The sequence below is a fragment of the Nocardia sp. BMG51109 genome (assembly GCF_000526215.1).
In the GTDB taxonomy this organism is placed as follows: domain Bacteria; phylum Actinomycetota; class Actinomycetes; order Mycobacteriales; family Mycobacteriaceae; genus Nocardia.
The window spans coordinates 2,983,450-3,040,734 of sequence record NZ_JAFQ01000004.1 but is presented as its reverse complement, the minus strand read 5'-3'; the positions used below and the strand labels follow the sequence as shown (position 1 = coordinate 3,040,734).

55 protein-coding genes (2 of these 55 cut by a window edge) are annotated in these 57,285 nt (G+C 68.0%); 18 read left to right on the top strand and 37 right to left on the bottom strand.

Annotation, left to right across the window (positions count from 1 at the left end):
• Positions 1-623: the 3' portion of a TetR/AcrR family transcriptional regulator gene (locus D892_RS0115360; protein WP_369801750.1), read on the top strand. The gene continues 565 nt to the left of window position 1, outside the view; 623 of the gene's 1,188 nt are visible here — the last part of the coding sequence; its start codon lies beyond the left edge, outside the window; its stop codon occupies positions 621-623.
• A gap of 103 nt (positions 624-726) precedes the next feature.
• On the opposite strand, the gene D892_RS0115355 is transcribed toward D892_RS0115360, so the two are convergent.
• The 3 genes from D892_RS0115355 to mftF form a co-directional block, all read right to left on the bottom strand.
• Positions 727-1,434, bottom strand: a complete 708-nt coding sequence (locus D892_RS0115355) for an NUDIX domain-containing protein (protein ID WP_024802086.1) — start codon at positions 1,432-1,434, stop codon at positions 727-729.
• Between the two features lie 93 nt (positions 1,435-1,527).
• Positions 1,528-2,877: an MFS transporter gene (locus tag D892_RS0115350; RefSeq protein WP_024802085.1), complete on the bottom strand. Its 1,350-nt coding sequence runs from the start codon at positions 2,875-2,877 to the stop codon at positions 1,528-1,530.
• A gap of 707 nt (positions 2,878-3,584) precedes the next feature.
• Positions 3,585-4,982, bottom strand: coding sequence for a mycofactocin biosynthesis glycosyltransferase MftF (mftF, locus tag D892_RS0115340; protein ID WP_024802083.1), 1,398 nt, complete (start codon positions 4,980-4,982; stop codon positions 3,585-3,587).
• A gap of 445 nt (positions 4,983-5,427) precedes the next feature.
• Between mftF and mftR2 the strand changes: the two genes are divergently transcribed.
• Together mftR2 and D892_RS0115330 are read left to right on the top strand one after the other, a co-directional pair.
• Complete coding sequence (gene mftR2, locus D892_RS0115335; RefSeq protein ID WP_024802082.1) at positions 5,428-6,066, top strand: mycofactocin system transcriptional regulator MftR2; 639 nt, start codon at positions 5,428-5,430, stop codon at positions 6,064-6,066.
• A gap of 68 nt (positions 6,067-6,134) precedes the next feature.
• On the top strand, positions 6,135-7,190 hold the full coding sequence (locus D892_RS0115330) for a ferredoxin--NADP reductase (protein WP_024802081.1): 1,056 nt from the start codon (positions 6,135-6,137) through the stop codon (positions 7,188-7,190).
• Positions 7,191-7,196: 6 nt separating this feature from the next.
• Here D892_RS0115330 and D892_RS0115325 read toward each other — a convergent pair whose 3' ends face one another.
• The 3 genes from D892_RS0115325 to D892_RS0115315 all read right to left on the bottom strand — a co-directional run bounded on the left by D892_RS0115325 (position 7,197) and on the right by D892_RS0115315 (position 10,340).
• The gene (locus D892_RS0115325; RefSeq protein ID WP_024802080.1) at positions 7,197-7,940 is read right to left on the bottom strand and encodes a DNA alkylation repair protein; all 744 of its coding nucleotides are present in this window, start codon (positions 7,938-7,940) and stop codon (positions 7,197-7,199) included.
• A 361-nt stretch (positions 7,941-8,301) separates the two neighbouring features.
• Positions 8,302-9,093: a glutamate racemase gene (locus D892_RS0115320; RefSeq protein WP_024802079.1), complete on the bottom strand. Its 792-nt coding sequence runs from the start codon at positions 9,091-9,093 to the stop codon at positions 8,302-8,304.
• A gap of 83 nt (positions 9,094-9,176) precedes the next feature.
• A complete protein-coding gene (locus D892_RS0115315; RefSeq protein ID WP_084161083.1) occupies positions 9,177-10,340 on the bottom strand; it encodes an NAD(P)/FAD-dependent oxidoreductase in 1,164 nt (387 codons plus the stop codon).
• Between the two features lie 189 nt (positions 10,341-10,529).
• On the opposite strand from D892_RS0115315, the gene D892_RS0115310 reads away from it, so the two are divergent.
• Both D892_RS0115310 and D892_RS0115305 read left to right on the top strand, forming a co-directional pair.
• Positions 10,530-10,877: an SPW repeat protein gene (locus D892_RS0115310; RefSeq protein WP_024802077.1), complete on the top strand. Its 348-nt coding sequence runs from the start codon at positions 10,530-10,532 to the stop codon at positions 10,875-10,877.
• Positions 10,877-11,506, top strand: coding sequence for a TetR/AcrR family transcriptional regulator (locus D892_RS0115305; RefSeq protein ID WP_156959515.1), 630 nt, complete (start codon positions 10,877-10,879; stop codon positions 11,504-11,506). Before D892_RS0115310 ends, D892_RS0115305 begins: the two co-directional genes overlap by 1 nt.
• A 401-nt stretch (positions 11,507-11,907) precedes the next feature.
• On the opposite strand, the gene D892_RS0115300 is transcribed toward D892_RS0115305, so the two are convergent.
• Together D892_RS0115300 and D892_RS0115295 are read right to left on the bottom strand one after the other, a co-directional pair.
• Positions 11,908-12,411: a hypothetical protein gene (locus D892_RS0115300; protein WP_156959514.1), complete on the bottom strand. Its 504-nt coding sequence runs from the start codon at positions 12,409-12,411 to the stop codon at positions 11,908-11,910.
• Positions 12,412-12,576: 165 nt separating this feature from the next.
• On the bottom strand, positions 12,577-12,912 hold the full coding sequence (locus D892_RS0115295; RefSeq protein ID WP_024802074.1) for a hypothetical protein: 336 nt from the start codon (positions 12,910-12,912) through the stop codon (positions 12,577-12,579).
• A 7-nt stretch (positions 12,913-12,919) separates the two neighbouring features.
• Between D892_RS0115295 and D892_RS0115290 the strand changes: the two genes are divergently transcribed.
• A complete protein-coding gene (locus tag D892_RS0115290) occupies positions 12,920-13,357 on the top strand; it encodes a hypothetical protein (RefSeq protein ID WP_156959513.1) in 438 nt (145 codons plus the stop codon).
• A gap of 19 nt (positions 13,358-13,376) precedes the next feature.
• Here the strand turns inward: D892_RS0115290 and D892_RS0115285 are convergent, their stop codons facing one another.
• From D892_RS0115285 to hppD, 8 genes are all read right to left on the bottom strand, one after another.
• On the bottom strand, positions 13,377-14,210 hold the full coding sequence (locus D892_RS0115285) for a TrmH family RNA methyltransferase (protein ID WP_232236093.1): 834 nt from the start codon (positions 14,208-14,210) through the stop codon (positions 13,377-13,379).
• Between the two features lie 117 nt (positions 14,211-14,327).
• Positions 14,328-15,518 (bottom strand): elongation factor Tu, encoded by a 1,191-nt coding sequence (gene tuf, locus D892_RS0115280; protein WP_024802071.1) that lies wholly within the window; start codon positions 15,516-15,518, stop codon positions 14,328-14,330.
• Positions 15,519-15,616: 98 nt separating this feature from the next.
• A complete protein-coding gene (gene fusA, locus D892_RS0115275; protein ID WP_024802070.1) occupies positions 15,617-17,719 on the bottom strand; it encodes an elongation factor G in 2,103 nt (700 codons plus the stop codon).
• A 260-nt stretch (positions 17,720-17,979) separates the two neighbouring features.
• Positions 17,980-18,450, bottom strand: a complete 471-nt coding sequence (gene rpsG, locus D892_RS0115270; RefSeq protein ID WP_024802069.1) for a 30S ribosomal protein S7 — start codon at positions 18,448-18,450, stop codon at positions 17,980-17,982.
• A gap of 1 nt (position 18,451) precedes the next feature.
• On the bottom strand, positions 18,452-18,826 hold the full coding sequence (rpsL, locus tag D892_RS0115265) for a 30S ribosomal protein S12 (RefSeq protein WP_024802068.1): 375 nt from the start codon (positions 18,824-18,826) through the stop codon (positions 18,452-18,454).
• A gap of 394 nt (positions 18,827-19,220) precedes the next feature.
• Positions 19,221-19,772, bottom strand: coding sequence for a DUF3558 domain-containing protein (locus tag D892_RS0115260; RefSeq protein ID WP_051499071.1), 552 nt, complete (start codon positions 19,770-19,772; stop codon positions 19,221-19,223).
• A gap of 13 nt (positions 19,773-19,785) precedes the next feature.
• Complete coding sequence (locus tag D892_RS0115255) at positions 19,786-20,316, bottom strand: DUF3558 domain-containing protein (RefSeq protein ID WP_024802066.1); 531 nt, start codon at positions 20,314-20,316, stop codon at positions 19,786-19,788.
• 68 nt (positions 20,317-20,384) lie between these two features.
• Complete coding sequence (gene hppD / locus D892_RS0115250) at positions 20,385-21,620, bottom strand: 4-hydroxyphenylpyruvate dioxygenase (protein ID WP_024802065.1); 1,236 nt, start codon at positions 21,618-21,620, stop codon at positions 20,385-20,387.
• A 135-nt stretch (positions 21,621-21,755) separates the two neighbouring features.
• Here hppD and D892_RS0115245 point away from each other — a divergent pair, with 135 nt between their 5' ends.
• Complete coding sequence (locus tag D892_RS0115245; protein ID WP_024802064.1) at positions 21,756-22,274, top strand: Lrp/AsnC family transcriptional regulator; 519 nt, start codon at positions 21,756-21,758, stop codon at positions 22,272-22,274.
• Positions 22,275-22,365: 91 nt separating this feature from the next.
• On the opposite strand, the gene D892_RS0115240 is transcribed toward D892_RS0115245, so the two are convergent.
• On the bottom strand, positions 22,366-23,394 hold the full coding sequence (locus tag D892_RS0115240; protein WP_198036902.1) for an aminoglycoside phosphotransferase family protein: 1,029 nt from the start codon (positions 23,392-23,394) through the stop codon (positions 22,366-22,368).
• A 394-nt stretch (positions 23,395-23,788) separates the two neighbouring features.
• On the bottom strand, positions 23,789-24,763 hold the full coding sequence (locus tag D892_RS0115235; protein ID WP_024802062.1) for an NADPH:quinone oxidoreductase family protein: 975 nt from the start codon (positions 24,761-24,763) through the stop codon (positions 23,789-23,791).
• Positions 24,764-24,909: 146 nt separating this feature from the next.
• Between D892_RS0115235 and D892_RS0115230 the strand changes: the two genes are divergently transcribed.
• The 3 genes from D892_RS0115230 to D892_RS0115220 all read left to right on the top strand — a co-directional run bounded on the left by D892_RS0115230 (position 24,910) and on the right by D892_RS0115220 (position 27,258).
• A complete protein-coding gene (locus D892_RS0115230) occupies positions 24,910-25,230 on the top strand; it encodes a hypothetical protein (RefSeq protein ID WP_024802061.1) in 321 nt (106 codons plus the stop codon).
• Positions 25,227-26,375 carry a transglycosylase SLT domain-containing protein gene (locus D892_RS0115225; protein WP_024802060.1) on the top strand — a complete coding sequence of 383 codons (1,149 nt, stop codon included), beginning with the start codon at positions 25,227-25,229 and terminating at the stop codon, positions 26,373-26,375. Before D892_RS0115230 ends, D892_RS0115225 begins: the two co-directional genes overlap by 4 nt.
• Before the next feature lie 109 nt (positions 26,376-26,484).
• On the top strand, positions 26,485-27,258 hold the full coding sequence (locus D892_RS0115220; RefSeq protein ID WP_024802059.1) for an acyl-[acyl-carrier-protein] thioesterase: 774 nt from the start codon (positions 26,485-26,487) through the stop codon (positions 27,256-27,258).
• A gap of 217 nt (positions 27,259-27,475) precedes the next feature.
• On the opposite strand, the gene D892_RS0115215 is transcribed toward D892_RS0115220, so the two are convergent.
• On the bottom strand, positions 27,476-29,143 hold the full coding sequence (locus tag D892_RS0115215) for an FAD-dependent oxidoreductase (protein ID WP_024802058.1): 1,668 nt from the start codon (positions 29,141-29,143) through the stop codon (positions 27,476-27,478).
• Positions 29,144-29,335: 192 nt separating this feature from the next.
• On the opposite strand from D892_RS0115215, the gene D892_RS0115210 reads away from it, so the two are divergent.
• Positions 29,336-29,827, top strand: a complete 492-nt coding sequence (locus D892_RS0115210) for a histidine phosphatase family protein (protein WP_024802057.1) — start codon at positions 29,336-29,338, stop codon at positions 29,825-29,827.
• Positions 29,828-29,848: 21 nt separating this feature from the next.
• Here the strand turns inward: D892_RS0115210 and D892_RS0115205 are convergent, their stop codons facing one another.
• Positions 29,849-30,049 carry a hypothetical protein gene (locus tag D892_RS0115205; RefSeq protein WP_024802056.1) on the bottom strand — a complete coding sequence of 67 codons (201 nt, stop codon included), beginning with the start codon at positions 30,047-30,049 and terminating at the stop codon, positions 29,849-29,851.
• A gap of 58 nt (positions 30,050-30,107) precedes the next feature.
• On the opposite strand from D892_RS0115205, the gene D892_RS0115200 reads away from it, so the two are divergent.
• From D892_RS0115200 to D892_RS49620, 4 genes are all read left to right on the top strand, one after another.
• Positions 30,108-30,476: a VOC family protein gene (locus D892_RS0115200; RefSeq protein WP_024802055.1), complete on the top strand. Its 369-nt coding sequence runs from the start codon at positions 30,108-30,110 to the stop codon at positions 30,474-30,476.
• A gap of 67 nt (positions 30,477-30,543) precedes the next feature.
• Entirely contained in the window at positions 30,544-30,987 is a 444-nt protein-coding gene (locus tag D892_RS0115195) for a MerR family transcriptional regulator (RefSeq protein ID WP_024802054.1), read from the top strand.
• Positions 30,988-31,424: 437 nt separating this feature from the next.
• Positions 31,425-31,733 (top strand): GNAT family N-acetyltransferase, encoded by a 309-nt coding sequence (locus tag D892_RS0115190; RefSeq protein WP_024802053.1) that lies wholly within the window; start codon positions 31,425-31,427, stop codon positions 31,731-31,733.
• Complete coding sequence (locus D892_RS49620) at positions 31,690-32,034, top strand: pirin family protein (protein WP_156959958.1); 345 nt, start codon at positions 31,690-31,692, stop codon at positions 32,032-32,034. The genes D892_RS0115190 and D892_RS49620 overlap by 44 nt, the downstream gene beginning before the upstream one ends.
• On the opposite strand, the gene D892_RS0115185 is transcribed toward D892_RS49620, so the two are convergent.
• Positions 31,937-32,842, bottom strand: a complete 906-nt coding sequence (locus D892_RS0115185) for a helix-turn-helix transcriptional regulator (protein ID WP_024802052.1) — start codon at positions 32,840-32,842, stop codon at positions 31,937-31,939. The two genes, D892_RS49620 and D892_RS0115185, sit on opposite strands and share 98 nt — an antisense overlap.
• Before the next feature lie 101 nt (positions 32,843-32,943).
• On the opposite strand from D892_RS0115185, the gene D892_RS0115180 reads away from it, so the two are divergent.
• On the top strand, positions 32,944-33,957 hold the full coding sequence (locus tag D892_RS0115180) for an aldo/keto reductase (RefSeq protein ID WP_036567078.1): 1,014 nt from the start codon (positions 32,944-32,946) through the stop codon (positions 33,955-33,957).
• Positions 33,958-34,010: 53 nt separating this feature from the next.
• On the opposite strand, the gene D892_RS0115175 is transcribed toward D892_RS0115180, so the two are convergent.
• The 3 genes from D892_RS0115175 to D892_RS0115165 all read right to left on the bottom strand — a co-directional run bounded on the left by D892_RS0115175 (position 34,011) and on the right by D892_RS0115165 (position 36,642).
• Positions 34,011-34,478, bottom strand: coding sequence for a PaaI family thioesterase (locus D892_RS0115175; RefSeq protein WP_024802050.1), 468 nt, complete (start codon positions 34,476-34,478; stop codon positions 34,011-34,013).
• Positions 34,479-34,759: 281 nt separating this feature from the next.
• Positions 34,760-35,809, bottom strand: a complete 1,050-nt coding sequence (locus D892_RS0115170) for a glycerophosphodiester phosphodiesterase family protein (protein WP_024802049.1) — start codon at positions 35,807-35,809, stop codon at positions 34,760-34,762.
• Positions 35,810-36,111: 302 nt separating this feature from the next.
• Entirely contained in the window at positions 36,112-36,642 is a 531-nt protein-coding gene (locus D892_RS0115165; protein WP_024802048.1) for a CGNR zinc finger domain-containing protein, read from the bottom strand.
• Positions 36,643-36,680: 38 nt separating this feature from the next.
• On the opposite strand from D892_RS0115165, the gene D892_RS41205 reads away from it, so the two are divergent.
• Positions 36,681-37,613, top strand: coding sequence for a DMT family transporter (locus tag D892_RS41205; RefSeq protein ID WP_036567076.1), 933 nt, complete (start codon positions 36,681-36,683; stop codon positions 37,611-37,613).
• Positions 37,614-37,687: 74 nt separating this feature from the next.
• Positions 37,688-38,101, top strand: coding sequence for a hypothetical protein (locus D892_RS0115155; RefSeq protein ID WP_024802047.1), 414 nt, complete (start codon positions 37,688-37,690; stop codon positions 38,099-38,101).
• Between the two features lie 261 nt (positions 38,102-38,362).
• Here D892_RS0115155 and D892_RS0115150 read toward each other — a convergent pair whose 3' ends face one another.
• The 13 genes from D892_RS0115150 to D892_RS0115085 all read right to left on the bottom strand — a co-directional run.
• Positions 38,363-38,965, bottom strand: coding sequence for a Uma2 family endonuclease (locus D892_RS0115150; protein WP_024802046.1), 603 nt, complete (start codon positions 38,963-38,965; stop codon positions 38,363-38,365).
• 216 nt (positions 38,966-39,181) lie between these two features.
• Positions 39,182-43,135: a DNA-directed RNA polymerase subunit beta' gene (locus tag D892_RS0115140; protein WP_024802045.1), complete on the bottom strand. Its 3,954-nt coding sequence runs from the start codon at positions 43,133-43,135 to the stop codon at positions 39,182-39,184.
• Between the two features lie 157 nt (positions 43,136-43,292).
• Positions 43,293-46,823 (bottom strand): DNA-directed RNA polymerase subunit beta, encoded by a 3,531-nt coding sequence (locus D892_RS0115135; protein ID WP_024802044.1) that lies wholly within the window; start codon positions 46,821-46,823, stop codon positions 43,293-43,295.
• A gap of 468 nt (positions 46,824-47,291) precedes the next feature.
• Positions 47,292-48,071: a hypothetical protein gene (locus tag D892_RS0115130; RefSeq protein WP_024802043.1), complete on the bottom strand. Its 780-nt coding sequence runs from the start codon at positions 48,069-48,071 to the stop codon at positions 47,292-47,294.
• A gap of 12 nt (positions 48,072-48,083) precedes the next feature.
• Complete coding sequence (locus D892_RS41200; protein ID WP_024802042.1) at positions 48,084-48,833, bottom strand: hypothetical protein; 750 nt, start codon at positions 48,831-48,833, stop codon at positions 48,084-48,086.
• 118 nt (positions 48,834-48,951) lie between these two features.
• The gene (locus D892_RS0115120; RefSeq protein WP_024802041.1) at positions 48,952-50,193 is read right to left on the bottom strand and encodes an MCE family protein; all 1,242 of its coding nucleotides are present in this window, start codon (positions 50,191-50,193) and stop codon (positions 48,952-48,954) included.
• Entirely contained in the window at positions 50,190-51,431 is a 1,242-nt protein-coding gene (locus tag D892_RS0115115) for an MCE family protein (protein ID WP_051499069.1), read from the bottom strand. The genes D892_RS0115120 and D892_RS0115115 overlap by 4 nt, the downstream gene beginning before the upstream one ends.
• Positions 51,432-51,448: 17 nt before the next feature.
• Positions 51,449-52,699 carry an MCE family protein gene (locus tag D892_RS0115110; RefSeq protein WP_024802039.1) on the bottom strand — a complete coding sequence of 417 codons (1,251 nt, stop codon included), beginning with the start codon at positions 52,697-52,699 and terminating at the stop codon, positions 51,449-51,451.
• A complete protein-coding gene (locus tag D892_RS0115105) occupies positions 52,699-53,709 on the bottom strand; it encodes an MCE family protein (protein ID WP_198036901.1) in 1,011 nt (336 codons plus the stop codon). Before D892_RS0115105 ends, D892_RS0115110 begins: the two co-directional genes overlap by 1 nt.
• Entirely contained in the window at positions 53,709-54,797 is a 1,089-nt protein-coding gene (locus D892_RS0115100) for an MCE family protein (protein WP_198036900.1), read from the bottom strand. Before D892_RS0115100 ends, D892_RS0115105 begins: the two co-directional genes overlap by 1 nt.
• The gene (locus D892_RS0115095; RefSeq protein ID WP_084161081.1) at positions 54,794-56,170 is read right to left on the bottom strand and encodes an MCE family protein; all 1,377 of its coding nucleotides are present in this window, start codon (positions 56,168-56,170) and stop codon (positions 54,794-54,796) included. The genes D892_RS0115100 and D892_RS0115095 overlap by 4 nt, the downstream gene beginning before the upstream one ends.
• Complete coding sequence (locus D892_RS0115090) at positions 56,167-57,033, bottom strand: ABC transporter permease (RefSeq protein ID WP_024802035.1); 867 nt, start codon at positions 57,031-57,033, stop codon at positions 56,167-56,169. Before D892_RS0115090 ends, D892_RS0115095 begins: the two co-directional genes overlap by 4 nt.
• A 2-nt stretch (positions 57,034-57,035) precedes the next feature.
• Positions 57,036-57,285 carry the final stretch of an ABC transporter permease gene (locus tag D892_RS0115085; RefSeq protein WP_024802034.1) on the bottom strand. The gene runs 545 nt beyond the window's last position, so the window shows 250 of its 795 coding nt (coding positions 546-795); its start codon lies off the right edge, out of view; the stop codon is at positions 57,036-57,038.

Below are 57,285 nucleotides of genomic sequence, written 5' to 3'. Positions count from 1 at the left end.
CGGACCTCCCGGCGGTGGAGGCGCCGCCGCGGGCGCCGCGCGCGGTGGAGATCCCGCAGTCGTTCAAGCACGAACTGCTGTTGAAGAAGGCCGTCGAGCTGTTCCACGAGCGCGGGTACCCGAACGTCAGCGTCGAGGACATCGCGATGGCCGCGGAGCTGTCGGCGGCCTCGGCCGTATACCGGTACTACCGCAGCAAGAGCGATCTGCTGGCCGCCGCGTTCCGCCGTGCGGCCGACCGGATGTCGGGGGCGATCGCGCCGGCGGTGACCTCGTCGCCGACCCCCGCCGAGGCGCTCAGCAAACTGGCCGACCTCTATGTCGCGGGCTCGTTCGCCGAACGCGAACTGACCTTCGTGTACTACGCGGAGTTCGGTCACGTGGCGGCCGAGGAGCGGACGATGCTGCGAAATATCCAGCGGCTCATCGTCGCCGAGTGGGTGAAGCTGCTGACCGAGGTGCGGCCGGAACTATCCGAGGCACAGGCGCGCATTCTCGTGCAGGCGGCCTTCGGACTGGTGGTCGACCTGGGCCGGGTGTTCGGCAACAACGAGCACATCTGCCCGCCGGACCGAGTGAGCAGCCTGATGGAGGTCACCCTGTTCGGCCGCCCCCAGCCGTAGCGGGCCGCCTCTCTTATCACACCATCTCGGGCGCTCCCCTTCGAGATCCCTTCGCCCCCTTCGTCGTCCGGCGCGTCGACCTCGTTGTTCCACCGCGGTGAGTTCAGTTCGGCCGCAGCATCGGCGGATGTAGTACGCGCGCCGGACCCGCTCGATAGAGCTGGGCCGGGCGCCCGCCACCGACCGTGGTGCGGCCCGTCGCCTCCACGAAACCCGGTGTGCTGGTGACCTTTCGGTGGAAATTCCGCGGATCGATACTGGTCCCCCACACCACCTCGTACACCCGCCGCAGCTCGGCCACGGTGAACTCGCTCGCACAGAACGCGGTAGCCAGCGGCGTGTATTCCAGTTTGGCGCGGGCCCGTTCGACACCGTCGGCGAGAATCCGGCGGTGGTCGAACGCGACTCGCCCGCGATCGGTCAACAGCTGCTCCACCGACCAGATGGCGGCCGCCGCCGCATCCGGCCCCGCGGTCGGCGCGGGCAGATTCGGCACCAGCGCCAGATAGGCCGTGCTGATCACCCGCCCGCGCGGATCCCGGCCCGGCTCGCCGTAGGTCGCCAGCTGCTCGAGATGCAGCCGGTCGCCGCGAATCCCGGTCTCCTCCCGCAGAACCCGCACCGCGGCCTGCGACAGGCTCTCCTCCTGCTGCACGAATCCGCCAGGCAGCGCCCACCGCCCGCGGTTGGGGGCATACAACCGCTGTACCAGCAACGCACACAGCGTGTCGTTGGTCGACCTGCGCGCACCGAGCGTAAGAACGACCAACTCCACCGCCACCGCGGCGTTCAGGCGAAAACCACTGCCCATACGGTGATTGTATTCGTCACCCTGACGATAACCACGGGTCGCGAATCCGGCGGCCGCCCACGGCGCGCGGAAGCCGTTTCGACTCCGGGCAATTCAGGCGGTGAGCCGGTCGTTCTCGCTGATGAACAGGGTGGCGATCACGCTCACTACGGCGGTGGCCACGAGATATCCGCAAGCGAGCCACGGCGTTCCGCCCCCGGCCGCGATCAGCGCGGTGACGATCATCGGGGTGATGCCCGAGGCGTAGATGCCCGAGACCTGGTACACGAACGACAAACCCGTGTACCGCACCTCGGGCGGATACAGCCCCGCGTACAGGGTGCCCTGCGCGCCGTAGAACAGCGCGTGCGCCACCCCGAACACGGCGATGAGCGCGGCGGTGAACACGACGATATTGCCGGCCTCGAACAGCGCGAACACCGGATAGACCAGCACGCCGTAGGCCGCGATGCCGGCGGTATAGGTCCGGCGCGGACCGTAGCGATCGGTGATCCACCCGGATACCGGAATGAGCACCGCCATCACCGCGGCGGCGATCGTCACCGCGATCAGCACCGGCACCTGACGGAAGCCGAGATGTCCGGTCGCGAAGCTGATCGCGAAGACGCCCCAGGTGTTGAACGCCGCACCCTCACCCCAGCGCGATAGCAGCCCGAGGACGGTGTTGCGCCGCGTGCGCGCATGCCGGAACAGCTCGACCACCGGCACCTTCGAAATCCGGTTGAGCCGGTCGATCTCGCGGAACGCCGGGGTCTCATCGATCCGCAGCCGCACCACCAGGCCGATCACCACCAGCACCACGCTGGCGCCGAACGCGATCCGCCAGCCGTAGTCGAGGAAGGCCGCCTCGCTCAGCGCCGAATGCAGCAGCGCGAAGACACCGGTGCCGAGCGCGAGCCCGAGCGCCAGCCCGACCTGTGGATAACTGCCGAACAGGCCCACCTTCCGGCGCGGGCTGTACTCGACGGCCAGCAGCACCGCCCCGGCCCACTCGCCGCCGAGCGCGAAGCCCTGCAGCATGCGCAGGGCCAGCAACAGGATCGGCGCGGCGACCCCGATCGCGGCACTGGTGGGCAACACGCCCATCAGGGCGGTGGAACCGCCCATGATCGCCATGGTCAGGGCGAGCGTGCGCTTGCGGCCGATCCGGTCACCGATATGCCCGAAGACCAGCCCGCCGATGGGCCGCATCAGGAATCCGACGGCGAATGTCGCGAACGACAGCATGGTTCCGACGAACGCGCTGGTATCCGGGAAGAACAGCTTGTCGAACACGATGCCCGCGGCGGTCGCGTAGAGGAAGAAGTCGTACCACTCGACCGTGGTGCCGATCAGGCTGGCCACCACCGCGGTCCGGGTGTCGGCGGCGCCCAGCCGCTCGCCCCGCTCGGCCGGGCGCGCGGGCTCGACCCTGTCCGCCGACGCGGACTCCAGTAACGACATGTCGATCTTCCCTCCGGCGTCGGCTCGCCGGGTGACGATAGGGCCGCCGCTCGCCGCGCAGAAGAGTTGGACTCATCGAGATTCGAGCCCGGCCTGCCGCAGGTCTAGCCCGCAGACATCCGGACACAGAGCCACACAACCGGATCGAGTGATGCGCACCCCCCGGAACCGATCGGACAGCGCGGCCGACGCCCGGCCAAATCACGCCGAGCCACGACCACATCCGAGGCGGCGCCCCCAGGCAGCGACGATCCCGGAAGGCGGAAACCCCAAGCAACGGCCATACCGGAAGGCGGAAACCCCGAGCGGCGACGATCCCGAACCGCAGCAGCCCGGAGCAACGGGCGATCCCGAACAGCGGCCATACCGGAAGACAGAGACCCCAAGTGACCACGATCCCGAACCGCAGCAGCCCGGAACAGCGATGACCCCGGAAAATGTGGTGGCGCCGGAAAAATGGCGATCCCCACGAGCTACCGTCGGTGCCGAACCTTCCCCGGGACCGGCACCGACGGAGCCCCCGGGTGGCCGTATCCGACAACGAGACTTGAAGGTCGAACCGGCCGCTCCGGCGTTCACCTTACTCGGCCATACCGACAATCCCGGCGATCAGCGGCGCTGTGGGATCGACCACAGCGGACCCGCCGCGGACGTACCCAGGGGCTTGCGTTCCGCGGCAGCGGGATTCGCGCCGCCGCCGAGCACGATCAGTGCGGCGGAACGGCGGGCCGCAACGCGGTGACCGTGCGAGCCCGGACGGCGCCCCACCACAGCCCGGTGCCGTAGGCGACGTCGTCGAGCCGCTTGCACCCGAGATATCGCACCGGATCGAGACCGCCGGTGTCTCGATGGGTGAACCAGTCGGCGAGCCCGTCCGCGACCGCCATGGTCATCGCGATGCGCCGGATCCGCCGCGACACCATCATCGCCAGCACGGTGACCGGCCAATAGTGCCGGCACAGCGCCGAGACGATCCGCCACACCCCGCCGGAGAACCCGCGCGCCAACTGGATTGCCGCCACCCGGGTCGGATTGTCGAGTTCGGCGAAGACGCGGCGCAACCGGACGAGCGCCGCGATCAAGGTGAACAGCCCGCCTACGACGCCCCAGCGCGACGCGGTCGCCAGCAGCGCGGTCGCCACCACGGTCCAGAACGGAACCGACAGCGGCGCCACCATTCCGGTGTGCCGGCGCGCCAGCGGCGCCGCGCCCGCGCCGTGCGACACCTTGCGCCCGAACCAGCGCCCGAGCGACGCCGGATGGTCGCAGGCCACGTGCGCGGCCGGTTCGTATCGCAACCGCCAGCCCGCCCGCTCGAGCCGCCAGCACAGGTCGATATCGGCCGCCGACCGCATCTGCTCGTCGAAGCCGCCCTCCCGCAGCAGTGCGCGCCGCCGCACCAGCAGCGCCGCGCCGGGCACGTGCGACACCGCGCCGCCCGAGGTGACCGCCGCCTCCCGGCGCCCGTGGTCCAGCGTCGAACGGATCTGCTCGTAGCGGCCCAGCACGCTGGTATCGGGTTCGCGCGCGACGATGCGCGGCGCCACCAGCGCCACCTCGGGATCGCTGAAGTGCCCGAGCATGACCTCCAGCCAGCCCGCCTTGGGCACCACGTCGGAATCCAGGAAGGCCACGAATTCGGTTGTGGCGGCGCGCAGCCCGGCATTGCGGGCCGAGGCCGGGCCGTGCCGGCGATCGTGCCGCAGCACCGTCACCCGGCATCGGCCGCGGTGCCGCGGTATCCGGACCGGACGATCGGAGCCGTCGTCGACCACCACCACGCTGTGCCCGCGCAACGTACCGAGCAGCCGCTCCAGCCCGGCCGCGTCGTTGTAGTGCGGGATCACGACGGTGACCTCGTCGGGCGAGGGCAGCAGCCGCGGACGAGGGTTGCCCACACCGGAATCGAGCAGCCGTCTGGCAACCACGGCGGACGTCGGATCGGTCACCTCGAGATACCCGTCACCGATCAGGGCGGCAGCTTCCGGCGCAAGTTGCAGCAACCTTGTCGGCGAGCCGCCGACGAGGAACCGACCACCGGAGTAGGTGCGCACCCGGGGATCGATTCGTACCCCGAACCCGTCGGGCAGTCGATCATGGCGCATTCCAGGCATGCTATGCGCTGATGGCCGTCCGGGCATCCCTGTCGAAAAAAACGGATCGAATTCGATGCGAATACGCCGCCGCGCGCCGGGGCCGGCCGCCGTCGACCGGACGGCCATTCATCGAGATCAGTGGCAATCTTGTGGCAATCACATCTGGGGCGCCGCTCCTGAATGCGTTCCGCCCGAATGCAGTTCACTATTGGCTAATGCATTCCTGCGATCGCATCGGTGCGCCGGGCGAACCACCCGCGCATACGCCGGTGGCCACATACCCGCGCGCTCTAGACTGCGGAGGGAAACGGCAGGTTGAACGAACGGCAGATGACGGATAGCCGGCAGCGGACGGTGCGGCGACCGTCGCGAGGTGGCATGGGAGTCGGACGGATGCAGACTAGCGGGGGCGGCAACGGGCTGCAGGGCGAGCGTCGGGCCCGGGGGCAGAAGCTTGCGTAATCACGGCGGCCCCGGGGGCGGCGCGAATCAAACACTCTCGGAGTCGGAGATCGTCGAGGCCGCGCTGCGGGTGGTACGCGCGGACGGCGTGGAGAAGTTGTCCATGCGGCGGCTGTCGCGGGAGCTCGGCGTCTCGCCGATGGCCCCGTATTACTACGTCGCCGATAAAAGCGAACTACTCGATCTGGTCGCCACCGCCGCCCTGACCGGAGTGCGGAAACCGCCGCCCGATGCCGGGCCGTGGCAGCACCGGCTGCGGGATCTGATCGATCAGATCGACGAAAAACTGCGCAAGCACCCGGGTCTCGGCGACGTACTCATCGAGCAGATGCTCGGCAAACAGCTGGATCTGATCGCCGCGGTGATGGAGATCCTGTTCGACGCCGGTTTCGACGAGCGCAATGTGCTGGCCTCCTACGCCACCATTCACACCTATCTGTTCGGGCGCGCCCGGGTGAATCCCCGCGACCGCTCGGCGCTGTCGGAGGCCCCGCTGCCCGAGGCGGTCGGGCGCACCGTGCGCTACATCTCCGATCTGCGCGGCCGGTACAGCTACGACTTCGGCATGGAGGTGCTGATCACAGGGCTGGAGGCTCAGCTTGTCCGGCAGCGCGATGGCCACGTAGGATGAAACTAGAACACGTTCTAGTTTGAACCGCTGGTTTCATCGCTACCGACTGCCCGGCTCGAGAGGACATCATGACCACTGTCGACGTACCGCACGCCTCGCGATCGGCCGTATTGCGGGTCGCCGCGGTCATCGCCGAGACAGGTGACGCCTGCTCGCTGGTCTTCGACGTGCCCGAGGAGCTCCACGACCGGTTCACCTACCAGCCCGGCCAGTTCCTCACCCTGCGCATCCCCAGCGATCGGACGGGTTCGGTGGCACGCTGCTATTCGCTGGCCAGCTCGCCCTACACCGACGATCGGCCCAAGGTGACGATCAAGCGCACCGTCGACGGGTACGCGTCGAACTGGGTGTGCGACAACGTGCGGGCCGGCGACGAGATCGAGGTGCTGCCGCCCTCCGGCATCTTCACGCCCAAGGATCTGGACGAGGACCTGCTGCTGTTCGCCGCCGGCAGCGGCATCACCCCGGTGATGTCGATCCTGAAGTCGGCGCTGTCCCGCGGCGGCGGCCGCGTCACGCTGGTCTACGCCAACCGCGATGCCGAATCGGTGATCTTCGCGAGCGAGCTGCGCGAGCTGGCCGACAAGCATCCGCAGCGGCTGGTGGTGGTGCACTGGCTGGAAGCGCTGCAGGGGCTGCCGAGCGCCGACGCGCTGGCCGCCGTGGCCGCGCCGTACACCGAGCACCGCGCCTTCCTGTGCGGCCCGAAGGCATTCATGGACCGTGTGCACGACGCGCTGGCGCAGCTCGGCGTGCCGCGCAACCGGACGCATGCCGAGATCTTCAACTCGCTGTCCGGCGACCCGTTCGCGGCCGCGGAGCCGGTGGAGGTGAGCGAGGAGGATCAGGCCGACGCCGCCACGGTCGAGGTGGAACTGGACGGCGAGACGCACAATCTGGCGTGGCCGCGCCGGCAGACGCTGGTGGACATCATGCTGTCCAAGGGCCTCGACGTGCCGTATTCGTGCCAGGAGGGCGAATGTGGTTCGTGCGCCTGCACGGTGCTCGAGGGCAAGGTGGAAATGGACAGCGCCGAGATCCTCGATCCGGAGGACATCGAGGCGGGCTACATCCTCGGCTGCCAGGCGCACCCGGTCACCGATCACCTGAGGATCCAGTTCTGAAGGCCGTCACCGCATGTCCCGATAGTGCTGCCGCACTTCGGGTTCCAGGTGCTCGGTGGCGTAACTCAGTGCGGTGCGGCCCATCTCGGCGGCGTGCCGATCGAGGAATCCGGTCAGCAGCCCGCGGTCGACGCGCTTGCCGGCCTCGCGCAGCATCCAGCCGACGGCCTTCTGGATCAGGTCGCGGCGGTCGCCGAGCAGGAGTTCGCACAGCTCGAGCGTGGTCGAGGCGTCTCCGGCCTTGATGAACGCGAAGGTGCTCAGCAGCGCCACCCGCCGTTCCCACAGCGAATCCCGGTGTGCCAGTTGGAAGAGCAGCTCCCGCGGCCGATCCAGCAGCCAGGGTCCGAGCACGTTCTCGGCCGAGATGTCGACCAGGTCCCAGTTGTTCACCCGGCCCCGGCGCACGGCCGCCAGGTACAGCTCGACGATCCGCTCCCGCGCGGCGGCGTCGTAGCCGCGCGGTTTCCCGGCCCGTGCCATGGCGGCATTGAGGATGACCAGCCCCGCCAGCCGATGCTCGTGCACCTCGCTGTCGAGCAGCAGATCCACCTCCGAAAGCGGCAGGCCCGCAAACCGTTTCGCCACCCCGCGGGTCTGCGGTACCCGCACCCCGATGAACACGTCCCCCTCGCCGTACTCCCCGGGCCCGGTCTTGAAAAACCGCCGCAGATGCTCCGCATCGCCCGCGTCCGCCCACTCCGCCAACGCCGCTTGCACGGCCGCCGCGGTCTGCGGTGACTCGTCCACCGCGGCACTCGCCCGCACCTTGCCGCCCACCGCACCTCCCACTCGGAGCCCGAAGATCAGCTGTCGCCAGTATTTCGCACCGCCCGCGGACTGCGGGCACTACCTGTCCGCCGAGGTCGCCCGCCGGCGACCGAGGCCGACCACCCCGCCGCACAGGGCCGTCGACGGGGCCGCAAGTCTCCCCGGACCACGGACAGTACTCCCGGAGCCCGACAGGTCCGCGCGTCTCGATGTTTCACCGGATCCGGCCGTACCGGCGCCCTCGGCGAAAGCGGCCGGCCGCGCTCGATCCGTACCGACCGCAGTGGCGGCTCCGGGACGACAGCGTTCACGCCCGGAACACCGCAGCGACCGAGCAGAGTCAGCCGATAGTGTCGACGGTCTGGTAGATGCTCCCGGTGGCGCCGAGAACGCGACCGGATTCGTAGGCGGCCGCGGCGGCGGGGAGCGAACCCGGCCGGCCGCTGTTGAGCACCGTGACCGTGCCTGCCCCGTCGGCCGATCCGCCGAGTGCCTCGATGCGCCGAATCGTCTGCGCGGCAACGGCTTGCGCGCTGTCGAACAGCCGCACACCGGCGGGCAGGGCGGCGACTATAGCATCCAGCACCAGCGGATAGTGGGTACATCCGAGCACCACGCCCTCGGTGCGCGGCGGCGTGCGCTCCGCGGCCTGGGCGATGGCCCGCTCGATCGCCGTCAGGTCACCGCGATCGATGGCGTCGGCGAGTCCGTGGCAGGCCACCCCGGTCACCTCGGCGGCGCCGCCGAAGCGCGTGATCAGGTCGGCCTGGTACCGGCTGGCGGTGGTCGCGGCCGTCGCCCAGACCGCCACCGCCCGGCAGGCCGCGGCGGCGGGCTTGATGGCCGGCACCGTCCCGACCACCGGGATCTCGGGGCCCACCTCGAGCCGCACCTGTTCCAGTGCGGTCACGCTGGCCGTATTGCACGGCAGCACGATCACCCGCGCGCCCAGCGCCAGCGCCCGCCGCGCGGCCGCCAGCACCCGATCCACCACCCACTGCTCCGGCTTCGGGCCCCAGGGAGCGCCGTCGGGGTCGGTCTGCAACAACAGATCCAGATCGGGCCGCAGCTTGCGCAACCACGCCCCCGTGGGCAGCAACCCCAATCCGGAATCGATGAGCGCGACGATCACACCGGCAACTCTATTCCCGCCCCGCGCCGCACAGGGAACCGCACCCTGGTCATCGGGCCACCTGCTCGGGCCGCGTACCTCGCCTAGTTCGCCAGTTTCGCGCGCATCTTCATGACCGCGCCCGTCTTGCCCAGACCGACGACGGCGGTCAGCGAGCCGTCGGCGAAATAGTGGGCGACGAACTTGCGGCCGTCGTCCTCGACGATGCGCACCTCATCGGCCGCGGCGGGGGTGCCGAGCACCTGGATCTTGAGGTCGTGCTGATCGCTCCAGACGTACGGCACCCGGGCGGCCGCGGGCGCCTCGGCGCCGAGCAGCGCGGCGGCCAGCAACTGAGCCTGCTCACCGGCATTGGTCCAGTGCTCGACCCGCTTGTGCCCGCCCGCGTCGTGCCGCCAGGCCGCCACATCGCCGACGGCCCACACACCCTCGACCGAGGTGCGGCCGGTCTCGTCGGCGAGCACGCCGCCCCCGGCCTGCCGCTCCGCCAACGGGATGCCCGACTCGGCGAGCCACTCCGTCACCGGCACCGAACCCACGCCGATCACCACCAGGTCGGCCGGCACCTCGCTACCGTCCGACAGCCGCACCCCCCGCACCGCATCGTCCTCGACGACGAGCGAATCCATCCCGACGCCGCAGCGCAGATCGATCCCCTCGTCCCGATGCAGCCGCCCGACGAGCTGTCCGACCTGTTCGCCCAGCGCCGCCGCCAGGGGCGCCGGCTGCGGTTCCACCAGCGTCACGCGGATCCCACCGGCGTGCAGGCTCGCCGCCACCTCGCAACCGATGAAGCCCGCGCCGACCACGACCGCGCGCCGCGCACCGGCCGACCCGTCCCGCAGCGCGACCGCATCCTCGTGGCTGCGCAGCACATGCACACCGGACGCCTCCGGAAGACCCGGAATCCGCTTGGGACGCAATCCCGTTGCGACGACCAACCGGTCGTAGTCGAGCCGGGTGCCGTCGGCGAGCAGCAACCGGCGCTCGGCGGTATCCACCCCGGTGGCCGCGACGCCCAGCCGCACCTCGATGTCCTTCTCGGTGAAGAATTCGGCGGGCCGCAGCGTGGTGTCGTCGGTCTCGCCGCGCACGAACTGCTTCGACAGCGGCGGGCGATCGTACGGGAGCCGTGGCTCGTCGCCGACGAGCACGAGCCCGCCGGAGTAGCCTGCCCGGCGCAGTTCCTCCGCGGTACGCAACCCGGCCAGGCCCGCGCCGACGATCACGATGGGTCGGCCGGTCATCACACCACTCCCTGGTCATCGGTCATTGAAACGCAATGCTGCACAGATACCAACAATATTCTAGAACTCGTTCTAATTTCTACAGTGATCAATTTGGGTTCGCTATCGTGCCCGTTCAGATATTGATCGGGCGGTCAATCAGAGTTATACCGAGAGGTGAACATATCCCCGTCCCACTAGGAGGCAACAATGTTCACCGACAGTCGAGCGCAGGACTTCGTCGCCGTCGTGCTCGGCGCCTTCACCGCACTGTCCCCACTCTGGGTGGACACCAGCACTCGGGCGATGTGGACGCTGATCGTTCTCGGTGTTCTCATCGCGCTCACCGGCCTGGCCCAGCTCGCCCGGCCGGCGATGTCCGGTACCGACTACGCGATGGGCGTGCTCGGCGTGCTGCTGTTCCTCTCCCCCTGGGTGATGAACTTCCACGCCTTCGACGGCGCCTCCTGGACCGCGTGGGTCGTGGGCATCCTGACCGTCGTGGTCGCGGTGGCGGCCCTTCCGCAGGTGACGGCACGGCTGCATACTGCTCACTGATGCACATGCCGAAACCCCATCGGGCGGGGCGTCGCCGGAGCCGGAAGGTCGACGGCGACGCCCGTCAGCTCATCCTGGATGCCGCCGAGAACCTCTTCGCGGCACAGGGATTCGACGCCACCGCGACGGCGGCCATCGCCGCCGCGGCCGGCGTCCCGAAAGGTCTGGTCTTCTACTACTTCCCCACCAAGGATTCGATCCTGTCGGCGCTGATGGCCGAGCGCGTGCCCGCACATCCGGTCGCCAATATCGAAACCCTCGTCTCCCCGGGCGATCCGGCCGCGAGCCTGGTGAACCTGGATGCCGCGCTGAACCTGCGCGACCACCAGTCCTCGGTGCTGCGCGTGATCATGTGGCGCGAGGCCGACACCCATCCCGACGTCCGGAAACAGCTGCGGCGCATGCGCGACCAACTGCTCGACGTCACCGCGCGGGTACTGCAGGCCAGCGCGCCCGGCCCGGTGCAACCCGGCACCCTGCGCGCCTGCGCGGCGGCATGGGTCTCGGCAGTCCTGGCCATCACCACCACCGACCGCCTGCACGCCCTCGACGGCCTCACCCTCCCGACCACCGACGAGATCCTCAACCTCTCCCAGGTCATCGCCGCGGGCATGACCCACCTGAGCTGACCGGCGCCACCACCGACCCGGATCCGGATCGCGCCCGTGCCGCGCGGCCGCGGGCACCGGATCGAGCCGGCGGCACCGAGCGAACTCCTGTCGATGCTCCCTCGTCGCGGGACACGGGTGGAGAAGCGGTCGGAACTGGCGTACCCTGCGTTGCGGCGAGTCCGCCCGTCGCAGCGCCTGCCGGGCCGGGCGGCCACGGCCTGAAAGGCGCGAGGGGGCGGGGATAGCATGGCGGCTATGACGGATGCCGATTTCGCCAGCTTCGGGGAACCTCATCGCACACGGCCGGAGGGCGCTCGCCTCACCCACCCGGCCAACAACTCGAGTTTCGCCTCGACCAGTGCGCCGACCGGCATCGACAACAACTCGCACAGTCCGTTCGGTCCCGAGATGCAGTGGAGTCAGCCGGATTTCGCGACACAGTGGGCCAATGCGGCCACCCCGTCGGCAACCACCCCGCAGCCCGAGGTGTCCACCGCCCGCCCCGAATCCCTCACCGCCGCCCCCGAATCCGTCGCGATCAGGCCGGAGTCCGCCACCCCGCCGACCGACCCGAGCCTGCGGCGCACCGATCCCGCGCAGACCGCGCGGGAGCCGGCCCCCGCCCGCCCGGACTCCATCACCCCGCGCTCGGACTCCATCACGCCGCGCCCCGAATCCATCACCCCGCGGCCGGAGTCCATCACCCCGCGCCCCGAATCCATGGCGCCTCCCTCGGGCTCCTTCACACCCCGCTCGAATTCCGTCGCGCCCCCCTCGGATTCCTTCGCGGCCCCGTCGAACTCGTTCACGCTGCCGTCGGACTCCTCCGCGAACTCCACCATGCCCCCATCGGATTCGTTCGCACCCCCGCCGAACTCCTTCGCACTGCCCTCGGACTCCTTCACCTCCTCCGCGAACTCCACCACGCCATCCTCGGACTCGTTCGCACCCCCGCTGAACTCCTACGCGCTGCCCTCGGACTCTTACACCCCTTCCGCGAACTCCACCACGCCACCTTCGGATTCGTTCGCACCCCCGTCGAACTCCTACACCGCCTCCGCGAACTCCACCCCGCAGCCCTCGAACTCCTACACCGCCTCCGCGAACTCCACCCCGCAGCCCTCGGATTCGTCGGCGCCCTCGTCGAATTCCTTCGCACTGCCGTCGGACTCGTTCGCGCCGTCCTCGAATTCCTTCACGGCACAGCCGGACTCCCTGCCCCGGCGATCGAACTCCCTGCCGTCCCGCTCCGATTCCCTTGCCGCACGCAGCGAACCGGCGGCTCCGCGCACCGAGTCGATCGGCCCACGAGGCGAATACCAGTCCACCCCGAGAAACTCCGCCACCCCCAACGCCGAAACCACGCAGCCGAGGCCACCGGTGCAGCGCCACCCGCGCACCGAGGCCGCCCACCGCAGCGACACTGAGGCGGTGCCTCACACGGATACGGCGGCGGGGCCTCGGGCGGATACAGCCGCTACGCCTCGCATCGATAGCGCGTCCACACACAGCACGAAGACCCCCGAACCCGACCGCTCCCCCGAAGACAGCGGACCGGGCCGGCGCACCCCGCAGCCCACGCCCGCCCGCCGCGGCATCGGTCAGCGCCGCGCCGCCGCGACGGAGGACGCCCCCGCGAACGTCGACATCCACGTGGTGATGCGCCTGCTGCTGTCCAGCCACAACCTGGAGAACGTCGCGAAGAAGGCCGAGGCCGGTGACATCTCGCTGGCCGAATTCATCGACGCCGCGCACCGCACCCGCACCGCCGCCGTCGACCTGGTCTCCGCCTGGTTCGGCGGTGCCGACCACATGCGCCGGTTCGCCGAGGCGTTATTAGCCGCGGCCCCGGCCGGCGAATCCCCCTGACCGTCACCGCGAAAGGCTGTCATCGCGAAAAGCTGTGGCCACTCCGCTGATACAGCGCGATACCGGCTGCTACGGAGACGTTCAGCGATTCTGCGGAGCTGCGCATGGGGATACGAACGGAAATATTCCGCATCCCGTACAAATCGCTGGAAGGCCCGGTCTTCTCACCCCCGAAAAGCAGCGCGATCCGTTCGTCGATCCGATCGAGATCGACCAGGGTGTCCGCACCGTCCGCATCGAAAACCACCAGCGGCATGCCGTTCCCGGAAATATACTTCGCGGCGTCCGCGCGGTCGGCGAGGATGATCGGCAGCGAAAACACGTAGCCGCGACTCGCCCGGATGAGCCGCCGATCGGCGATACTCGTGAGATCGCTGTCGATCAACACGATCCCGGAGACGCCCAGCGCATACGAGGTGCGGATGATCGCGCCGATATTTCCCACGATCTTCACGCCGTCGAGCACGATCAGGTCGCCCGGATTCTGCTCCGTATCGGCAAAACCGCAGGCCCGGGGCACCCGGGCGATACCGAAGATCTTGGGTTTCCGCTCCGCCTTGAACACGTGGTTGACGACCGCGGAATCCATCAACCGGAGCGGGATCTCGCGCGAGGCGGTGATCGCCACGATGTCGTCCAGCTCGGCCGCCTCCGCGGTCGCATAGATTTCGATGAAATCGACCCCGGCACGAACGCAGTGCGAAATCGGCTCCAGATCCTCGATCAAGACACTCTTGATATTCACCCGGGAGTGCTTGGTGACGTCGAGAATTCGCTGCACGGCAGGATCCGATTTCTCGGTGATGATGGGCATCGCGGTCATGCGTGACAGTCTAGAACCCGCCCGGGGCACCCCCGAAATACGAAGAGGGCCGCTCCCTTTCGGGAGCGGCCCTCTCGCAGTCGTTACGTCCGCGAGGACGTCACCACTCGATCCCGGCCTTCGCCGGGATGACGTCGCGAAGCGACGTCACTTGATGATCTTCGTGACGCGACCGGCGCCGACGGTGCGGCCACCCTCACGGATCGCGAAACGCAGGCCCTCTTCCATGGCGACCGGCTGGATCAGCTTGACGCTCATCTCGGTGTTGTCGCCCGGCATGACCATCTCGGTGCCCTCGGGGAGGGTCACGACACCGGTCACGTCGGTGGTGCGGAAGTAGAACTGCGGGCGGTAGTTGTTGAAGAACGGGGTGTGCCGGCCGCCCTCGTCCTTCGACAGGATGTACGCCTGGCCCTCGAACTCGGTGTGCGGGGTCGTGGTGCCCGGCTTGATGACAACCTGGCCGCGCTCCACGTCCTCACGCTTGAGGCCGCGCAGCAGCAGACCGACGTTGTCACCGGCCTGACCCTGGTCGAGCAGCTTGCGGAACATCTCGACGCCGGTGACCGTGGTCTTCTGCGTCTTCTCGCGGATGCCGGTGATCTCGACTTCCTCGTTCACGTTGATGATGCCGCGCTCGACACGACCGGTGACGACCGTGCCGCGACCGGTGATCGTGAAGACGTCCTCGATCGGCATCAGGAACGGCTTGTCGGTCTCACGGACCGGGTCCGGGATCGAGTTGTCGACCGCGTCCATGAGCTCCTCGATGGACTTGGTCCACTTCTCGTCGCCCTCCAGCGCCTTCAGGCCGGAAACGCGGACGACCGGGGCCTCCTCGTCGAACTCCTGCGAGGCCAGCAGCTCGCGGACCTCCATCTCGACGAGCTCGAGGATCTCCTCGTCGTCGACCATGTCCGACTTGTTCAGCGCGACCAGGATGTAGGGCACGCCGACCTGACGCGCGAGCAGCACGTGCTCACGGGTCTGCGGCATCGGGCCGTCGGTGGCGGCGACCACGAGGATGGCGCCGTCCATCTGGGCCGCACCGGTGATCATGTTCTTGATGTAGTCGGCGTGACCCGGCGCGTCGACGTGGGCGTAGTGCCGGTTCTCGGTCTGGTACTCGACGTGCGAGATGTTGATCGTGATACCGCGGGCCTTCTCCTCCGGAGCCTTGTCGATCATGTCGAACGCAAAGCTCTGGTTCAGGTCCGGGTACTTGTCGTGCAGAACCTTGGTGATAGCCGCCGTCAGCGTGGTCTTGCCGTGGTCGACGTGACCGATGGTGCCGATGTTGACGTGGGGCTTCGTCCGCTCGAACTTCGCCTTCGCCACTTGATGTCCTCCTGGACTTGTTGGTGCTTGCTAAGCAGCAGTGCGGTTGTTATGGATCATCCCCGCATACACGGGGATCGGGTGGTGCAGAGACCGGACTACTCGCCGGTCGCCTTGGCGATGATCTCCTTCGACACGGAAGCCGGAACCTCCGCGTACGAATCGAACACCATGGAGAAGTTCGCCCGGCCCTGGGTCTTCGACCGCAGATCACCGATGTAACCGAACATCTCCGAGAGCGGAACCAGCGCCTTGACGACACGGGCACCACTGCGTTCCTCCATGGCCTGGATATGGCCACGGCGGGAGTTCAGGTCGCCGACCACTTCGCCCATGTAGTCCTCGGGCGTGGTGACCTCGACGGCCATCACCGGCTCGAGGATCACCGGACCGGCCTTGCGGGCCGCTTCCTTGAGGGCCTGCGCACCCGCGATCTTGAACGCCATTTCCGAGGAGTCGACCTCGTGGTAAGCGCCGTCGAGCAGCCTGGCCTTGATATTGACCAGCGGATATCCGGCGAGAACACCGTACTGCATGGCGTCCTGGATGCCGGCGTCCACCGACGGGATGTACTCCCTCGGCACGCGGCCACCGGTGACCTTGTTCTCGAACTCGTAGGTCGCGCCGTCCTCGCCCGCGAACGGTTCCAGGGCGATGATCACACGCGCGAACTGACCCGAGCCACCCGTCTGCTTCTTGTGGGTGTACTCGTGCTTCTCGACCGTCTTGGTGATGGTCTCGCGGTAGGCCACCTGCGGCTTGCCGATGTTGGCCTCGACCTTGAATTCACGCTTCATCCGGTCGACGTAGATGTCGAGCTGCAGCTCGCCCATGCCGCCGATGACGGTCTGGCCGGTCTCGGCATCCAGCTTCACGTTGAAGGTGGGGTCCTCCTCCGCGAACTTCTGGATGGCGCTGCCCAGCTTCTCCTGGTCGGCCTTGGTCTTCGGCTCGATGGCGACCTCGATGACCGGATCCGGGAACGACATCGACTCGAGCACGACCTGGTTCTGCGGGTCGCACAGGGTGTCACCGGTGGTGGTGTCCTTCAGGCCGATGACCGCGTAGATGTGGCCGGCCTGGGCCTCATCGATCGGCTGCTCCTTGTTGGAGTGCATCTGGAACAGCTTGCCCAGGCGCTCCTTCTTGCCCTTGGTCGAGTTGATGATCTGGGCGCCGGAGGCGACCTTGCCCGAGTACACCCGGACATAGGTCAGCTTGCCGAAGAACGGGTGCGTCGAGACCTTGAACGCCAGCGCCGCGAACGGCTCGGTGGTGTCGGCGTTGCGGTGCAGGATCTCTTCCTCGTTACCCGGGACGTGGCCGTCGGTGCCGCCGTCGTCCAGCGGGTTGGGCAGGTAGTCGATGACCGCGTCGAGCATGGGCTGCACGCCCTTGTTCTTGAACGCCGAGCCGCACAGCACCGGGTAGAGCTCGGAGGCGACGGTCAGCTTGCGGATGGCGCCCTTGATCTCCTCGATCGTGAGCTCCTCGCCGCCGAAGAACTTCTCCAGCAGCTGTTCGTCCGACTCCGCGACGGTCTCCAGCAGCTCCTGGCGGTACTGCTCGGCTTTTTCGGCGAGATCGGCCGGGATCTCGATGGTCTCGTAGGACTCGCCGAGCTTGGTCTCGCCCTTCCAGACCTTGGCGTTCATCTCGACCAGGTCGATGATGCCCTCGAAGTCGCTCTCCGCACCGATGGGCAGCTGCAGGACCAGCGGCTTGGCGCCGAGGCGGTCCTTGATGGTCTGGACGGTGAAGTAGAAGTCGGCGCCCAGCTTGTCCATCTTGTTGACGAAGCAGATGCGCGGGACGTCGTACTTGTCGGCCTGCCGCCAGACCTGCTCGGACTGCGGCTCCACGCCCTCTTTTCCGTCGAAGACCGCAACCGCGCCATCGAGAACGCGCAGCGATCGCTCCACCTCGACCGTGAAGTCGACGTGGCCCGGCGTGTCGATGATGTTGATCTGGTTGTCTTTCCAGAAGCAGGTCGTCGCGGCCGACGTGATCGTGATGCCGCGCTCCTGCTCCTGAGCCATCCAGTCCATCGTGGCCGCGCCGTCGTGGACCTCACCGATCTTGTAGGTGATACCGGTGTAGAAGAGGATGCGTTCGGTTGTCGTGGTCTTACCGGCATCGATGTGGGCCATGATGCCGATGTTGCGGACCTTGTTGAGGTCGGTGAGCACGTCCTGTGCCACGGAAATCTTCCCCGCTCTGTCTTGTGAGACTCTCAGCTCAGTTGGGATTTTCGGGAACGACCCTGGCTCCTTGCGGAGGCCCAGAGGCCATCACTTTTTCAACGTCGAGCGCGGCGCCGAAGTGCCCTGCACCGGGGCCGCCCGGCCGCCACGCCCGACTGTGACTCGCCTCCCGGCGCCGTCCCTTCACAGTGCCGAATTCGGAACGCCGCCACAGCGTCCGAACTCGGAGCACCGCTCCGGCTGACCCGGGAATCGAATCACCAGCGGTAGTGCGCGAAGGCCCGGTTCGACTCGGCCATCTTGTGCGTGTCCTCGCGCCGCTTCACCGAGGCGCCCAGGCCGTTGCTGGCATCCAGCAGCTCGTTGGCCAGCCGCTCGACCATGGTCTTCTCCCGGCGCTGCCGCGAGAAGCTCACCAGCCAGCGCAGCGCCAGGGTGTTGGCGCGACCCGGCCGCACCTCGACCGGCACCTGGTAGGTGGCGCCACCGACCCGGCGCGGCTTCACCTCGAGCGACGGCTTCACGTTGTCGAGCGCGCGCTTGAGGGTGACGACCGGATCGGTGCCGGTCTTCTCGCGCGCCTGCTCCAGCGCCGCGTAGACGATCCGCTCGGCGGTCGACTTCTTGCCGTCCAGCAGGATCTTGTTGACCAGCTGCGAGACCAGCGGCGACCCGTAGACCGGATCGTTGATCAGGGGGCGCTTCGGCGCGGGACCCTTGCGCGGCATATCAGCTCTTCTCCTTCTTGGCGCCGTAACGGCTGCGAGCCTGCTTGCGGTTCTTCACACCCTGGGTGTCCAGCGAGCCGCGAATGATCTTGTAGCGCACGCCCGGAAGGTCCTTCACACGACCGCCGCGCACGAGCACCATCGAGTGCTCCTGCAGGTTGTGGCCCTCACCGGGGATGTAGGCCGTGACCTCGACCGCGCTGGTCAGGCGAACACGCGCGACCTTGCGCAGCGCGGAGTTCGGCTTCTTCGGGGTCGTGGTGTACACGCGGGTGCACACGCCACGACGCTGCGGGCTCCCCTTCAGGGCCGCGGTCTTCTGCTTCGCGACCTTGTCGCGGCGACCCTTGCGGACCAGCTGGTTGATGGTTGGCATATACCGGCTTTCTTTATTCGGTAACCAGGTGTCTGGAACTCTGCGTGTCTGTTCAGTTGGTGGCGTGTATCCCGGCGTGCTGGGCGCATTCGGACGTTCACGCCACGGTCATCGAGCTTTCATCCCTCCGCCCGAACAACGTTCCTCGCGTCCCGAGGTCGGGCGTGTCGCGCGCAGTGCATACCGACTTTTCTGGGCACGCCGAGAAGGTCGGCCGCTCTCGCTGGCTTACGTCCTGCACACGAACTTGCCCGATAGCTTCCGGGCACAGCGGTCCACGATACCCGTCGGCGCGGCGAGGGGCAAAAACGGGGCCCCCGTGGTAGGCGCACGGGCACACCGGACGGCGATATCGGGTTGTCGGCCAGGGCTCGGCCTGGCGATCGGACCGGGTCTATCGGGCTAGGTTCAGCGTCAACTCTGCCAGTTTCTGCGCGCCCTCGCACGGATCCGGATGCCCGGATCCGGCGCGATAGTTCACCCACCACCCGATGACGCCGGTATCGGCGGCCGGGGCCATCACCCCGCACGAGTCCGGGTCGTTGGGGCGGTGCACCTGCAGCGCACGCCGGCCCTGGACGTTGATGTCGACGGTGGTGTAACCGAGCCGTTGGTTGTTTTGTTTCTCGTTGGGCAGCGAGCCCATCTCGTACCAGTTCAGCGTGGCCATGCCGTCGCCGCCGGGGGTTCCGAGCAGATCCCACATGCACACCGCGCCGTTGAACGCGGAATTGGTGCTCTGCGCACCGGTCGCCTTGGCGATGTCGTCCTCCTTGACGACCTCGCACTCGCGCAGCAGCTTGTCGAAGTTCATGTTCACGCTGCTGCCGCCGCCGGCCGGCTGCGCCGTCCCGGAGACGGTGCGCCCGCACCCGCTCATCGTGGCCGCGACCGCGACCGCCGCCGCGCAGACCGCCAAGGTCCTGGCTGTCGCTCGCACAGTCACGCTGCGTCCTCCCTCACTTCAATCGCTGCACGGTCAGTTCGGCCAGTTTGCGATTCTTCACGCACGGGTCACCGCCCGGCTGGCCGAAGATCCCCGTGGAGGTCGACCACTCGAAGAAGTCGTCGCCGAGCTGCACCGCCAGGTCGCAGATGTCGCCGGTGGCGGTGGCGTCCTGGAAGCCCGGATGGCCGGCGATCTCGATCCGCTCGGGATTGCGCCCCTGCGCCGTCACCCACGCGCGCTCCCGCTCGATCGGGCTGCCACGGTAGGAGGCGAACGTGACGCTCGGCGAGGTGGTGCCGGCCGATTGCCAGTTGCAGCTCACGGAGTTCTTGAACGCCCGCGAAATCTGCGGCAGCTGACCCAGATCGCGCACCTCGTCGTCGGTGACGCTGCCGCACTCCCCCGTGAACGGGCCCAGCGCCGCCACCTTCATCGGCGGCCGCACCGCCGGAGACGGAGCGTCCGAATCGTCGCCCGACCCGCATGCCGTCAACAGCGCGACGATGGCTGTCCCCGTGACGATCGCCGACGTGATCCGCATGCCAGCGACTCTACTGTGTTCGATGGCGCCGGCACCGCCTTCGCCGCGGCGTTATCCGTACCGCCAGGTCACAGATTCCCGCGCGCCTCCTGCTCGCGCTCGATGGCCTGGAACAGGGCCTTGAAGTTGCCCTTGCCGAAGCCGAGCGAGCCGTGCCGCTCGATGAGTTCGAAGAAGACCGTGGGACGGTCGGTGAGCGGCCGGCAGAAGATCTGCAGCAGGTAGCCGTCCTCGTCGCGGTCGACCAGAATGCCGCGGGACCGCAACTGCCCGACCGGGACTCGAACCTGTCCGATCCGGTCACGCAGCTCCGGATCGTCGTAATAGGCGTCGGGTGTCGCCAGGAATTCCACACCCTCGCGGCGCAGCGCGTCGACCGCCGCGAGGATGTCGCCGGTGGCCAGCGCAATGTGCTGCACCCCGGGGCCCCGATAGAACTCCAGGTACTCGTCGATCTGAGACCGCTTGCGGCCCACGGCCGGTTCGTTGAGCGGGAACTTCACCCGGTGGTTGCCGTTCGCCACGACCTTGCTCATCAGCGCCGAATACTCGGTGGCGATATCGTCGCCGACGAATTCGGCCATATTCCGGAAACCCATGACGCTGCGGTAGAACTCGACCCAGCGGTCCATCTGCCCGAGTTCGACGTTGCCCACGACGTGGTCGATCGCCTGGAATACCCGGCGCGGCGCGCCGGCCCGCGGTTCGAAGCCGGACCGCCTGGCGACGAAACCCGGCAGATACGGCCCGTCGTAGCGGGAGCGGTCGACCAGCGTGTGCCGCGTCTCGCCGTAGGTCGCCAGCGCGGCGGAGCGGACCGTCCCGAATTCGTCCGTGGCGTCGTGCGGTTCGGCCAGCACGGTGGCGCCGTGCGTGCGTGCCCACGCGACGCACCGGTCCACGTCGGGCACCTCGAGCGCGATATCGACGACACCGTCGCCGTGCCGATCATGGTGCGCGACAAGCGGACTGGCCGGATCGACGGCACCGGTCACCACGAATCGCGCGGTGCCGCCGCGCAATACGAACGCCTTGTGGTCGCGGTTGCCGGTCTCGGGTCCGGAGTAGGCCTCCAGCCGCATGCCGAACGCCGACTCCAGATAGTGCGCGAACTGGGTGGCGTTGCCGACCGCCCACACCAGCGCGTCCCAGCCGAGGACCGGAAACGGGTCACCGCCGGGATCGTGGTCGACCAGCCCGACCAACCGTCGCAGTTCCGTATCCGACGGCAGTTCGGCGTGCGCCGGTTCCGCCCCTGCCCGATACTCGGGGGCGGTCGCGGGCCGCAGGTGCTCGGTAGTCATGCATCCAGGTAATCGCCACCGCGGTGTGCTGAGCAATGTCGACAAAACCCGGTAGACATCGTGGCGAATTACGTCACCAGAACGCGGTAAATGCTGGACAATTTGAATAGATCACGACCACGGATGGAGACGACGATGGCACGCTCCGCGGCGCGGCTCGACGAGCTGGATCTGGCGATCCTCACCGCCATGCACGAGTACCAGAAGGCGGGCGTCCTCGAACTGTCGCGCCGCACCCGCGTCGCCCGCGCGACCGTCCAGTCGCGGATCGCCCGGATGGAGGAGTCGGGGGTGATCTCCTCCTACGATCCCCAGATCGACGTCACCGCCGCCGGTTTCGACGTGCAGGCGTTCGTCACGCTGGAGATCGCGCAGGGTGCGCTGGACGCGCTGGCCGCGGACCTGGACGGCATCCCCGGCGTGCTGGAGGCCTACGCCACCACCGGCTCGCAGGACGTGCTGTGCCGCATCGGCGCCGATTCACACGCCGGCCTGCAGTCGGTGCTGCTGAGCATCGACCGCAGCGCCTCGGTGGTCCGCTCGCACAGCGTGATCGTCCTGTCCACGGTCGTGGCCCGCCGCACGCTGCCGCTGCTGCGCACCCTCACCCCGGCGGGCACCAGCAAGGCCCCGGCCTACCGCGGCCAAGCCTGATCCGCGCCCCGGCCGCCGCTGCTGCCGGTTCGGCCGGGTAACCGGGCCGCTCACGTCCGCCGCGACACAGGACAGCGGCCACGGCGGCCCGTCACGGTGTGACATCGCCGGGCGAGTGGCCGGCCATGCGAGAAACGATCTCCCGCAGCCCTTTCCACGATTCGTCGTCGTCCTCGGAACCGCTGTGCGGCCGGCGGAAACGGTGGACGTACTCGGCCAGGTCGGTGAGATCCCAGCGCCTGCGGTACAACTCGAGCAGGTTCGGGCGCGGGGCCGATCCGGTCGCCGCGGCGTAGGCGTCCAGCAGGGATCCGTCGCCGGGGTCGAGATCCCACAGGTCGCGCTCGGGCGGCGCGAGAAGTGCGGTGTCCCAATCGATGAGCCGCCATCCCGCCGGCGTCAGCATGGTGTTGCCCGCGTGCGGCTCACCGTGGGTCACCACCGAATTCGTTGTCCTCGAAGATGTCTCGGTGGGCGGCTCGGAGCGTGCTTCCGCGACGAGCGCGTCGTAGCGCGCCCACGCTTCCCGGACGGCGGATACGTTGTCCGACAGCAGATTCGCCGTGCCTGCGGCATAGGGTCCGCAATCGGGAGCCGCGCCCGCCGAGGCCCACTCGACCTCGTCACGATGCGGGACGGCGAAATCGTCCGTCAGCACCGGCCCGCACACCGGCGCCCGATGTACCGCCACGATCATGTCGAGCACGGCCTGCCGGTGCCGCTCGTCCCGGAACTCACCCCAGCCGAACTGCCGGCCCGCCAGCAGCGGATAGCACGCCATCGCGAACCGCGTTCCGGCCCGGGCGATCACCTCACCCGCACCGCCCGGTACCGGAGCGACCACGAAGTCCAGTCCGCCGTCCCGGAGCGCCCGGGCCGTCCCCAGCGCGGCACCGAGCCGCCGGAATGCCTCGTCGACGGAATCGCCGGGCGACCGCCGCCGCACCTCCAGCTCGTCCACGGTCGCGAACCAGTTCGTCCCGTCGGCGCCGCGAACCCGCCAGTGGTGACTGCCGAATCCGACGGGCGCGTAGTCGATCTTCACCGCCTCGATCGCCCAGACCTCGGCCAGCACGTCCGATAGACAACGTTCCGACAGCGTGGACGGCGGAGTCAGCATGTCGGGGAGCATAGGTGGGCACCGCCTGCCACATCGACCGATTATTCCGCTGCGAGACCTCGCCTTGCTCACCAGCGTCGCGGATACATCGAGCGGAGCGGCAAGCCTGCCGCAGGATGCCGGCACACGCGTCACCGAAGCACGCGCACCTCGACCACGTGAACGAACACCTCCGGTACCGCACAGCCGTCGCCGCACATCCCCGGAGCCCAGGGTGACTCCACCGGGGCGTTACAGGCGTTGCGAAGGTCCGGCGAGCGGCGCGTTTTCCGTTGCACGCCAGCCGATTCCGTTGCGCGCCGGATGTTCCACAGCGCGAGCGGTCCCCGCTCGGCCGCTGCGCCCCCTCGGCGCGAGACGATTCACCCGCCCGCTCCGGAGTCCTGCGTTCTACTCAGCGCACGGCAACGACGACCTTGCCCGTGGCGGTGCGGTCGTCCAGGGCGGCGACCGCGGCGGCGGACCGCGCCAGCGGGTAGACGGCCGGCCGCGGCGGTGCGATCTTCCCCTCCGCCAGCAGCGGCTCCACCTCGGCCCACTGTTCCTGCAGGTAGCCCGGGTGCGTGCGGACCCACTCGCCCCAACCCGCGCCGACCACCTCGGCGTTCTTCAGCAGCAGCCGATTCACCTTCACCGTCGGGATGTCGCCCGCGGTGAAACCGACCACCAGCACCCGCCCGGCCGGTGCCAGGGACCGGATGCTGTCGGTGAAACGGTCGCCACCCACCGGATCCAGCACGATGTCGACGCCGCGGCCGTCGGTCAGCTCCTTGACCGCGTCCAGCCAGCCGTCCGACAGCACCACGTCGGTGGCGCCGTGGGCCCGCGCCACCTCCGCCTTCTCCTCGGTGCTCACGACCGCGACCACCCGGCCCGCACCCAGCGCCGCCGCCATCCGCAGGGTCGATGTGCCGACGCCGCCGGCGGCGCCGTGCACGAGCACCGTCTCGCCCGCGGCGATCCGGCCGCGGTTGCGCAGGCAGAAGTGCACGGTCAGGTCGTTGAACAGAATGCCGGCACCCGCCTCCAGCGAAATGTTGTCCGGCAGACGGAACACCATCTCCACGGGCGTCACCGCCACCTCGGCGATGGCATTGCCGAGCATCGTCAGGGCCACCACCCGATCGCCGGCCCGCACGTGCGCGCCCTCGGGCGCCGACCGCACCACCCCGGCGACCTCGCCGCCGACGACGAACGGCAGCTCGGGCTTCATCTGATAGAGCCCGCGCGTCATCAGCACGTCCGGGAAGGCGACACCGGCCGCGTGCACGTCGATGACCACGCCGCCCGGATAGGACACGGGCTCGGGAATGTCGACGACCTCGATGGCTTCCGGCCCCTCGAGCTTGCTCACCTGGGCTGCACGCATATATCTGGCCTCTCTGTCGACGGCTGCTCGCCAACAAGTTAACCGGTCTTCGCTCATTGCTGTCTACGGGACCACCTCATGTGGCTGTCCGCGGGGCCGCATTTTGTTAAGCTCATGCAGCTGAACTGAGCCGATGAGGGGGAGTCATGGCCGGTCCGAACGATTCGCCGACCACCGCGGTGCGCGTCGATCCCGGCGCGCTCAACACCTTTGCGAACACTCTGCGCGGCGAGGCCGACACGATCGGCAAGCTGAACCCCGGCCTCACGGACGCGGGTCCGGCACTACCCGGCACCGAGTGGGCGGCGGCATGCCAGCAGGCCGCGGATTCCGTCGGCCGGGCACTACAGCGCATCGGCGGCCGCCTGGTGGCGGTAGCCGACTCCGTCCAGCAGGCCGGCAAGGCCCTCGAACTCACCGACGAACAGTTCTCCGACACACTGCGGAAGGTCGCGGTACAGGGATGACGCTCACCATTACCGATGTGGAGCAATGGAATCCGGCGCTGCTGACCACGGCGGGCGCCGGGGTCGGCAAGCTGTCCGGAGATCTCGACCAGGCCGTGCTCGCGGGCGTGAACAGCACCCACTCCCTCGACTGGGACGGTAAGGCCGCCACCGCCGCCGACGACCGCATGACCGCCGAGAAGACCCGGGCCTCGGCGGTCAGCCAGGCGGTACTGCAGTTGCAGACCGCGCTGACGCAACAGGTGGAGAATCTGCAGCACGCCAAGGACGAGGTGCTGAAGCTGCGCAATCTGGCGGAGAACGCACCCGCCCCGCCGGGCCCGTTCCAGGTCGATGCCACCGGCACCGTGACGGCCGAGACCCGCAAGGAGTGGTTGCGCACCAACCTGCCCGACGGTCCCGACAAGGACAAGATGGTCCTGCAACAGGACGTCGAGGCCCAGCAGCGAACCGTCGAGCTGACCCGCGCGCTGGCCCAGGCGACCAATGTTTCCGAGGCGGCGATCCAGGCCGTGAACGCCGCGAAGACCCAAATCGACCAGGCGGGAACGGAATCGAGCGTCCCCGCGGGAGCCCCCGCACCGACCACCCCCGCCGCCACCGCACCTCCGAACGGATCGCCGGCTCCCGTGTCCTCGTCCACCACCGGTGGAACGGGCTCGTCCGGCTCGGCCTGGGGCAACGGCTCGCACGGCGGTGGCGGCCACCAGTCCAGCCTGTACTCCGGCGGCCACTCGTCCGGCTCCTACAGCGGGCCGACGAGCGGTGGCCCGCCCTCGATCACCCCGAGTGGCGATGTCGCCCAATGGGTCGCCCAGGCCAAACAGGTTCTGCTGGAGATGGGTTACCGGCCGGATCAGATCGATGAGCAGGCGCTCGCGGTGATCATCGAGAAGGAATCCGGCGGCAATCCGAACGCCATCAACCTGACGGATTCGAACGCCGCCGCAGGCCACCCGTCCAAGGGCCTGATGCAGACCATCGACAGCACATTCGGCTCGTACGCGGCGCCGGGGCACACCGATATCTGGAACCCGGTGGACAACATCGTGGCCGGAGCCCGGTACTCCATCGAGCGCTACGGCTCGGTCAGACACCCCGGTGTCGAGTCGTACATGTCGGGCGGCCAGTACCACGGCTACTAGGTGTGAGTAGAGCCATCTCGACGTAACGGTGTGACGTGCGCCCCGTAAAGTCATGTCACAGACAGCACCGCACGAGAATGCGGCATACCGTGCAGCGCGAGGAGCACCCGTGTCACTCGATGAGCCACTCGCCCCGCTTCCCCGGGAGGGCCCTGGCTTCGCCTCGGCGTGGCCGGTCCGGGCCGGCGATGTCGATCCCTACAGCCGGCTGCGGCTGGACGCCGTGGCCCGCTACCTGCAGGACGTCGCGTGGGAGGACCTGCACAGCAGCCCGATGCACCGCACCGATCCGAGCTGGATCGTGCGCCGCACCGTCGTCGACGTGCTGCGGCCGATCCTCTGGCCGGACCGGGTGGAGCTGCTGCGGTGGTGCTCGGCGTTGTCGACCCGCTGGACCAATATGCGGGTCCGGATCACCAGCGCCAACGGCGGCCTGATCGAGACCGCCGGATTCTGGATCAACATCAACGAGTCGACCAACATGCCCACCCGGATCAGCGACGAGGGCATGGCCCGGCTGGGCCGGACGGCCGAGGAACACCGCCTGCGCTGGCGTCCCTGGCTGACCGATGCCACCCCGGTGGAATCGGATACCGATCTGCCGTTCCCGGTGCGCGCCACCGATATCGACCAATACAACCACGTCAACAACGCCGTGTACTGGCAGGCGGTGGAACACTTCCTGGTCGACTACCCGAAACTGGTGGCCGGACCGCATCGCGCGGTGATCGAGTACATCGCCCCCGTGCTGTCGCGCCAGCACATCAGCGTGCGCAGCCGCTACGAGCCGGGCGACCGCACCGGACATCCGCTGCTGCGCCTCTGGTTCGTGGTCGGCGGCGACACCACGACGACGGTGCGCATCGGGCCGCTCCCAGGCTGAGACCATCGAGCCACCCACAGCCTGAGCCCGTTGCGCCCTCTCCGCCCGAACCCACCGGGGCGCCTCCAGGGTGAGTCCACCGCTGCGGGCCCGAACCCACCGGGCCCCTCTCCGGGGCTGAACTCTTCGGGCCGCTCACGAACCGAGTCGCCACATGTCTCGGCGGCCCGTCCGGCCGAGCCCGGCCGCCGACGCAGCCGGGCCCGAGCCGACGGAACTATCCCCGCGCGGCCTCGAGCAGGTCCTCGCGGGTGGTGAACTTGACCCGCGGCCGCCCGCCGGACTTGCCGGCGTTGCGCTCCGCCGCATCGATGGCCTTCCAGCCCTCGCGGTCGACCAGATCCGGCTGCCGCTGTGCGAGCAGCGCCTTCAGCGCGGCCCGATCACCCTGCGGCACGGTCAGTTTGCCCGAGGTGAAGTCGTCGAGCAGTTGCTCGACGGTCTCGGTGGCGTCGACCCGGTTGGAGCCGATGACGCCGCGCGGGCCGCGCTTGATCCACCCCGAGACGTAGACGCCGGGCAGGTGCGAACCGTCGGCGATCACCCGGCCGTGCTCGTTCGGCACCACCGCGGCGCGATCGTCGAACGGCAGATCCGCCACCGGTTGACCGCGATAGCCGATGGACCGCAGTACCAGCGAGGCCGGCAGCGTCTCGGTGCGGTCGGTGGCACGGGCGGCCAGCTTTCCGTCCTCCGCGACCAGTTCGTTGTGCGCGAACTCCACCGCCTCGACCCGGTCGGCACCCGTGAGGGCGGTCGGCGAGGCCAGGTAGCGGAACACGATGCGCCGTTTCGCCGGATCCGGCGTCTGGGCCGCATACTCCTGCGCCAGCTGATACTTCAGGCGCAGCGAGGGCTCGACGTCCGGATCGTCCAACTGCGCCTGGCTTTCCGGGTCCAGCTCCAGTTCGGCCTCGTCGATGACGACGTCGACGCCCGGCAGGTGCGCCAGCGCCAGGAACTCCGGCGAGGTGTAGGCGGCCTGCAGCGGGCCGCGGCGGCCGAGCACGACGACCTCGCGGATGTTGCTCTGCCGCAACGCGTCCAGGGCGTGATCGGCAATATCGGTCTTGGCCAGCTCGTCCGGCGGCAGGGTCAGCACCCGGGCCACGTCGAGGGCGACGTTGCCGTTGCCCACGACGACCGCCCGCTCGCCCGACAGATCGAAGCTGCGGTCCGATTTGTCGGGGTGCCCGTTGTACCAGGCCACGAACTCGGTGGCGGAGTGGCTGCCGGGCAGATCCTCACCGGGGACGTCCAGCGACCGGTCGCTGGACGCGCCCACCGCGTAGATCACCGCGTGGTGGTGCGCCAGCAGCTCGTCGTGCGAAATGTGGCTACCCACCTCGACATTCAGATGGTACTGCAGCGTCTCGCGGCGGAAGGCGCTCTCGAACATGCCCGACACCGCCTTGGTGCCGGAATGGTCGGGCGCCACACCGGCGCGCACCAGCCCCCAGGGCGTGGGCAGCCGGTCGAACATCTCCACCTCGACGTCGGCCCGCCGCAGCAGTTCCTCGGCGGCGTAGCAGGCCGCCGGGCCCGCGCCGACGATCGCGACGCGCAGCGTGCCCAGTTCCTTCGGCGGGCGCGCGGGTGTCACCAGCGGGTCGAAATTCGACTCCAGCGGGTGACGCTCGAAGTACGCGGCGTTGATATCGCGGAACCTGGCCAGGGAGGCGGTCAGATCGTCCTCGGAGAAGATGGCCTCCACCGGGCAGGCATCCACGCACGCGCCGCAGTCGATGCAGGTGTCGGGGTCGATGTAGAGCTGTTCTGTCGTCGCGAACTCGGGTTGTTCCGGAGTCGGACGAATGCAATCGACCGGGCACTCGGGTACGCAGCTGGCGTCGTTGCAACAACGCTGCGTGATCACATAGGCCATATCTCGCAGATCCTCGAAACATCCATGGTCTGTACTCCACCCGGGGGTTGGGTGGGGCATGCATCACACCGCCGGCGATGTGCCGGCGAATGTGACACCACCCATCAGTGTGCCTCGAGAGTGAGCTGTCTCTCCGCGCAGGAGGGTGTCGTGCAACACATCGGGGCCCTCACGACGGCTTACGGTATTGCCATGGTGCGGAATCTGATCCTGATGCGGCACGGCAAATCCAGCTATCCACCGGGTGTGACCGATCACGAGCGCCCCCTGGCGCCGCGCGGCCGGCGCGAGGCCGGGCTGGCCGGCGACTGGCTGCGCTCGGCCCTGCCGCCGGTCGATGCCGTGCTCTGTTCGGACGCCGCCCGCACCCGCGAGACGCTGGCCGCCACCGGAGTCACCGCCCCGGTGTCGTATGAACCGGCCATCTACGAGGCATCGCCGCAGGCGCTGATCGACCTCGTCCGGCTCGGCGACGACGACGTGCGGACGCTGCTGCTGATCGGGCACGCACCCGGAATGCCCGCGACGGCCTGGGAACTGGCGGCGAACCGCGACTCCGCACCGGCCGAGGAACTCAGCCGGAAGTTCCCCACCTCGGCGCTCGCGGTGCTGGAATTCGGTCGGCCGTGGGCCGACGTGGACCCGGGGACGGGAGAGCTCGTGCGATTCCACGTGCCTCGCTGATCGATCGGTGCGGGCGTCGGGTCAGCGCACGAACTTGCCGCGCACCACCACGACGACGCCCAGCACAACCAGCGCGAGGAACGCGACGAACCAGTTCGTCAGCGCCCAGACGACGCCCAGCACGATGAGCACCGGCACCGCCGCGATCGCGGCGATCACCGGATTTTCCTTGACCGTCTCGAAGGCCGAGCGGGCCCTCGTACGATCGATCTCTTTGGCCATGTGTCCAGAGTATGCCGATTCGCCGGAACCTGTCGGTGCCCGGTGGAATGCTCCCTGCATGGATTGGAAAATCGAACTCGTCGCCATCCCCGTCACGGATGTCGACCGCGCCAAGGAGTTCTACACCCGCATCGGCTTCCACGCCGACTTCGACGAAAGCCCCACCCCCGACATCCGCTTCGTGCAACTGACCCCGCCGGGGTCGGGGTGCTCGATCTGTCTCGGCCGGGGCATCACCGATGCGGCGCCGGGCAGCGTGGAAGGCATGCAGGTGGTTGTCGCCAGCGCGGAACAGGCGTACGGGCAACTCGTCGCCGCCGGCGTGCCTGCTACCCCTGTGAAGGACGAGGGCTGGGGGCTGTTCACCTACTTCGCCGATCCCGACGGCAACAAGTGGGCGGTGCAGGAATTGCCGCAGCGGGAGTGATCGCGCTTGCTTGGAGTGCACTCCAGGTCGGTACCGTCGTAGGCGGAGATCGCAGGAGGCGAAGGCAATGGGTGTGACGGTACCGCAGGAGATCGACCAGACCGAGTACGAACGTCCGCGCTACTCCATCGGCGAGGCCGCCGAGCGCTCCGGCCTGAGCCGGGACACGCTGCGCTGGTACGAGCGGATCGGGCTGATGGACTACGTCGGCCGCGACTCCGGCGGCAAACGCCGCTTCAGCGACCGCGACCTGAACTGGCTGCACCTGATCAGCCGCCTTCGCCTCACCGGCATGTCCGTCGCCGACATGCTGCACTACGCCGAGCTGGTCCGGGCCGGCGACGTGACGACGCCGCAGCGGCTGCAGATGTTCCGCGACACCCGCGCAGATGTGCTGGAACGCATCGACGAGCTGCGTCAGACCCTGGCCGTGCTGGACCACAAGATCACCCTGTACGAGGGCCGGGTCGCCACCATGCAGCCCGCGGCCGAACCGGCCGTGCACGCCTGATCCGGACAACTCTCCGAAGGCGCCCCGGGGTACCGCGAGACCCGGCTACGATGCCAGGCGATATGCGATCTCCCGCCGATGCACGCCTCGGATCGACGCGCGGAACTCCGGACAGGTCCGCGCGCTTGACAGCGCGCCGTGGGCCGCCCACCGCACCGGCGCCGCGGCGGGACGCGAGCGCGCGCCGATGGCCGGGCTGCCCCGGCGTCCTGTCCGCGCGGTGGCCGACGGACCTGTCGGCGGTGCCGGAGCAGGCCGAGCCGTGGCCATCACCGCACCACCCGGCGAGCAGCTCCCGGAGCGTGGGTATCCTTGCGCGGCAACCCATGTCGACCGTGCGCCCGTCGCCGGCCGAGCCACGACGACCGTCGGCGCAGTCGATCGCGGGTCGATCACGAACAGGTATCCGGCACGGGCATGGAAGGAGTGGTGAAGCGATGACCGAACAGGTCGTGACCACGGCCGTTGTCCGCAACGCGGCACAGCACCGCTACGAGGTGTGGTACGGCGACAAGCTGGCCGGTTTCACCGAGTTCCGGGAGCCGGGCGACGAGACCGTGTTCATCGACACCGAGATCGACGGCGAATTCGGCGGCAGGGGGCTGGGCAGCGCGCTGATCCGCGACGCGGTCGCGGATGCCGCCGCCCGCGGTCGCACCCTCGTCCCGCGATGCCCGTTCGTGAAGAACTGGCTGGACAAGCATCCGGAATACGACGCGCACGTGGCGGGCAAGAGCGCCGGGTAGCCGACCGGCCCCGGCCGTAGAACCGCATCCATCGGTCTGTCAACGGCCACCCGACCTCGGGGGACAGATCCGGCATCGTGACAACCTCGGCTCCGACGTGCGGATCGAACCCGGTCGGCCGAACCTGATGACGTCGAGCTGCGGGACAGCGCACTCCGGGTACACCGAACACCGCGTACACCCGAACACCGCGGCGCGGTGGCCTACCGGGGAGGGATCCCGTTGTCCGCCCAGCCGTCGGCACGGTGGAAAGACGCACCGTCCGAAGAGGTCTCGCCGACCATCGACTGAGTCCCGATGACCCGCAACAGATCCAGCTTCTCTTGCGCGTCGGTGCCCGGTCTCGGATAGAGGACCAGGAGCTTCTGCGAGGCATTCGGGGTGACCAGCGTCTCGCACATCAGGTCCACCAGGCCCACCTGCTCGTGGATGACACGCTTGGCATCCGTGATCCGCACGGCCACTTCGTGTTCGGACCACAGCCGCTCGAAATCGGCACTGGCGGAACGCAGTCGAGCGACGAGCTTGTCGACGTCGGCATCACCGGACCGGCGGGCCGCCGTCGCCCGCAGGTCGGCGACATGCTGGCGGGTCAGGCGATCCCAGTCCTCCGCGGGCACCCGGTGGGGCACCGTCGGATCGGTGAACCACCGCCACAGCAGGCAGCGGTCCAGGCCCGTGCGCCCGGACTCGTCGCCCATCAGGATGATGTGCATCCGGTTCTGCACCAGAATCTCGCCGAGATCGGAGACCACGCAGGCCGGGGAGTCGTCCAGCTTGTTCAGCAGATGCAGCAGGCCGGGGCCGACGTGCCGGTTACCGCCGCGTTCGGGCGCCGGGTGATCGCACAGGTGGAACAGGTGATCGCGTTCGTCGTCGGTGAGTCGCAGGGCACGCGCCAGCGCGCCGAGCACCTGCACCGACGGGCGCGGGCCGCGGGACTGTTCGAGCCGGGTGTAGTAGTCGGTCGACATGCCCGCGAGCACGGCCACCTCGTCGCGCCGCAGCCCCGGGGTGCGGCGGCGCAGGCCGGGCAGCAGGCCGACATCCGCCGGTTGCAGCTGTTCGCGGCGGCGACGCAGGAAATCGGCAAGATCGTCGCGGTCCATGTTCCCACTGTCCTCTCCGGCCGGGCCGGAAGCCAGGGATCGCCGATCCCCCGATATCGGGTCTCTCCCCGGTATCGAGGAACCCGAACACGATGAGACGCATGACAAACATCGACACGATACGGCTCGGCGCCACCGGCCCCGCCGTCGGCCGCCTGGGCCTCGGCGGGATGAGCATGTCCGGCGCATACGGCAGCGCCGACGAGAAGGAATCCCTCGCCACCCTCCACGCCGCCCTGGATTCGGGCGCCAACCTCATCGACACCGCCGACTTCTACGGCTCGGGCCACAACGAGATGCTCATCGCCCGCGCCCTCGCCGACCGGCCGCGCGAGGACTATCTCCTGAGCGTCAAGTTCGGCGCGCTGATGGGGCCGGGGACCCGGTGGGGCGGGGTCGACACCCGCCCCGAGGCCATGCGCAACTTCCTGGCGTCCTCCCTGCAACGGCTGGGCGTCGACCATATCGATATCTACCGGCCCGCCCGGCTGGATCCGGCCGTACCGATCGAGGACACCGTCGGCGCCATCGCGGAGATGGTGCAGGCCGGGTACGTGCGCCACATCGGCCTGTCCGAGGTCGGCGCGGACACCCTGCGCCGGGCCGCGGCCGTCCACCCGATCGCCGACCTGCAGATCGAGTACTCGCTGATGTCCCGGGGCATCGAGGACCGGATCCTGCCGACCGCCCGCGAACTCGGCGTCGGGATCACCGCCTACGGGGTGCTGTCGCGGGGTCTGCTCAGCGATTCGATGCGCGGACGAAACTCGTTCGCGCCCAACGATTTCCGACAGTACAGCCCGCGCTTTCAGGGCGCGAACCTCGCCACCAACCTAGGGCTGGTGGAGGCGCTGGCGAAGCTCGCCGAACGGCACGCAATCACGGTGGCCCAGTTGGCCATTGCCTGGGTGCTGTCCCGCGGGACCGACATCGTCCCGGTCATCGGCGCACGCCGGGTCGAGCGCTGGGCGGAAGCCGCTGCCGCCCTGGATGTTTCGCTGTCCGCCGACGAGCTGGCCGAGATCGAGGCCGCGGCTCCGGTGGAGCAGGTGGCCGGCGAGCGCTACGCGGCGGCCCAGATGGCGAACCTCGACAGCGAGCAGCCGGCGCCGTGACCGCCGGGTAGTGCGCGACGCCGCCGGCCGGGCACACACGGCCGGCGGCACGGTCACCGGCGCGGCCGGATCACCGCCGTGAACGACGCCGCCGCAACGGATTTCCCGGTGCTGTCGGCAATATCCACCGGCACGGCCAGCTCGATCGGGGTGCGCGCCGCGATATCGGCGCGGGTCCGCTCGATGGTCTCCGCGGACAGCTCGGCGGTGGCGCGGAACGGGCCCGCCTCCCCCTTGGCCCGGGCCAGGTATTCGATCCGGCCGTCCCGGGCGACGATGAACGTCTCCCCCATCAGATCCACGATTCCGGAGATCGAGGCGCCCATGGCCGCCGTTTCGGCCAGCCCGAACAGGATCGCGGCATGCACATCCCCGTTGTGGTTCAGATGTTCCGGCTTCGGCTCCATCGCCACCACGTTGCGCCCGCGCCGATACTCCACCCCGTCGATACCGGCGTACTGGATGAACCCGAGCTTCTTGAACCCGTCCATCACCAGCGCGCCCATTGCCGCGTCGTCCATCGTCACTCCCGTCCGATTGAAACAAGTTCTAGTTTTCATACCCGGACGACCCCCTTGCTGTCCATCGGCCGGGCCACTCACCGCCCACAACGGCAAGCCCCGCGAGCAGTCCGGCGACCCCGAATTCGAACCGAGCCGCGGCGCCGGGCTCCTGGGCCTCCAGGATGCGGCGAGGGAAGTGCGGGCACCGGCCGGTCGACCGCCTGCCGCCCATACACCCCGACGGATGCGCGCGACTCCGGCCACCGCTCGGCGACAGCTCCCGGCTCGACAGCCGGGGCTTACGGGCTGGGGTACGACGGTGGCAGCGGATATCCGCGTTCGGACAGGACGTTGCGCAACACGTCGGGGCGGTTGGTGATGAGGCCGTCCACACCGAGGTCGAGAAGCGCCGCCATGGTCGCGGAATCGTCGATGGTCCACGGGATCACGCGCATCCCGTTCCGGTGCGCCGCCCGCACCAGCTCGGCGGTGGTGAACGCCTGGTAGCCGGGTTCGGTGACCGTGCCGTCCTGCGGATCACCGTGCACCGGTGAGACGACCTCGGCGCCGAAAGATGTTGCCGCGGCGACGAATTTCTCCTGCGGCGAGCCCGGGTAGTCGTCGATATCGATGCCGCCCAGCCACGGGCTGGGACCGGGTTCACCCACCCGCAGGCTCTTCTGCCCGTCGGTGAGCGCGACCAGGGGCAGTTCTGGCGCCACCTCCCGCATCCGCATCAGCGAGCCCCAGTCGAAACTCTGGATGGTGACCTGGGGTCCGATACCGGCGCGATGGATCTCGTCCGCGACGACCCGCACGAACCGCTCACGCGGCGCGGTCTGCTCCGGCGCGGCGGCCTCCACCTTGGTCTCGATGTTCAGCCGCACCCCGTCGGCCCGGTATCGCCGCACCAGATCGAAGACCTCGGAGAGCACGGGCATGCGCGCGCCCGGCGCGGTCCGCTGCTCCGGGTGGTCCGGCTGCTGCTTCGAGCCGCAGTCGATCGTGCGCACCTGCGCCAGCGTCAGGTCCCGGATGTAGGTGGCGGGGGGAACGTACGGGAACATCGGGTCCCCGGGAAAGGCCGGTGCGGTATCCACACACTTCGCCGGGTTCGGATCGCGATCGTGCGTCACCACCGCGAATCCGTCCGCGGTGATCTGCACATCCAGCTCCAGCGTGCTCACCCCGAGCTCGAGCGCGTTCGCGAAGGCCGGCAGCGTGTTCTCCACCACCAACCCCAGCCCGCCGCGGTGCGCCTGCAGATCGAACGACCGAGGTCCGTCCGCCGACGCGAACCCGGGTACGGCCGCGAACGCCAACGCCGCCGCGGCAGATCGAATCCACATCCGTCGCACGTTCCCCATCCTGCTGGGCACCACCCCACACCCGGTGAAGTACACCTGAACACCCCGCGAACTCCGCGCCGCGCCGGACTCGGACCGCCGTGTCGGCAGTGCACCCACGACCGGGCGCGCGACCCGGAACGTTCTCCGGACACCGGTGGACGGATCACGGCCGACGACCATCGGCGGCCGATCGCTACGCAGACCCGCCCGGCACCCGGGATCCGTTCGCGTACAACAGGAACCGGCCACGAATACCACACAGGACGGCGCTCACGGCCCGACGTGCGGACCGGCCCCGCCTCTCACTTCCGGCGAGCGCGGTAGGCGGCGACGGCGTTCCGGTTACCGCAGGTAGTACTGCAATACCGACGGGAACGATTGCGGGAGATATCGAAAACTATTCCTGCGCAGGATGAATCGGCGCATATCGACAGCCTGCTCAACTCGTCGGCACGAATCAGGTCGATCATGGCCATGGCGGTCTCGACCGCGATACGGACCGGCAGCGGCGCCCCGGACGACACGGCGTGCACGTGATAGTCGACGTCTCCGTGCCGCACCAGCTGCGGCAGCGCACGGTGTTCGGCGAGGGTCTCGTTCACCAACCGCACCGCGGTATCGCGATCACTGGTCAGCAGGCGACGCAGCGGTGCCCGCAGGGCACGGACGGCCCCGAGCTCCGCGGCGTCACCGGCATGCACCCCGGTATAGGCGTGGTCGGCGAAAAACTCATCGAGCTGGGCTGTCTCGGTCATCGTGTCCGGTTCCACCGCCGAGTTCACCAGCGCCACCGCCGCGGCCATCGACGCCACGGTGTCATGAGCAAAAGTCATGTTGACAGATTACCAACCGCCCCATAGCGTCATTAGCCATGACGACGTTGACTCATGACAGACCGGTCGGCGCCCGGACCGGACTCGGGTTGGTCCTCGCGGCCGCGTCGGCCTCGTCGTTCGGATTGTCGGGCCCGCTGGCGCGCGGACTGATGGACGCCGGCTGGAGCGCCGCGACGGTCGTGGCGGTGCGCGTCCTGCTGGCCGCGGCGGTAGTCGCTCCCGTGGCCGCGGTCCAGCTTCGTGGACGATGGAACCTACTGCGGCGCAACATATCCCTGATCTGCTGGTACGGCCTGCTCGCGGTGGCCGGCACTCAGCTGGGCTACTTCAACGCCGTCGCCCACATGCAGGTCGGGGTGGCGCTGCTGATCGAGTACACCGCGCCGATCGCGGTCGTGGGCTGGCTGTGGTTCCGGCACCGCCAGCGCCCGGGAGCGCTGACGGTGGTCGGCGCGGCGCTCGGGATCGCGGGGCTGTTCCTGGTCCTCGACCTGCGATCGGGCCTGTCCGCCAGCTGGGTGGGCATCGCCTGGGCGCTGGGGGCGATGGTCGGCGCGGCGGGTTACTTCGTGCTGTCGGCGCACGGCGACGGCTCGCTTCCCGGCACGGTTCTCGCCACCGGCGGCCTGCTGATCGGCGGACTCGGACTGCTCGCGGCGGGCGCCGCCGGCATCCTTCCGATGTCCGCGACCACCGATACCGTTGCCTTCCAAGGATTTACGACGCAGTGGTGGGTGCCCCTGCTGGTCCTCGGCCTGGTGACCGCGGCCATCGCCTACGTCACGGGCATCGCGGCGACCCGCCTGCTGGGGTCCCGGCTGGCATCCTTCATCGCCCTCGCCGAGGTCCTCGCCGCCCTGATCTTCTCCTGGTTGCTGCTGGGCGAAACCCCGCGGCCCATCCAGTTCCTCGGCGGCGCGCTGATTCTCGCCGGGGTCGTGACCGTGCGCCGCGGTGAGCCCGGATAGGGCGCCGATCTTGTCGGTCGTGCCCGCTACCGTAAGGGCGCCTCATTCACGGAGGCTATGACAAGGGGGATCAGATGAAGGACCTGCCACTCTCGGAAGCCACGGCACAGCGGATTCAACTGGCCCTGATCGGCCGGGCAAGCTTCAATTCCTTCGACGGCCCACGGGTGGTCGCCGGTCTCGAGAAACATCAAGAACTCTGGCTGGCCACCTGCATGGACCGCATCGGCCTGCACTGGCGTGACGAGCCGGAATGCCTTCCCAGCGGATCATTGATCAAACTCCGCGACCTGCACCACAACCACTGGAACGTCGACACCCTCTTCATCCTGACCGAAAACCCGTACAACGCAAGAAAACTGGCCCGCATAGCCGTCGACGACCACTGGCACGCCGACGACATCACCGTCCACACCACCGACGAAACCCGCGACGCCCTCGGCATGGGCCTCTGCAACTACGGCCTACTCAGCCTGTGGTGGGACTGACCAGCCGCGACCAGTAAGCTCGCTCGAGATCCACGACGACGGTCTTGTACCAGGGGCTCGACCGGCACCTGACACAAGACCGTCTCGTGCCACTGACGACGAGAGCGGAGACGGTTGTCGGCCCGAGTGACCGGCCGGACTATTTCGACGAGTACCCCAGCGCCAGACCTCGGTGGATCGGATAACTCATGTCGCGCCACGTATTCGAGGCGTGTCGCGACCGGTGGCTACGGCCGCGACGAATCACCAAGTGACGACGAATCACCAAGTGACTTCGGGTAGTTCGATATCGATCGGGAACGGACGGTCGATTCGGAGCTGCTTGCGGAAGACGCCGCTCGGTGTGTAGCAGCCGCCTTCCGGCAGCAATTCGAAGGTGTAGACAGCCATCTCGTCGTTCTCGTTCTCGACCCGCCAGAAGTACTTGATACCGGCCTCGGCATACTGCACGGGCCGTAACTTGCGGTCTTTCGTCTTGGTGCGAGACGACACCACTTCGATGGCCAGGTGCACATCCTCGGGCTCGAACAGCAGACTGTCCGATCGAACGGCCTCGCGCGACACTGCCAGCACGTCGGGCTCCGGCACGCTGCCCCCCAGATTGATACCCTTCTCGGTCGCAACCACAAGAGGACGGGGAGCGACCGCGCGTAGGGCGAACTTGAGTATGTCGACGACCTCATCGTGCCAGTGTGTGGCGGGCGCCATCATCACGACGTCACCATCCAGCAGTTCGAAGCGCCCATCGACAACTTCTATCAGACGGGGGAGGTCCGCAGCGGTGAATCCGTCGGGCGGCGGCGTCGGCAACAGCACCATCCGGCCACGGATAGGCTCGTCGAAGTCGTGCTGTGCGACGGTCATATCGAGCAGACTACCCGTCTGACCGAATCAGTTTCGGATCAGTTTCCGATCGGATTCGGATTCGAGGTGATCGGTTTCGGATCCGACCGGTTCACAGCCAGCGGCCCGATCGGATCGAGTCCGTGCCCGACGCGGACCGACGACAGCACCCCGAACAGCGTTCGACCCCCGCTCCGGGAAGGGAGCGGGGGTCGAATGCTGTTGGTGTCTACCGGATTATCGGTAGTCGCTGAATCCGTAGTCGTCCAGCGGGACGGCCGCACCCGTGGTCTGGCCGAAGCCGTCCGGGGTGTAGTAGGTGTCGTCGTAGGACGGCACCGCGTAGGCGGCCGCGCGGGCCTCCTCGGTCGGCTGCACCTGGATGTTGCGGTAGCGGTTGATGCCGGTACCGGCCGGGATCAGCTTGCCGATGATCACGTTCTCCTTCAGGCCGATCAGCCGGTCGGAGCGGCAGTTGATCGCCGCGTCCGTCAGCACTCGGGTGGTCTCCTGGAAGGAGGCCGCCGACAGCCACGAATCGGTGGCCAGCGACGCCTTGGTGATACCCATCAGCACCGGACGACCCGAGGCCGGCTCGCCGCCCTCGGCCACGACGCGGCGGTTCGAGGCCTCGAAGTCCGACCGCTCGACCAGCGAACCGGGCAGGAACTCCGTCGCACCCGAGTCGATGATCGTGACGCGACGCAGCATCTGCCGGACGATGACCTCGATGTGCTTGTCGTGGATGGACACACCCTGCGACCGGTACACCTCCTGGACCTCCTGGACCAGGTGGACCTGCACCTGACGCGGGCCCATCACGCGCAGCACCTCGTGCGGATCCGCCGAACCCTCCAGCAGCTGCTGACCGACCTCGACGTGGTCGTTGTCGGCGAGCAGGCGCTCGGAGCCGTCGTCGTGCTTGAACACCCGCAGCCGCTGACGCTTCGACAGCTTGTCGTAGAGCACCTCCTCCGAACCGTCGTCCGGAATGATGGTGATCTTGTAGAAGCGGTCGTCGTCCTCCAGCCGCACCCGGCCGGAGACCTCCGCGATCGGCGCCTTGCCCTTCGGCACGCGGGCCTCGAACAGCTCCTGCACACGAGGCAGACCACCGGTGATGTCGTCACCGGCGACACCACCCTGGTGGAACGTGCGCATGGTCAGCTGGGTACCCGGCTCACCGATGGACTGGGCGGCGACGATACCCACGGCCTCGCCGACGTCCACGAGCTTTCCGGTCGCCATCGAGCGGCCGTAGCACATCGCGCATACGCCGGTGCCCGACATGCAGGTCAGCACCGAACGCACCTTGACCTCGGTGACGCCGGCCTCGAGCAGCGCGTCGATCGCCGGATCGCCGATGTCGTGGCCCTTCTCGACCACCACGTTGCCCTTGGCATCGACGATGTCGATGGCCGCGGTGCGGGCGTAGGTACTGGTCTCCACGTGCGGGTCGCGGATCAGCGAGCCGTCGGGGCCCTTCTCCGCGATTCGCACGTTGATGCCGCGCTCGGTACCGCAGTCCTCCTCGCGGACGATGACGTCCTGCGACACGTCCACCAGACGACGGGTCAGGTAACCCGAGTCGGCGGTGCGAAGCGCGGTGTCGGCCAGGCCCTTTCGCGCACCGTGGGTGTTGATGAAGTACTCCAGCACCGTCAGGCCCTCGCGGAAGGAGGACTTGATCGGCCGCGGGATGAACTCACCCTTCGGGTTGGTCACCAGACCCTTCATGCCCGCGAGGGTACGAGTCTGGGTGAAGTTACCCGTGGCGCCCGAATCGACGATCGTGATGATCGGGTTGTCGGGCGGGTAGTGCGTGCGCAGGGCCTTACCGACCTCTTCGGTGGCCTCCTGCCAGATCTTCACCAGGGCGTTGTTGCGCTCCTGGTGATCGAGCGCACCGCGCTGGTACTTCTTCTCGATCTGGTCGGACTGCTGCTCGTAGCGCTCCATGATGTCGGCCTTCTCCGGCGGAACGAGCACGTCCGACATGGAGACGGTGACACCCGAACGCGTGGCCCAGTAGAAGCCCGCGTCCTTGAGCTTGTCGACGGTCTGCGCAACCACGATCATCGGGTAGCGCTCGGCGAGATCGTTGATGATCGCCGCCTGCCGCTTCTTCGGCATGATCTCGTCGATGAACGCGTAGTCCGCCGGCAGCAGATCGTTGAAGATCACCCGGCCCAGCGTGGTCATGGTGTTCCACGCGTCGCCCGGGCGCCAGCCGTCGGGGAACAGCTCGGCCTCGACGTTCTTCGGCGGACGCTGATCGGTCAGCCGGACCTTGATCAGCGACTGCACGGTCAGCTCGCCGCGGTCGACCGCCATCTGGGCCTCGGCCGGCGAGGAGTACACGCCGAACTCCGGCTCGTCCTTGGTGGCCGCCCGGTACTCGCCCGCGGCGCCCTCCACCCGACGGGTCAGGTAGTACAGGCCGGTCACCATGTCCAGGCGGGGCATGGCCAGCGGCCGGCCGGACGCCGGGGACAGGATGTTGTTCGACGACAGCATCAGGATGCGGGCCTCGGCCTGCGCCTCCGCGGACAGCGGCAGGTGCACGGCCATCTGGTCACCGTCGAAGTCGGCGTTGAACGCCTCACACACCAGCGGGTGCAGCTGAATGGCCTTGCCCTCCACCAACAGCGGCTCGAAGGCCTGGATACCCAGGCGGTGCAGGGTGGGCGCGCGGTTGAGCAGCACCGGATGCTCGGCGATGACCTCTTCGAGGACATCCCACACCTGGGACCGCTGCCGCTCCACCATCCGCTTGGCGGACTTGATGTTCTGCGCGTGGTTCAGGTCGACCAGGCGCTTCATCACGAACGGCTTGAACAGCTCCAGCGCCATCAGCTTCGGCAGACCGCACTGATGCAGCTTCAGCTGGGGACCGACCACGATGACCGAACGGCCGGAGTAGTCGACGCGCTTACCCAGCAGGTTCTGACGGAAGCGGCCCTGCTTGCCCTTCAGCAGATCCGACAGCGACTTCAGCGGGCGGTTACCCGGTCCGGTAACGGGCCTGCCGCGGCGGCCGTTGTCGAACAGGGCGTCCACCGACTCCTGCAGCATCCGCTTCTCGTTGTTGACGATGATCTCGGGCGCACCCAGATCGATCAGCCGCTTGAGGCGGTTGTTGCGGTTGATGACGCGGCGGTACAGGTCGTTCAGGTCGGAGGTGGCGAAGCGGCCACCGTCCAGCTGCACCATCGGGCGCAGCTCCGGCGGGATCACCGGGACGGCGTCGAGCACCATGCCCATCGGCGAGTTGCCGTTGGTCTGGAACGCGGCGACCACCTTCAGGCGCTTCAGGGCGCGAAGCTTCTTCTGCCCCTTGCCCGTCCGGATGGTCTCGCGCAGGTTCTCGGCCTCGGCCTCGATGTCGAAGTTCTCCATCAGCTTCTGGATGGCCTCGGCCCCCATCGCGCCGGTGAAGTACTCGCCGTAACGGTCCTGCAGCTCGCGGTAGAGCACCTCGTCCACGATCAGCTGCTTCGGGGACAGCTTGGTGAAGGTGCTCCAGATCTCGTCCAGCCGGTCCAGCTCGCGCTGGGCACGATCGCGCAGCTGGCGCATCTCGCGCTCGCCGCCGTCCTTGACCTTGCGCCGGACGTCCGACTTCGCGCCCTCGGCCTCCAGCTCGGCGACGTCGGCCTCGAGCTTCTGGGCGCGCGCCTCGAGATCCGCGTCGCGCTGGTCGGTGACGGCCTTCTTCTCGACGTCCATCTCCGCCTCGAGCGTGGACAGCTCGTTGTGGCGCAGGTCGTCGTCGACGGTGGTGATGACGTAGGCGGCGAAGTAGATGATCTTCTCGAGATCCTTCGGCGCCAGGTCCAGCAGGTAGCCCAGGCGCGAGGGCACGCCCTTGAAGTACCAGATGTGGGTGACCGGAGCGGCCAGCTCGATATGGCCCATCCGCTCGCGGCGCACCTTGGCGCGCGTCACCTCGACACCACAGCGCTCGCAGATGATGCCCTTGAAGCGCACACGCTTGTACTTGCCGCAGTAGCACTCCCAGTCCCGGGTGGGACCGAAGATCTTCTCGCAGAACAAGCCGTCCTTCTCCGGCTTGAGCGTGCGGTAGTTGATGGTCTCCGGCTTCTTGACCTCGCCATAGGACCACTGGCGGATATCTTCGGCGGTGGCCAAGCCGATCCGGAGTTCATCGAAGAAGTTGACGTCTAGCACGTAACTTCCTTTCCCCTGGTGGGATTGATTTCGAGCAAGTTCTCAATCGTCGTAATCAAGTGCCCGGCCCCGACTCCGTCATTCCGGCGTGCTTTCGGCCGGAATCTCGCGAGGTCCCGGCCGAAAGCGTGCCGGGACGACGGAGTCGGGCGGACCATCACTGCGCCAGGTCGTCGACCGTTGCAGCCTCGTTGCGGGACAGGTTGATTCCCAGGTTCGCCGCGGCGCGCTCCAGGTCCTCGTCCTCGCCTTCGCGCAGCTCGATCGCCGCGCCGTCGGACGACAGCACCTCGACGTTGAGGCACAGCGACTGGAGTTCCTTGAGCAGCACCTTGAACGATTCGGGGATGCCCGGTTCGGGGATGTTCTCGCCCTTGACGATGGCCTCGTACACCTTGACGCGGCCGACCACGTCGTCGGATTTGATGGTGAGCAGTTCCTGCAGGGTGTAGGCGGCGCCGTAGGCCTGCATGGCCCAGCACTCCATCTCGCCGAATCGCTGGCCACCGAACTGTGCCTTACCGCCGAGCGGCTGCTGGGTGATCATCGAGTACGGGCCGGTCGAGCGGGCGTGGATCTTGTCGTCGACCAGATGGTGCAGCTTGAGGATGTACATGTAGCCGACCGCCACCGGGTAGGGGAACGGCTCACCCGAACGACCGTCGAACAGCGTCGCCTTACCGTCGGAGTGCACCATCGTCTCCCCGTCGCGGTTGGGCAGGGTGGAGCCGAGCAGACCGGTCAGCTCGTCCTCCTGCGCACCGTCGAACACCGGGGTGGCGATATTGGTGTCGGCCTCCTGGCCCCACATGTCCTCGGGCAGGTTCTGCGCCCAGTCGGGCATGCTCTCCAAGCCCTGATCGTTACCGTCGATCTTCCAGCCGCTCTTGGCGATCCAGCCCAGATGCGTCTCCAGGATCTGACCGATATTCATACGACGCGGCACACCATGGGTATTCAAGATGATATCGATCGGCGTGCCATCCGGCATGAACGGCATATCCTCCGTCGGCAGGATCTTCCCGATCACACCCTTGTTCCCGTGCCGGCCCGCGAGCTTGTCACCATCCTGAATCTTCCGCTTCTGCGCCACATACACCCGCACCAGCTCGTTCACACCCGGCGGCAGATCATCATCGTCATCACGGGAGAACACCCGGATCCCGATCACCTTGCCCGACTCACCGTGCGGCACCTTCAACGACGTATCCCGCACCTCGCGGGCCTTCTCCCCGAAGATCGCCCGCAACAACCGCTCCTCCGGCGTCAGCTCGGTCTCCCCCTTCGGAGTCACCTTCCCGACCAGGATGTCACCATCACGCACCTCGGCACCGATCCGCACGATGCCCCGCTCATCCAGATCCGCCAGAACCTCATCCGACACATTCGGGATATCACGGGTGATCTCCTCGGCACCCAGCTTCGTATCCCGCGCATCGATCTCGTGCTCCTCGATATGAATCGAGGTCAGCACATCCTCCTCCACCAGACGCTGCGACAGGATGATCGCGTCCTCGTAGTTGTGCCCCTCCCACGGCATCACCGCCACCAGAAGATTCTTCCCCAGAGCCATCTCACCGTTATCGGTACACGGCCCATCCGCCAGCACCTGACCGTGCTCGACCCGCTGCCCCTCGTCCACGATCGGCCGCTGATTCGCACACGTCCCCTGATTCGACCGCGCGAACTTCCGCATCCGATAACTACGCCGGGTGCCGTCATCGTGCATCACCGTGATGTAGTCGGCCGAAACCTCCTCCACCACACCGGGCTTCTCGTTCACGACCACGTCGCCGGCGTCCACCGCGGCCCGCAGCTCCATACCGGTACCGACCAGCGGCGACTCGGAACGGATCAGCGGCACCGCCTGACGCTGCATGTTCGCGCCCATCAGGGCGCGGTTGGCGTCGTCGTGCTCGAGGAACGGAATCATCGCCGTCGCCACCGACACCATCTGCCGCGGCGACACATCCATGTAATCGACCTCGGCCGGGCCGACGAATTCCATCTCCTCGTTGCCGCGGCGAGCCAGCACCCGGTCGTCGACGAAGTGACCGTCGGCCCCGACCGGCGAGTTCGCCTGGGCCCGGACGTGCCGATCCTCCTCGTCGGCGGTCAGGTAGACCACCTCGTCGGTGACGCGGCCGTTCTCGACCTTGCGGTACGGCGTCTCGATGAAGCCGAACGGATTGACCCGCGCGTACACCGACAGCGAGCCGATCAGGCCGATGTTCGGGCCTTCCGGGGTCTCGATCGGGCACATCCGGCCGTAGTGCGACGGGTGCACGTCGCGCACCTCGAGGCCGGCACGCTCACGGGACAGACCGCCCGGGCCCAGCGCCGACAGGCGGCGCTTGTGGGTCAGACCCGACAGCGGGTTGTTCTGGTCCATGAACTGCGACAGCTGCGAGGTTCCGAAGAACTCCTTGATCGCGGCCACGACGGGGCGGATGTTGATCAACGTCTGCGGCGTGATCGCCTCCACGTCCTGGGTCGTCATGCGCTCGCGCACAACGCGTTCCATCCGCGAGAGGCCGACCCGGATCTGGTTCTGGATCAGCTCGCCGACGGTGCGCAGGCGGCGGTTACCGAAGTGGTCGATGTCGTCCACCTCGACCGGGACCTCGACGCCGGCGGGCGCGGTCATGGTGTGGTCGCCCTGGTGCAGGCGGACCAGGTACTCGATGGTGGCGACGATGTCGTCACGGGTCAGCACCGAACCGGTGACCGGCTCGCCCGCGTTCAGGCCGAGCTTCTTGTTCACCTTGTAGCGGCCCACGCGCGCCAGGTCGTAGCGCTTCTCCTTGAAGAACAGGTTCTCCAGCAGGGTCTGCGCCGACTCCTTCGTCGGCGGCTCACCCGGGCGCAGCTTGCGGTAGATATCGAGCAGCGCCTCGTCCTGGCCGGCCGTGTTGTCCTTCTCCAGGGTCGACATCATGATCTCGGAGAAGCCGAACCGCTCGCCGATCTCCTCGGTGGTCATGCCGAGCGCCTTGAGCAGCACGGTGACCGGCTGGCGGCGCTTGCGGTCGATGCGCACACCCACCGTGTCGCGCTTGTCGACATCGAACTCCAGCCACGCACCACGGCTCGGAATCACCCGGACACTGTGCAGCAGCTTCTCGGTGCCCTTATCGATCGACTCGTCGAAATACACACCCGGCGAACGCACCAGCTGCGACACCACCACACGCTCGGTGCCGTTGATGATGAACGTCCCCTTATCGGTCATCATCGGGAAATCACCCATGAAGACCGTCTGCGACTTGATCTCACCGGTGTTGTTGTTGATGAACTCCGCGGTGACGAACAACGGCGCCGCGTAGGTCATGTCCTTGTCCTTGCACTCCTCGATCGAGGCCTTGACCTCTTCGAAGCGCGGATCGGAGAAGGACAGGGACATGGAGCCCGAGAAATCCTCGATCGGCGAGAGCTCCTCGAGCACCTCCTCGAGCCCGCCGACCGGGGTGGCCTCGCCGCGAGCGCTCGCGCGCGCACGCCAGTCCGGTGAGCCGACCAGCCAGGCGAATGACTCCGTTTGTAGGTTGAGAAGGCCAGGAACCTCCAAGGGCTCACGGATCTTCGCGAAAGACACCCGCTTCGGGGCTCCGGGGACCGTGTAGTTGTCACGGCCCGCCGTGGTGGCCTTGGTCTGGGTGGAGACTGCCAAGATGCGTCCTTCCAGCACCTCACGCGGGTCGCGTGGTGCCCGTACGTACAGAGCACCGCAACGACCGTCGCTTGTCTTTGCTACGAATTCCGCTGGTCACACCCCGCACGAAACTCGAACAGCAAAAAACGGAAGTAACACCTCGACGGTGGAACTTTCGTAGTGCGATCAAGGTATGGACAGGAGGCAGCCAGCGCAACGACCAAACTTACACCCCTCCAGAGAGGGTGTCAAAGTACCATCCGAATCACGTTTCGGACGGCTGGCGCGCCGAACCCGTTCCGCGCTGGCTGCGTTCGGGCCTCGACGGCGATTCCACCCGGGCCCGAGAGCCCTGTGACAGCTGCCGCTGTTGTGAATAGCGTGACTGGTCGGACGAAACTCGTCAAGTGTAAGGGGGTGCAAATCCCCTGCTGGCCCGAGTGCGAGATCGCCTGCGGCCCTGGTGAATCACCTATTGAGCTGTGACAATTGCCAGTTGTTCGCTCAACGGTCGGCGATTTCGCTCGCCAGCCAGTGGCCGTCGACCTTCTGCATGTGAAGCACGATCGGGCCGGACGCGCTCTCCTGAGGAACGTTGTCCTTGGTCGCGCTGACGGTCAGATTCACCAACAACTCGGCCCGATCATCGGTGAGCAAAGTCACACCGATCGGGTCGGGATTCGCCTGCGCGGTCGACTGCGCCTGCTGAACGGCCGAGATCGTGGTGTCGGCGAACTTGTCGAAATCCGTGAGCATCTTGCCGGTGACCACCTTGTGCACGGCGTCCTTGTACCCGCCGATGTTCTCGGCATCGGTGGAGTAGATCGTCTTCAGCGCGTTGTCGGCGGCGGCGGTCACCTCCTGCGTGGCCGCGGTGTCCACATAGGCCTGGTTGCCGTCGGCCACGCCCGGCCGGAAGCACGCCACCGCGGCGAACGCGCTGAGCAGCACGGCCGCCACCAGCATGCCGGACACCAGACCCCAGGACGTCCGGAGCGAGCGCAGCTTTCCCGGCCCGCCGGTGCGCGCCCGGGCCGTCGCGCCCTTCCGGCCGGGGCCGCTCGCGGGCCGACGACCGAACCGGCGCGACGGAGCTTCGTCCGCGGGCTCCTTCTCGGCGGCGGGCCGCGCGGAGCGCGCCTCCCCGGCGCGGGACCGCGACGCCGGGCGCTGGGCGGTACGGCGGCGAACGGTGCGTTCGGCGGCGTCGGAGGTGGAGTCCGGGGTGGAGTCGGAGGGCCGCAGGCGCGACGAGACCTTGTTGACGGGTCGGCGGGATGACATGTCCTGTACCTCCTACGATCCCGGCTGATCCTGCGGCGCCCCACCGGGCGTCGGCGCGGGGGTGTCCGGGGTGGAGTTGTCCGGGCTGCCCGGGGCGGCACCACCCGGAGCGGGCGCGCCGGGTGCGCCGCCCGCGGGCCCGGAGGAGTTCAACGGCACCAGCTGCCCCAGCGAATTGGCCTGCTCGGCCTTCCAGGTGTCGCCCGCCTTGGTCATGTCCAGCGTCCAGGTCGCCCGGAACGACTGCGGCGGCACGTTCGGCGCGGTCTGGGTCAGCTGCAGCACCACGAGGGCCGACGCCTTGTCGCGCTCGCTGTTCAGCGAGCTCAGCGACGCTCCGAGCACCTTGGCGTCGATCTTGGTCTTATTACTCTCCGCGGCCTGCTTGATGCGGTCGCGATTCTCGTTCAGCTGGTCGAGCATCGGCCCGGTCATCGACGACCTCATCAGGTCGATCGAGCCATCGATGTTGTCCGGGTTCATCGAGGACAGGTTGAGCGCGGCCTGCCGGGCGGAATCCACCGCGGCATCGCGGGCGTCGGCGCGCGGCCCCTCGGTGAACCACGCCGCGCGCACCCAGCCGACGCCGAACCAGGCCGCCGCCACCAGCGCGACGATCAACCACACCGCCGCCACCGCGGTGATCACGGTGCGCAGTGTCGACGACGCGGTGCCGGCGGCGGCCTCGGCCGTGGCCGGCGCCTCCGCCGCGGCGGGCTCCGACGCAGCGTGCGACGGCTGGTCGATCAGATCAGAACTCACGCCGACACCCTAACGCCGCCGAATGTACGGTCCGTCGCCCCGGGTCCGAGCCCGGGGACCGGCGACGGCGCGGTCCGGCCGCACGCCGCGCGCACGACCGCCGTCACCGCCTCCGCCGTCACCGTTTCGGGGTCACTCCGATGAGAGCCGCCATCTGACCGGCGACGGGATTCAGGTCCAGCTTCTCGGGATCGGACTTCGGCGTCGAATCCCACGGCTGCGGTACGCTCGGATCGGCCGTGTCGGCCCGCGCACCACCCCGCACGGTGCTCGGATTCCCCTGCGGCGCGGTGCATTTCGCATCGGTATTGAACGGGAAGTCGTCGCGGGTGTCGTCGAAGTTCGGATTCTCGGCCTTCATCTGATCGATGATCCGCTCGGTGCCCTCGTACCCGACCGTGCAGGCCGGCGGGTTGTTGGTCTCGAGCACCAGGCCGAAGTGCGTGGTGCCGTCGCCGGGTGCGGTCGCCGAACCACCGATCGACAGCAGCGGCAGCATCGATACCACCGGCTTCAGCGCATAGAACTTCGGTGAGATGGACAACAGCACCGACCGCAGATTGGTCAGGTCTCTGGTCAGCGGGTCCGCGCTCTGAGTCAGCAGATCCCCGATCGCGTTCCCGGCGTCGGTGCCCGTGCCGATCAGCCGGCGAATGTCCGGGTCGTTGGCGCGCAGCTGCACGGCCAGCTTGTCCAGGCCGTCGCTGAAGCTGCGGATCGACGGCGACTGCTCGGCCTGGGTGCCGAGCACGACCTGCGCGTCGCGGATCAGATCGATCGTCTGCGGCAGCGACTCGACACCGGTCTGGCTGAACTTGTTCAGCGAGTCGACCAGAATGCGCAGGTTGTCGCCCTGACCGTCGAGGGCCCTACCCAGCTCGATGACGGTGGTGGACAGCGCCTGCAGGTCCGTGGTGCCGGCGAAGTGGTCGACGCTGCCGAGCAGATCCTCCACCCGGATCGGCACCTCGGCGCCGTCGATCACCGAGCCGTCCTTCAGGTACGGGCCGCCGGACGTGGTCGGCACCAGATCGACGTACTGCTCGCCGATCGCGGAACGGTTGGCCACCACGGCCTTCGCGTTCTGCGGCACCTTCGGCTTGCCCGAGTCCAGCTCCAGGTGGACCAGCACGCCGTCGGGCGTGATGTCCTGGGCGCCGACCCGTCCGACCGGCACGCCGCGATAGGTGACCTCGGCTCCCTTGGTGAGGTTGCCGGTCTCCGCCATCTTCACCCGCACCTGATACTGGCCGAAGCCCAGCATGTGGTCGAGCTTGATGTACTTGCCGCCGACGAACACCACGCCGAGCACCGCAATCAGCCCGAACGCGATCAGCTGGTAGCGCACCAATTTACTCACCGCGGCTTCACTCCCAACTGCTCCAGGATCGAGCCGATCGGGTCGCCCGGCCGGCCGGTCGCCGGCGCGACCACCGTCGGTGGCAGCGGCAGCAGCGACACCGTGGGCCAGCCCGGGCGCGGCCCGTTCCCGTTGTAGTACGGGTTGCTCGGATCCACCGGCACCGGCGGACCGTACGGCGGCGGGACGTACACCGGATCCTGCTTACCCACACCGAGATTCGACAGCGTGGTGCCGACCTGCAGGTCCACCGACAGCCAGGTGTTGACCGAACCGCCGAACGCGGAGTGGATCGACTCGTCCGGGAACGGGTAGGTCGGGAACAGCGGCGCCGCGCTCACCAGGTCCGGCGCCGAACGCCCCAGCTCCTGCAGCGTCGGCCGCAGCGCCTGCAGATCGCGGATCAGGTTTTCCTTCGACTTGTCGAGCACGTCGAAGCCCGCCTGGCCGACCCGATCCAGCTGCTGCAGCAGCCCGACCAGCTGCGGGCGCTGCTCGTCGAGGATCTTGATACCCGCCGGCAGCTCGTCGAGGATCTTGCCGATCTGCTCGGTCTGCTGGCCCACCCGGGTGGACAGGGTACCGAGCCCGTCCAGTGCGTGCTGGATGTCGCCGACCTGCTGATTCAGCCCGTCGATCAGGGTGTTGGCCTGATCGAGCAGCGAGCGCACCCGGTCCTCGCGGCCACCCAGCGTCTTGTTCAGCTCCACCACGATCGGCTGCAACTGGGCCACACCACCGCCGTTGAGCAGCAGCGACAACGCGCCGAGTACCTGCTCCACCTCGGTCGCGTGCCGGGTCCTGTCGACCGGAATGATCCCGCCGTCGGCCAGCCGGTCGCCGGACGGATCCTGCGGGGGCGCGGACAGTTCGATGAACTTCTCGCCCAGCAGATTCGACTGCTTCACCTCGGCGCGGGCATTGGCGGGCAGCTGGACCGACGAGTTGATCACGGTGCGCACGCTCGCGGTCCAGCCGTCGGGCGCCACATCGATCGTGTCGACGCGGCCGACCGCGACCCCGTCCACCTTCACCGCCGACTGCGGCACCAGATCGAGCACATCGTCGAAGCGGACGTCGACGTGCATCGGATTCCGACCGAGGTCGGCCCCGCCGGGCAGCGGAACGCCGTAGATCCCGTCGGAGGCGCAGGAGGTGACCAGCACGGCGGAGATACCCAGCACGGCGGCCGCGGTGAAACTCCGTGTGGCCCTGCGGATCACGGACGCGGTCCCCATGAATACGGACGCGGTCCTCATCGCTGCCCACCTTCCTGCTGCGACGGCGGCAGCTGGTCGGACGGCGTACCCGGGACCGTGCCCGGCACCGGGGCGCGCTGCTGGTTCTCGCCGCTGAGAATGCCGAACGGCAGGATCAGCGACGGGGTCGTCACACCCTGCTTGATCTGGTCGGTGATGGTCCCGCACTGATCCAGGATCGGGCGCAGCTGCCGGCTGATCGCGTCGAATTTCGGGTCCCCGGGCCGCAATTGGCCGAGGTCGAGCATCTTGCAGACGGCACCGAACGGGTTCTGCAGATCGGTCAAGTTGGGGCGCATGTCCAGCGTGCCGGACTCGCCGTTGTGGACGTTGATCAGGTTGCTCAGGGCCGTCGGCACCAGCGGCAGCGCATTGGCCAGGTCCTCGCGCTGGTCGGCGAGGGTCTGAGTCAGCGTGGTCAGCCCTTCGGCATTCTGCGCGACCAGTTCCCGGTTGTCATCGATGAACCGGGCCACGTCGCCGAGCGCGACGGACAGCAGATTCAGCGCCTGGCCCAGATCGTGACGCTCGTCGGAGAGGAATCCGGCCAGATCCGCCAGCTGGGTGTTGAACTGCCGCACCTGCGAATCGTTCTCGGCCAGGGTGCGGACGAAGATCTGCAGGTTCTTGATGGTGCCGAAGATATCGCCGCGCGCATCCGACAGATAGCGCGCCGCGTGCGACAGCTGCGCCAGGCTGTTGCCCAGCGCCTCGCCGTTACCGGACAGATTCGCCGCCCCGGTGCGCGCCAGGTCGTTCAGCGCGCCGTCCTTGTTGGCGCCCTCGGGTCCCAGCGCGTCCGACAGCTGCGCGATGGACTTGTACAGCCGGTCGACCTCCACGGGGGTCACGGTGCGATCCCTCGGAATGGTCGCGGTGCGCGGCATCTTGGGCCCGCCCTTGTAAACCGGGGTGAGCTGGATGTACCGGTCCGACACCACCGAGGGCGTGATCTGCGCGGCCTTCGCATCGGCCGGGATGTCGTAGCTCCGGTCGACCTGCATGGTCACCTTCACCTGCTCGCCCTGCGGCTCGACGGAATCGACCGATCCCACCGCCACCCCGAGAATGCGCACGTCCGAGCCCTGGTAGATACCGATCGACTTGTCGAAGTACGCGGTGATCTTGGTGGTGTTGTAGTTGTCGAACAACCACCACAGCACGCCGGCCACCACCAGCACGACGACCAGAACGCCGACGACGACCATCTTCGTGCCTCGCCCCGCGGTGCGGAAAGCCGCCGTCATCAGTTGCCTCCCATGTTCCGGATCGGCGGGCGGTCGCCCGGAATCTCCGGCAGCGCCGGCGGCGTCAGGTTGACGATCACCGCGTCGAACCAGCGGCCGGTTCCGAGCACGTTGGCGTACAAACCGTAGAACGGCGCGGCCAGCGTCAGCGTCTTGGAGATGTTCTGCTGGTTGTCGTTCAGCATGTCGATGGACTTCTTCAGGTTGGTCAGCGCCGGGCCGATCTGCTCCTCGTTGTCGTGCACGAGCGCGGTCAGCTCGGCGGCCACCGTCTTGGCGCCGGTCAGCAGCTGGGCGATCGCCTGCTGGCGCACGTTCAGTTCGGCCAGCAGCTCACCGCCGTTGGCCAGCAGCTTCTCGAACTCGGCGTTGCGGTCGGCGAGCACCTTGGTGGTCTTGTTGGTCGCCGCGAACAGCTGCTTGAGCTGTTCGTCGCGCTTGGCCAGGGTCTCCGACAGGCGCGCCACACCGTCGATGGAGCCGCGGATCTCCGGCGCCGTGCCCGAGAACGCCTCCGACAGCACCCGCATGCTGGTGGCCAGCTGCGCGGTGTCGGTCTGCTCGATATCGGCGGCGGCGTCCTGGAACGCCTCGGTCACGTCGTACGGAGAGACGGTGCGCGCCAACGGGATCCGCTGGGACGGGTCCGCGACCTGCGAACCCTTCGGATCCAGCGCCAGGTACTTCTGCCCCAGCAGCGTCTTGATCTGGATGGAGGCGGTAGTCGCGTCGCCGACCCAGGCGTCCTTGGTGCGGAATTCCACCAGCACTCGATCGCCGTCCAGGCGCACATCCGACACGTCGCCGACCTTGACGCCGGCGATCCGCACCTCGTTACCCTTCTTCAAGCCGGCGGCCTCGGAGAACTCGGCGGTGTACTTGATGCCGGCACCGAGGATCGGCAACTGGTTGATGTTGAACACCGCGACGGTGATCAGCAGAACCAGGAACAGACCGATCGCGCCCATGAACGCAGGGCTGCGCTTGCCCATCAGTTGGCGGTCGTCCATCAGCGGCCACCCTTCCCGTGACAACGCGGCGCCGGATTGGTGTACAACGGCTGGTTCACCGTCGGCATGTTCGCGATGGCGGGCGGGAGGTTCAGCTGCGGCGCGTCCTGGGCTCCGGGCCCGGCGACGATGTCGATGCCGCACAGATAGAACTGGAACCAGGAGCCGTAGCTGGCGGCGCGGCCCAGCTTCTCCATCTTGATCGGCAGGTTCGTCAAGGTCTCGTTCACGTCGCCGGAACGGTCGTTGAGCGTGCCGGTCAGCTGATTCAGCCCGGCGATCGACCCCTGCAGGGTCGGGCGGGTGGGCACCAGCAGATCGGCGGTGGCCGAGGCCAGATTGCCCAGCGACTGGACCGCGGAGCCGATCGTGCCGCGCTCGGCGTTGAGCCCGCTGACCAGCGCCTCGGTGTTGACGATCAGGTCGTTGAGCTGACCGTCGCGCGAATTGACCGAATCCAGTACGGCATTGAGGTTCTTCACGATCTCACCGATCACCGCGTCCTTGTCGGCGATCTTGTTGGTCAGGCTCGCCGTATTCGACACCAGCTCCGTGATCGTCCCGGATTCGCCCTGGAACACCTGGATGATCTCGTAGGACAGCTTGTTGACGTCGTCGGCCGACAGCGTCTGGAACAGCGGGCGGAACCCGTTGAACAGGGTGGTCAGGTTCAGCGCGGGCTTGGTGCGGTCGAGCGGGATGGTGCCGCCGGAGCTGAGCTTTCGCCCCTGCTGGCCGGTGCCCTGTTCCAGCGCGATGTAGCGCTGGCCGACCAGGTTGCGGTAGCGGATGGTCGCGGTGGTGGACGCCGGCAGCCAGTCGCGGTCGGTCATCTCGAACGTCACCTCGGCCTGGCTGCGGTCGATCACCGACACCTTGGTCACCTTGCCGACCCGGACACCGGCAATGCGGATCTCGTCGCCCTTGTTCAGCGACGTCACATCGGTGAACCGGGCCTTGAACTCGGTTCCGCCGCCGGAGTAGTTGGCGATCGTCAGCCCCAGTGCCGCGGTCACGATCAGCGTCACGACGATGAAGATGCCGAGCTTGGTCAGCGGCCCGCCCAGGCCGCGCAGGCGGCCACTCATTTCACGCTCACCTCGCTTCCACGCAGTGCCGGGGCGCCGGTCCGGGTCACCCAGCCCGGCACCTGATCCGGCGAAACGCCGTTGGCCGCACCGTAGATCGCGCCCAGGGTCTGTTGTTCGGCCGGGGAGCCCGACAGCGTCGCGGGCTGCGCGCCGTAGACGGAGAACTGCGCCGGTGGCAGCTTGCCGATGTCCGGGTCACCCGGGTTGCGCGACGGCGGCTGATAGGAGCCGTCGTTGGCCGAGCCGGTCGGATACTGGCCGGAGTCCACGCCCTGCGGGTACTCCGGGAAACACACCGGCGGATGCTCATCGAACCAGCGCGGCTCGTCCTGGTTGGGCAGGTATTTGCCGCGCGGATTGGTGAGTTCGACCGACACCCGCGAGCCCGGCAGGTCGGTGCCCTTGCCGAACAGGTCATCGATGCGCGGCTTGAGCTGCGCGAAGTTCTTGAACGTGCAGGCGAAGGTGGGCGAATAGGTGCCCAGCAGCTCCAGCGTGGGACGCGAGTCGGCGGCGATGTCGATGATGTTGTCGCGGTTGGCGATCAGGAAGTCGGCCGTCTGCGACGAGGTCGGCGTCAGCACCGAGTACAGCGTGTCGATCTGCGAGCGCTTCTGCACGATCGTGGCGTTGAGCGTGCGCAGGTTGTCGAAGGTGTCGACCAGCTGCGGCAGCGCGTCCGAGTAGGTGTCGGCCACGGTCGCGAACTGGCGGATATCGTCCTGCAGCGTCGGCATCACGCCGTTCAGATCGCGGAAGATGGTGTCCAGGCGGTCGACCGTGCGGCCGAGTTCCTCGCCCTGGCCACCCAGCGCCTGGGACAGCGCGCCCAGGGTGGAGGCCAGGTACTGCGGCGGGATCGCCTGCAGCAGCGGCATCACCCGGTCGAGCAGCTGGCTGACCTCGACGGCATTGCCGCTGGCGTCCTGGTGCAGGGTCGCCCCCGCCTTCAGCGGCTGGCCGCTCGGCTGCTCCGGCCACACCAGTTCCACATAGCGCTCACCGAACAGCGTCTTCGGCAACAGCCGAGCGGTCACATTGGAGGGGATCGCCTTCGCCTTGTCCGGCTGCAGCGCCAGGTGCAAGGTCACCTTGCCGCCGGCGGACTGGCTGGACCGGACCTCGCCGACGTTGACGCCGCGCACCTTCACATCCGCGTTGCGCGTCAACGCGTTTCCGACGGTGTCGGTGATCAGGTCGACCTTGACCACCTTGACCCACACCTTGTTGTAGGCCGCGATGGTGGTCCCCAGGAACAACGCCATCACCACGAAGAACAGCACACCGAGCGTCCGCACCCGCAGCTTCTCCGTCGAGCGCCACAGCTGCACTCCGTTCGCGCTGTGTCCGCTCCGGGCCGCCGCGCTCATCCGGCCACCCGCACCGTGGTCGTCGTTCCCCAGATCGCCAGGCTGAGGAAGAAATCGAGAATGTTGATCAGCACGATGGAGGCGCGCACCGCGCGGCCCACGGCCACGCCGACACCGGCCGGTCCGCCGGTGGCGTTGTATCCGTAATAGCAGTGGATCAAGATCACCACGAATGCGAAGACGAGCACCTTGAGGAACGAATACAACACGTCCTCGGGTGGCAGGAACAAACTGAAATAGTGGTCGTAGGACCCGGTCGATTGCCCGTTGAACCACACGCTGATCTGCCGGGACGCCACGAACGTACCGAGCAGGCCGACGATGTAGAGCGGGATCACCGCCGTGAATCCGGCGATCACGCGCGTGGTCACCAGGAACGGCACACCGGGCACCGCCATCACCTCGAGCGCGTCGATCTCCTCGGAGATCCGCATCGCGCCGAGCTGTGCCGTGAATCCGCAACCGACGGTCGCCGACAATGCCAGCGCCGCCACCAGCGGAGCCAGCTCACGGGTGTTGATGTAGCCGGTGAGGAACCCGGTCAGCACCCCGCTGCCCAGGGAGTCGAGGGCCTTGAAGCCCTGCAGTCCGACGACCACGCCGACCGAGGCCGACATCATCACGACCACGCCGATGGTGCCGCCGATCACCGCCAGGGCGCCGGAGCCGAAGGTGACCTCGGCCAGCAGCCGCATCACCTCCTTGCGGAAGTGCACGAGGGTGCGGGGAATCCACGCGATGGCCTTGGAATAGAAGGCCATCTGATCGCCGGCGCGATCGATCACGTCGACGGGTCCGCGCAGGACCCTGCCGACCCGGCGCAGCTGCTTCGCGACGATCGGGGAACGCTGTGCAACGACCATGGTCAGGAGCCCTTGGAGGGGACGATCTGCAGGTACACCAACGTCAGGATCAGATTGACGAAGAAGAGCACCAGGAAGGTGATCACCACGGACTGATTCACCGCGTCACCTACTCCTTTCGGTCCCCCCTTGGGATGCAGCCCCTTGTAGGCGGCGATGACGCCCGCGAGCAGCCCGAAGATGACCGCCTTGATCTCACCGATCCACAGGTCGGGCAACTGCGCCAGCGCGGAGAACGAGGCCAGGTAGGCA

Excerpts from the sequence above, each read along its gene's own strand:
- D892_RS0115355 (WP_024802086.1), bottom strand. The coding sequence starts at position 1,434 with ATGGGCAGTGGTTTTCGCCTGAACGCCGCGGTGGCGGTGGAGTTGGTC.
- D892_RS0115350 (WP_024802085.1), bottom strand. The coding sequence starts at position 2,877 with ATGTCGTTACTGGAGTCCGCGTCGGCGGACAGGGTCGAGCCCGCGCGC.
- mftF (WP_024802083.1), bottom strand. The coding sequence starts at position 4,982 with ATGCGCCATGATCGACTGCCCGACGGGTTCGGGGTACGAATCGATCCC.
- D892_RS0115330 (WP_024802081.1), top strand. The coding sequence starts at position 6,135 with ATGACCACTGTCGACGTACCGCACGCCTCGCGATCGGCCGTATTGCGG.
- D892_RS0115315 (WP_084161083.1), bottom strand. The coding sequence starts at position 10,340 with ATGACCGGCCGACCCATCGTGATCGTCGGCGCGGGCCTGGCCGGGTTG.
- D892_RS0115310 (WP_024802077.1), top strand. The coding sequence starts at position 10,530 with ATGTTCACCGACAGTCGAGCGCAGGACTTCGTCGCCGTCGTGCTCGGC.
- D892_RS0115305 (WP_156959515.1), top strand. The coding sequence starts at position 10,877 with ATGCACATGCCGAAACCCCATCGGGCGGGGCGTCGCCGGAGCCGGAAG.
- rpsG (WP_024802069.1), bottom strand. The coding sequence starts at position 18,450 with ATGCCGCGCAAGGGTCCCGCGCCGAAGCGCCCCCTGATCAACGATCCG.
- rpsL (WP_024802068.1), bottom strand. The coding sequence starts at position 18,826 with ATGCCAACCATCAACCAGCTGGTCCGCAAGGGTCGCCGCGACAAGGTC.
- D892_RS0115255 (WP_024802066.1), bottom strand. The coding sequence starts at position 20,316 with ATGCGGATCACGTCGGCGATCGTCACGGGGACAGCCATCGTCGCGCTG.
- hppD (WP_024802065.1), bottom strand. The coding sequence starts at position 21,620 with ATGACTACCGAGCACCTGCGGCCCGCGACCGCCCCCGAGTATCGGGCA.
- D892_RS0115245 (WP_024802064.1), top strand. The coding sequence starts at position 21,756 with ATGGCACGCTCCGCGGCGCGGCTCGACGAGCTGGATCTGGCGATCCTC.
- D892_RS0115240 (WP_198036902.1), bottom strand. The coding sequence starts at position 23,394 with ATGCTGACTCCGCCGTCCACGCTGTCGGAACGTTGTCTATCGGACGTG.
- D892_RS0115235 (WP_024802062.1), bottom strand. The coding sequence starts at position 24,763 with ATGCGTGCAGCCCAGGTGAGCAAGCTCGAGGGGCCGGAAGCCATCGAG.
- D892_RS0115230 (WP_024802061.1), top strand. The coding sequence starts at position 24,910 with ATGGCCGGTCCGAACGATTCGCCGACCACCGCGGTGCGCGTCGATCCC.
- D892_RS0115225 (WP_024802060.1), top strand. The coding sequence starts at position 25,227 with ATGACGCTCACCATTACCGATGTGGAGCAATGGAATCCGGCGCTGCTG.
- D892_RS0115215 (WP_024802058.1), bottom strand. The coding sequence starts at position 29,143 with ATGGCCTATGTGATCACGCAGCGTTGTTGCAACGACGCCAGCTGCGTA.
- D892_RS0115210 (WP_024802057.1), top strand. The coding sequence starts at position 29,336 with ATGGTGCGGAATCTGATCCTGATGCGGCACGGCAAATCCAGCTATCCA.
- D892_RS0115205 (WP_024802056.1), bottom strand. The coding sequence starts at position 30,049 with ATGGCCAAAGAGATCGATCGTACGAGGGCCCGCTCGGCCTTCGAGACG.
- D892_RS0115200 (WP_024802055.1), top strand. The coding sequence starts at position 30,108 with ATGGATTGGAAAATCGAACTCGTCGCCATCCCCGTCACGGATGTCGAC.
- D892_RS0115195 (WP_024802054.1), top strand. The coding sequence starts at position 30,544 with ATGGGTGTGACGGTACCGCAGGAGATCGACCAGACCGAGTACGAACGT.
- D892_RS0115190 (WP_024802053.1), top strand. The coding sequence starts at position 31,425 with ATGACCGAACAGGTCGTGACCACGGCCGTTGTCCGCAACGCGGCACAG.
- D892_RS0115185 (WP_024802052.1), bottom strand. The coding sequence starts at position 32,842 with ATGGACCGCGACGATCTTGCCGATTTCCTGCGTCGCCGCCGCGAACAG.
- D892_RS0115180 (WP_036567078.1), top strand. The coding sequence starts at position 32,944 with ATGACAAACATCGACACGATACGGCTCGGCGCCACCGGCCCCGCCGTC.
- D892_RS0115175 (WP_024802050.1), bottom strand. The coding sequence starts at position 34,478 with ATGGACGACGCGGCAATGGGCGCGCTGGTGATGGACGGGTTCAAGAAG.
- D892_RS0115170 (WP_024802049.1), bottom strand. The coding sequence starts at position 35,809 with ATGTGGATTCGATCTGCCGCGGCGGCGTTGGCGTTCGCGGCCGTACCC.
- D892_RS0115165 (WP_024802048.1), bottom strand. The coding sequence starts at position 36,642 with ATGACTTTTGCTCATGACACCGTGGCGTCGATGGCCGCGGCGGTGGCG.
- D892_RS41205 (WP_036567076.1), top strand. The coding sequence starts at position 36,681 with ATGACGACGTTGACTCATGACAGACCGGTCGGCGCCCGGACCGGACTC.
- D892_RS0115155 (WP_024802047.1), top strand. The coding sequence starts at position 37,688 with ATGAAGGACCTGCCACTCTCGGAAGCCACGGCACAGCGGATTCAACTG.
- D892_RS0115150 (WP_024802046.1), bottom strand. The coding sequence starts at position 38,965 with ATGACCGTCGCACAGCACGACTTCGACGAGCCTATCCGTGGCCGGATG.
- D892_RS0115130 (WP_024802043.1), bottom strand. The coding sequence starts at position 48,071 with ATGTCATCCCGCCGACCCGTCAACAAGGTCTCGTCGCGCCTGCGGCCC.
- D892_RS0115115 (WP_051499069.1), bottom strand. The coding sequence starts at position 51,431 with ATGGGGACCGCGTCCGTGATCCGCAGGGCCACACGGAGTTTCACCGCG.
- D892_RS0115110 (WP_024802039.1), bottom strand. The coding sequence starts at position 52,699 with ATGACGGCGGCTTTCCGCACCGCGGGGCGAGGCACGAAGATGGTCGTC.
- D892_RS0115105 (WP_198036901.1), bottom strand. The coding sequence starts at position 53,709 with ATGGACGACCGCCAACTGATGGGCAAGCGCAGCCCTGCGTTCATGGGC.
- D892_RS0115100 (WP_198036900.1), bottom strand. The coding sequence starts at position 54,797 with ATGAGTGGCCGCCTGCGCGGCCTGGGCGGGCCGCTGACCAAGCTCGGC.
- D892_RS0115095 (WP_084161081.1), bottom strand. The coding sequence starts at position 56,170 with ATGAGCGCGGCGGCCCGGAGCGGACACAGCGCGAACGGAGTGCAGCTG.
- D892_RS0115090 (WP_024802035.1), bottom strand. The coding sequence starts at position 57,033 with ATGGTCGTTGCACAGCGTTCCCCGATCGTCGCGAAGCAGCTGCGCCGG.